The 57,671-nt window shown below is 55.6% G+C and carries 47 protein-coding genes and 1 tRNA gene (1 of these 48 running past the window's edge); 28 read left to right on the forward strand and 20 right to left on the reverse strand.

Going from position 1 to position 57,671, the window contains the following annotated elements:
- The 3 genes from IT444_02115 to IT444_02125 all read left to right on the forward strand — a co-directional run.
- A partial coding sequence (locus IT444_02115; GenBank protein MCC7191552.1) for a PEP-CTERM sorting domain-containing protein occupies positions 1-200 on the forward strand: 200 nt, incomplete at its 5' end.
- Between the two features lie 156 nt (positions 201-356).
- On the forward strand, positions 357-1,106 hold the full coding sequence (locus IT444_02120; GenBank protein ID MCC7191553.1) for a type II secretion system protein: 750 nt from the start codon (positions 357-359) through the stop codon (positions 1,104-1,106).
- A gap of 68 nt (positions 1,107-1,174) precedes the next feature.
- Positions 1,175-1,906 (forward strand): type II secretion system protein, encoded by a 732-nt coding sequence (locus IT444_02125; protein ID MCC7191554.1) that lies wholly within the window; start codon positions 1,175-1,177, stop codon positions 1,904-1,906.
- 8 nt (positions 1,907-1,914) lie between these two features.
- Here the strand turns inward: IT444_02125 and IT444_02130 are convergent, their stop codons facing one another.
- Entirely contained in the window at positions 1,915-3,261 is a 1,347-nt protein-coding gene (locus IT444_02130; GenBank protein ID MCC7191555.1) for a DEAD/DEAH box helicase, read from the reverse strand.
- A gap of 165 nt (positions 3,262-3,426) precedes the next feature.
- Between IT444_02130 and IT444_02135 the strand changes: the two genes are divergently transcribed.
- Positions 3,427-4,638 carry an alanine racemase gene (locus IT444_02135; GenBank protein ID MCC7191556.1) on the forward strand — a complete coding sequence of 404 codons (1,212 nt, stop codon included), beginning with the start codon at positions 3,427-3,429 and terminating at the stop codon, positions 4,636-4,638.
- 37 nt (positions 4,639-4,675) lie between these two features.
- Here the strand turns inward: IT444_02135 and IT444_02140 are convergent, their stop codons facing one another.
- Positions 4,676-5,890 (reverse strand): exo-alpha-sialidase, encoded by a 1,215-nt coding sequence (locus IT444_02140; protein ID MCC7191557.1) that lies wholly within the window; start codon positions 5,888-5,890, stop codon positions 4,676-4,678.
- Positions 5,891-6,241: 351 nt separating this feature from the next.
- Between IT444_02140 and IT444_02145 the strand changes: the two genes are divergently transcribed.
- Positions 6,242-7,267 carry a hypothetical protein gene (locus tag IT444_02145; GenBank protein ID MCC7191558.1) on the forward strand — a complete coding sequence of 342 codons (1,026 nt, stop codon included), beginning with the start codon at positions 6,242-6,244 and terminating at the stop codon, positions 7,265-7,267.
- A 14-nt stretch (positions 7,268-7,281) separates the two neighbouring features.
- On the opposite strand, the gene smc is transcribed toward IT444_02145, so the two are convergent.
- The gene (gene smc / locus IT444_02150) at positions 7,282-11,271 is read right to left on the reverse strand and encodes a chromosome segregation protein SMC (GenBank protein MCC7191559.1); all 3,990 of its coding nucleotides are present in this window, start codon (positions 11,269-11,271) and stop codon (positions 7,282-7,284) included.
- Positions 11,272-11,414: 143 nt separating this feature from the next.
- Complete coding sequence (locus tag IT444_02155; protein ID MCC7191560.1) at positions 11,415-13,277, reverse strand: flagellar basal body P-ring protein FlgI; 1,863 nt, start codon at positions 13,275-13,277, stop codon at positions 11,415-11,417.
- A 193-nt stretch (positions 13,278-13,470) separates the two neighbouring features.
- Between IT444_02155 and hpt the strand changes: the two genes are divergently transcribed.
- Both hpt and IT444_02165 read left to right on the forward strand, forming a co-directional pair.
- Positions 13,471-14,034 carry a hypoxanthine phosphoribosyltransferase gene (gene hpt / locus IT444_02160; protein MCC7191561.1) on the forward strand — a complete coding sequence of 188 codons (564 nt, stop codon included), beginning with the start codon at positions 13,471-13,473 and terminating at the stop codon, positions 14,032-14,034.
- Entirely contained in the window at positions 14,031-14,657 is a 627-nt protein-coding gene (locus tag IT444_02165; GenBank protein MCC7191562.1) for a PH domain-containing protein, read from the forward strand. Before hpt ends, IT444_02165 begins: the two co-directional genes overlap by 4 nt.
- Before the next feature lie 13 nt (positions 14,658-14,670).
- On the opposite strand, the gene hisD is transcribed toward IT444_02165, so the two are convergent.
- Complete coding sequence (gene hisD, locus IT444_02170; GenBank protein MCC7191563.1) at positions 14,671-16,011, reverse strand: histidinol dehydrogenase; 1,341 nt, start codon at positions 16,009-16,011, stop codon at positions 14,671-14,673.
- A gap of 144 nt (positions 16,012-16,155) precedes the next feature.
- The gene (dprA, locus tag IT444_02175; protein MCC7191564.1) at positions 16,156-17,304 is read right to left on the reverse strand and encodes a DNA-protecting protein DprA; all 1,149 of its coding nucleotides are present in this window, start codon (positions 17,302-17,304) and stop codon (positions 16,156-16,158) included.
- 225 nt (positions 17,305-17,529) lie between these two features.
- Between dprA and IT444_02180 the strand changes: the two genes are divergently transcribed.
- The 5 genes from IT444_02180 (at position 17,530) to IT444_02200 (ending at position 22,136) form a co-directional block, all read left to right on the forward strand.
- On the forward strand, positions 17,530-18,627 hold the full coding sequence (locus IT444_02180) for an exo-alpha-sialidase (protein MCC7191565.1): 1,098 nt from the start codon (positions 17,530-17,532) through the stop codon (positions 18,625-18,627).
- Between the two features lie 220 nt (positions 18,628-18,847).
- Positions 18,848-19,411 carry a hypothetical protein gene (locus tag IT444_02185; protein ID MCC7191566.1) on the forward strand — a complete coding sequence of 188 codons (564 nt, stop codon included), beginning with the start codon at positions 18,848-18,850 and terminating at the stop codon, positions 19,409-19,411.
- Positions 19,412-19,573: 162 nt separating this feature from the next.
- Entirely contained in the window at positions 19,574-19,855 is a 282-nt protein-coding gene (locus IT444_02190; GenBank protein MCC7191567.1) for a hypothetical protein, read from the forward strand.
- A gap of 222 nt (positions 19,856-20,077) precedes the next feature.
- Positions 20,078-20,869: a hypothetical protein gene (locus IT444_02195; protein ID MCC7191568.1), complete on the forward strand. Its 792-nt coding sequence runs from the start codon at positions 20,078-20,080 to the stop codon at positions 20,867-20,869.
- Between the two features lie 244 nt (positions 20,870-21,113).
- The gene (locus IT444_02200; GenBank protein MCC7191569.1) at positions 21,114-22,136 is read left to right on the forward strand and encodes a hypothetical protein; all 1,023 of its coding nucleotides are present in this window, start codon (positions 21,114-21,116) and stop codon (positions 22,134-22,136) included.
- 135 nt (positions 22,137-22,271) lie between these two features.
- Here the strand turns inward: IT444_02200 and IT444_02205 are convergent, their stop codons facing one another.
- The 4 genes from IT444_02205 to IT444_02220 all read right to left on the reverse strand — a co-directional run bounded on the left by IT444_02205 (position 22,272) and on the right by IT444_02220 (position 25,788).
- Positions 22,272-23,792 (reverse strand): hypothetical protein, encoded by a 1,521-nt coding sequence (locus tag IT444_02205; GenBank protein ID MCC7191570.1) that lies wholly within the window; start codon positions 23,790-23,792, stop codon positions 22,272-22,274.
- A 432-nt stretch (positions 23,793-24,224) separates the two neighbouring features.
- Positions 24,225-24,297, reverse strand: a tRNA-Lys gene (locus IT444_02210).
- 49 nt (positions 24,298-24,346) lie between these two features.
- Positions 24,347-24,808 carry an MOSC domain-containing protein gene (locus tag IT444_02215; GenBank protein ID MCC7191571.1) on the reverse strand — a complete coding sequence of 154 codons (462 nt, stop codon included), beginning with the start codon at positions 24,806-24,808 and terminating at the stop codon, positions 24,347-24,349.
- 296 nt (positions 24,809-25,104) lie between these two features.
- On the reverse strand, positions 25,105-25,788 hold the full coding sequence (locus IT444_02220) for a response regulator (protein MCC7191572.1): 684 nt from the start codon (positions 25,786-25,788) through the stop codon (positions 25,105-25,107).
- Between the two features lie 361 nt (positions 25,789-26,149).
- Between IT444_02220 and IT444_02225 the strand changes: the two genes are divergently transcribed.
- From IT444_02225 to IT444_02265, 9 genes are all read left to right on the forward strand, one after another.
- Positions 26,150-26,956: an ABC transporter permease gene (locus IT444_02225; protein ID MCC7191573.1), complete on the forward strand. Its 807-nt coding sequence runs from the start codon at positions 26,150-26,152 to the stop codon at positions 26,954-26,956.
- Between the two features lie 47 nt (positions 26,957-27,003).
- Positions 27,004-28,302, forward strand: coding sequence for an ABC transporter ATP-binding protein (locus IT444_02230; protein ID MCC7191574.1), 1,299 nt, complete (start codon positions 27,004-27,006; stop codon positions 28,300-28,302).
- 14 nt (positions 28,303-28,316) lie between these two features.
- Positions 28,317-29,222, forward strand: a complete 906-nt coding sequence (locus IT444_02235) for a hypothetical protein (protein ID MCC7191575.1) — start codon at positions 28,317-28,319, stop codon at positions 29,220-29,222.
- Positions 29,213-30,466 carry a class I SAM-dependent methyltransferase gene (locus tag IT444_02240; protein ID MCC7191576.1) on the forward strand — a complete coding sequence of 418 codons (1,254 nt, stop codon included), beginning with the start codon at positions 29,213-29,215 and terminating at the stop codon, positions 30,464-30,466. The genes IT444_02235 and IT444_02240 overlap by 10 nt, the downstream gene beginning before the upstream one ends.
- Before the next feature lie 12 nt (positions 30,467-30,478).
- Complete coding sequence (locus IT444_02245; protein MCC7191577.1) at positions 30,479-31,240, forward strand: class I SAM-dependent methyltransferase; 762 nt, start codon at positions 30,479-30,481, stop codon at positions 31,238-31,240.
- Positions 31,237-33,051: a glycosyltransferase gene (locus IT444_02250; GenBank protein MCC7191578.1), complete on the forward strand. Its 1,815-nt coding sequence runs from the start codon at positions 31,237-31,239 to the stop codon at positions 33,049-33,051. The genes IT444_02245 and IT444_02250 overlap by 4 nt, the downstream gene beginning before the upstream one ends.
- The gene (locus IT444_02255; GenBank protein MCC7191579.1) at positions 33,048-34,268 is read left to right on the forward strand and encodes a glycosyltransferase family 4 protein; all 1,221 of its coding nucleotides are present in this window, start codon (positions 33,048-33,050) and stop codon (positions 34,266-34,268) included. Before IT444_02250 ends, IT444_02255 begins: the two co-directional genes overlap by 4 nt.
- A 210-nt stretch (positions 34,269-34,478) precedes the next feature.
- A complete protein-coding gene (locus IT444_02260) occupies positions 34,479-35,435 on the forward strand; it encodes a glycosyltransferase (protein ID MCC7191580.1) in 957 nt (318 codons plus the stop codon).
- 24 nt (positions 35,436-35,459) lie between these two features.
- Positions 35,460-36,275 (forward strand): class I SAM-dependent methyltransferase, encoded by an 816-nt coding sequence (locus tag IT444_02265; GenBank protein MCC7191581.1) that lies wholly within the window; start codon positions 35,460-35,462, stop codon positions 36,273-36,275.
- A gap of 125 nt (positions 36,276-36,400) precedes the next feature.
- On the opposite strand, the gene rpoD is transcribed toward IT444_02265, so the two are convergent.
- The 5 genes from rpoD to def form a co-directional block, all read right to left on the reverse strand.
- Complete coding sequence (rpoD, locus tag IT444_02270; protein MCC7191582.1) at positions 36,401-38,242, reverse strand: RNA polymerase sigma factor RpoD; 1,842 nt, start codon at positions 38,240-38,242, stop codon at positions 36,401-36,403.
- A gap of 128 nt (positions 38,243-38,370) precedes the next feature.
- Positions 38,371-40,323, reverse strand: a complete 1,953-nt coding sequence (locus IT444_02275) for a DNA primase (protein MCC7191583.1) — start codon at positions 40,321-40,323, stop codon at positions 38,371-38,373.
- A 499-nt stretch (positions 40,324-40,822) separates the two neighbouring features.
- Positions 40,823-41,104 (reverse strand): 50S ribosomal protein L28, encoded by a 282-nt coding sequence (gene rpmB, locus IT444_02280; protein ID MCC7191584.1) that lies wholly within the window; start codon positions 41,102-41,104, stop codon positions 40,823-40,825.
- Between the two features lie 110 nt (positions 41,105-41,214).
- Positions 41,215-42,147 carry a methionyl-tRNA formyltransferase gene (locus tag IT444_02285; GenBank protein MCC7191585.1) on the reverse strand — a complete coding sequence of 311 codons (933 nt, stop codon included), beginning with the start codon at positions 42,145-42,147 and terminating at the stop codon, positions 41,215-41,217.
- A gap of 86 nt (positions 42,148-42,233) precedes the next feature.
- Positions 42,234-42,764, reverse strand: coding sequence for a peptide deformylase (def, locus tag IT444_02290; GenBank protein ID MCC7191586.1), 531 nt, complete (start codon positions 42,762-42,764; stop codon positions 42,234-42,236).
- A 248-nt stretch (positions 42,765-43,012) separates the two neighbouring features.
- Here def and IT444_02295 point away from each other — a divergent pair, with 248 nt between their 5' ends.
- The 4 genes from IT444_02295 to IT444_02310 all read left to right on the forward strand — a co-directional run bounded on the left by IT444_02295 (position 43,013) and on the right by IT444_02310 (position 46,739).
- A complete protein-coding gene (locus IT444_02295) occupies positions 43,013-43,354 on the forward strand; it encodes an integration host factor subunit beta (protein ID MCC7191587.1) in 342 nt (113 codons plus the stop codon).
- Positions 43,355-43,443: 89 nt separating this feature from the next.
- Positions 43,444-44,727 (forward strand): 8-amino-7-oxononanoate synthase, encoded by a 1,284-nt coding sequence (locus tag IT444_02300; GenBank protein MCC7191588.1) that lies wholly within the window; start codon positions 43,444-43,446, stop codon positions 44,725-44,727.
- Between the two features lie 92 nt (positions 44,728-44,819).
- Entirely contained in the window at positions 44,820-45,404 is a 585-nt protein-coding gene (locus IT444_02305; protein ID MCC7191589.1) for an inorganic diphosphatase, read from the forward strand.
- Positions 45,405-45,530: 126 nt separating this feature from the next.
- Entirely contained in the window at positions 45,531-46,739 is a 1,209-nt protein-coding gene (locus IT444_02310) for a 1-acyl-sn-glycerol-3-phosphate acyltransferase (protein MCC7191590.1), read from the forward strand.
- Positions 46,740-46,785: 46 nt separating this feature from the next.
- On the opposite strand, the gene IT444_02315 is transcribed toward IT444_02310, so the two are convergent.
- A complete protein-coding gene (locus tag IT444_02315) occupies positions 46,786-47,745 on the reverse strand; it encodes an AEC family transporter (GenBank protein ID MCC7191591.1) in 960 nt (319 codons plus the stop codon).
- Positions 47,746-47,920: 175 nt separating this feature from the next.
- Between IT444_02315 and sthA the strand changes: the two genes are divergently transcribed.
- Together sthA and IT444_02325 are read left to right on the forward strand one after the other, a co-directional pair.
- Positions 47,921-49,324 carry a Si-specific NAD(P)(+) transhydrogenase gene (gene sthA / locus IT444_02320; protein ID MCC7191592.1) on the forward strand — a complete coding sequence of 468 codons (1,404 nt, stop codon included), beginning with the start codon at positions 47,921-47,923 and terminating at the stop codon, positions 49,322-49,324.
- 77 nt (positions 49,325-49,401) lie between these two features.
- A complete protein-coding gene (locus tag IT444_02325) occupies positions 49,402-51,846 on the forward strand; it encodes an ATP-binding protein (protein MCC7191593.1) in 2,445 nt (814 codons plus the stop codon).
- A gap of 45 nt (positions 51,847-51,891) precedes the next feature.
- On the opposite strand, the gene IT444_02330 is transcribed toward IT444_02325, so the two are convergent.
- From IT444_02330 to IT444_02340, 3 genes are all read right to left on the reverse strand, one after another.
- Positions 51,892-52,344: a YhcH/YjgK/YiaL family protein gene (locus tag IT444_02330; GenBank protein MCC7191594.1), complete on the reverse strand. Its 453-nt coding sequence runs from the start codon at positions 52,342-52,344 to the stop codon at positions 51,892-51,894.
- 108 nt (positions 52,345-52,452) lie between these two features.
- Entirely contained in the window at positions 52,453-53,712 is a 1,260-nt protein-coding gene (chrA, locus tag IT444_02335) for a chromate efflux transporter (GenBank protein ID MCC7191595.1), read from the reverse strand.
- A gap of 86 nt (positions 53,713-53,798) precedes the next feature.
- On the reverse strand, positions 53,799-54,278 hold the full coding sequence (locus IT444_02340) for a hypothetical protein (protein MCC7191596.1): 480 nt from the start codon (positions 54,276-54,278) through the stop codon (positions 53,799-53,801).
- 256 nt (positions 54,279-54,534) lie between these two features.
- Between IT444_02340 and IT444_02345 the strand changes: the two genes are divergently transcribed.
- Positions 54,535-55,635: an N-acetylneuraminate synthase family protein gene (locus IT444_02345; protein MCC7191597.1), complete on the forward strand. Its 1,101-nt coding sequence runs from the start codon at positions 54,535-54,537 to the stop codon at positions 55,633-55,635.
- Positions 55,636-55,687: 52 nt separating this feature from the next.
- On the opposite strand, the gene IT444_02350 is transcribed toward IT444_02345, so the two are convergent.
- Positions 55,688-57,671: the 3' portion of a right-handed parallel beta-helix repeat-containing protein gene (locus IT444_02350; protein ID MCC7191598.1), read on the reverse strand. 917 nt of this gene lie beyond the right edge of the window; the window shows 1,984 of its 2,901 coding nt (coding positions 918-2,901); its start codon lies beyond the right edge, outside the window — the gene reads right to left on this strand; it ends in the stop codon at positions 55,688-55,690.

The following is a 57,671-nucleotide window of genomic DNA, read 5'->3' on the forward strand; positions in this document are numbered from 1 at the left end:
ACGGCGGCAACCCGCTGCTGGACGACCAGGAGTTCACCACCAGCTACAACGGCAACCCCTTCAAGCTCACGATCGACTACAACGGCGGGGTTGACAACAACGACGTGATCCTCACCACCACCTTCATCCCCGAACCGGCCAGCCTGGCCCTCCTGGCTGCTGGCGGCCTCATGACTCTGCCTCGCCGACGAGGGAAATAATCCACGCTTCCAGCCCGAAGCGGCTAGTCATGGATTCATCAGCTTCTCTCCGTAATGAACAGAGGCTTTGCTCTCAGGATGCGAAGTCTTTGCTGATATAATCCGATAAGTAGATAGACGGAGGATAGTTTTACATCGCTGGAGTTCTCTGGCTCCATGAATCGAATGCGGAGAATTGTCGGCTTCACCTTAGTTGAGTTGCTGGTTGTCATTGCCATCATTGCAGTATTGATTGCCCTGCTTCTTCCCTCACTGAGCAAGGCACGCGATGTAGCGATCACCGTATCGTGTGCCGCCCGGATGCGGCAGATCTATCAAATCAGTGACACTTACACGAGCGACCACCGCTACTTTCCCGCGTGTCACTTTTACGAGGGACCGACCGCCACAACACCCAACCCCGCCACGCCGTTATTTGAGTTGATGAGTTTTGGCCGTGCTTTGACGCCATACATTCCGCTGGGCTTCAATAACATCCAGACCTACGACACAGGTCATAACCGCAATATGCTCATTTGTCCGGGTACGAAGTATCGCTACATCTCCCCGGTTAATGTTTCGCAGAATGTCTGGCCTTATCTCTACGCTGGAGACGGACGAGTCACCGGTTACAACACCACGATGCAGTTCGGCGGAGGCAACCAGCGGAGCTGGTACGACGCCAATAACGCGGCAAATATCGAACGGTATTTCCCCAAACGCTACCTCAAACAGCGCGAGCCAATCTTTATGATCGGCGAAATTTCCGGGGCCTCTCCTTACCTGGCCTACGTGGGCAATCCCTACACCATGTACAATCACAACGACGGACGAAGCACCAACGTCACCTTCAGCAACGGCTCGTACAAAACCTACAATATGCTGCTGGATACCGCCGTCGCGCAGGGAAAATTGAAAATCTGGTAACTCCGTTCCAAACCAATCCTACGATGTCCAGTAGCTCAAATACCGCCTGACCGAACCGGAGCACTGAAATCTTGCTGCGAACTTCACGAAAACCCGGATTCACACTGATCGAGCTGCTGGTTGTCATCTCGATCATCGCCCTGTTGATCGCACTGCTTTTGCCTGCGCTGCGCAAAGCTCGTGTGACTGCGCAGAAACTCGCCTGCACATCAAGTCTCCGTCAGATCATGACCGGCTACCTCATGTACATGAATGAGAATCGTGAATACCTGGCCTCCGTCGATTACGTCCAACAGATCACGCCGCCCCTGAATAACGTGTATGGCTGGGATGAGACGATTCTCAACGATTACTACAGCATCGGCGCAACGAAAATGTTTAAGGATGGTTGCCCCGGTCGTGGTCCGACCATCTCGCCTTTTGCCGCGGATACCTGGTCGTACGGAGTTAACGGCGCGGTTCACTCATGGGTATCAACCTCGCCCGCTTACTACAACGTGAATAAGCCGCCGCGCATCGCCGATTTTCGCCGACCGGATCGGACTCACATGTTTGCGGACATGGTGCAGATCTATAAGCGTTATCCCAATCCCAGCTTTTTTGATACCTATCTATTAGATCGCACTGTTCGCCATGAACAGGAAGGGATCGGCTCGGTGTACATGGATGGACACGCTATGTTCTTGAAAAACGATGATACTGCGTCCATCTGGCGAACCATGTGGCACTATGCCTACGGCAGTTGCCGCCTCGTCGGAGACGGCTGCTTCTGGCATGCGTACGATTCGAGTCTCCACTGAGGCCTCGCTCACCGTCGATTCGAGCGGAATCGCGTCCCCAGTGTCTGCCGCGGCGCAGCAGTCGGGATAACGCCGTCGGGGAATCGACGTTTCAACTCTTCTTGCGTCAATCCCTCAAAACCTGTCGGCACGGCGCGGGCAGCCATCGCCAGTTTCGGGTCCTTGCGCTCCACGGGCTTGGGGCGGCCGATCATCGCATCGGCTGGGACCGGGCCGGGTTTGAAATGAGGATAGTCCATGTGTTCGATCAACACGCCGGTGAGCTTTTCAATCTCCGTTAACAGTTGTCCCTGCTCGCTGGAGACAAAGCTCCATGCGACGCCGCGCCTTCCCGCGCGCGCGGTTCGCCCGATGCGATGAACGTAAACCTCGGGATCGTCGGGGAGGTCGTAGTTGATGACGTGGGTGATATGTTCGACATCCAAGCCGCGTGCAGCTAAATCCGAGGCGACGAGCACTTCGAGCTTGCCCTGACGCATCGACTCCATCACGCTGGTGCGCTTGTTCTGCGCCAGGTCGCCGTGAATTTCCCGGCAGTCGATGCCCTTTTCCCTCAGATACTGCGTCACGCGATGCACGGTCGCCTTGGTACGACAAAAGACAACCGTCGTATCGGGGTGCTCGTTCTTGAGCATATGCAGCAGAAGCTGTTTTTTATCCCACGGTTCGACGGATAGATATTTCTGGTCCACCAGGGCGACGGTCAGAGCACCGCTGACCGTCATGATCTTTTCAACATCGCGTTTCATGTACGACCGAGCCAACCGCTCGATTTCGTCGCTGATCGTCGCCGAACAGAAAATCGTCTGATGCTCGTGGGGGATATTTTTGAGAATTTTGCGGATATCATCGCGGAATCCGATATCCAGCATGCGGTCCACTTCATCGAGCACGACGAAGCGGAGGTGGTCGAAGCGGATTTCGCCACGGTCGTACATGTCCATCACCCGGCCAGGGGTGCCGACAATGATGTGACCTCCGCTCTTGACGCTCTTGGACTGCATCCGCATCGACTCGCCGCCGACGATACACGACGTGCGAATGGGTGTATGCTTGCCCAGCTCATCAATCTCCGCAGCTACCTGTGCGGCCAACTCTCGCGTCGGGACGAGGATCAACGCCTGCATGGGGCGGCCGGGATCTGCCCGTTGAAGAATGGGTAAGCCGAATGCCGCAGTCTTTCCTGTACCGGTCTTCGCCTGGCCGATGACATCCTTACCGGCGAGAATCGCAGGGATCAGGCGTGCCTGGATATCGGTTGGATGAACAAATCCGGCTTCACCGATGCCGCGCAGTACGGGCTCTTCCAGCCCTAGTGAGGCAAAAGTATGTGACTCGTTAAAAATATCGCTCATGACAAAGACGGGTTCCGAAACAATTTGCGGGAGAGACATCTTAGAGGGAGCAAGGCAACGGCACAAATAATTCAAGCAATCGAATCACGATTACTCATAACCCTGTGATGAACAGTCCGCTCAACCTACCAGCTCTCGACGCATGACTGATACGCTGCTACTGCCATGAACCCCACAAGCTGGCTCGAAATTAACTTCGCACAACTCGACGCAAATGTCGCAGCATTTCGCGCCATGATCGGACACGCGAAATTGTGCGGCGTCATCAAAGCCGATGCCTACGGACTGGGTGTCGTACCGATCGCCCGTCGCCTTACTTCTCAGGTAGAGATGCTCGCTGTCTATTCACCCGCGCAGGCGGAACAACTCGCAGGACTGGCGCTGACATGCCCCGTGTTGGTGTTCATGCGTCTGGCGGAATTGACCCGCGGGCATCCGCTCTACCGCATGGCAGTCACCGGTCAACTTCATTTGACGATCCATGATTGCGAGCAGGCTGCGCTGCTGGATGAGGCCGGCCGGAGACTCGGCTGCCGTATTCCGATTCATCTTTATCTCGATACCGGCATGAGCCGGGGCGGGCTTAACGCGGAACAGTTCCGCAGGGTGATGATCCAGACAGCCACGTTCAAACACCTTCTCCTCGCGGGCGTGTACACGCATATGGCCAGCGCGGAAAGCGATGAGTCGTTTACCCATGAGCAAATGGCATGCGTCGATCGTGCGTTAGCGGACTTCAAAGACAAGCTGCCTGCCGATCTGATTGTTCACGTAGCTAACACTTATGCCACGCTGCGCGATTCTCGCTTTCATCGTGGGATGGTGCGGATCGGACTTGGGCTATGGGGCTACGGCTTGGAAGACCTGCAAGGAGAGGGACCGTGGAAACACCTCCATAGAAACCGCGAACCTTTAAACTCTGGCTCCTCATCAGTTGCCTGGACCGTACGGAGCGGCCCTGCTCCTGTTCTCCGCTGGCGCTCACGACTGATCCACATCCAGGAACATAAACGACAAACACCTGTCGGTTACGGAAGTACGCATGTGCTGACACGTGACAGCGTCCTCGGTCTCGTTCCGGTCGGTTACGCAGACGGCTACCCCCGATCGCTTACCAATACATCCGTCGTTTCACTGCCCGAAAGTACCGTCGATGGGAAGCCCTTGACTGCGCCCGTCATCGGACGCGTCAACATGGATCAGATCGTGATCGACTTGACCGATGTCCCCGCCAGCGTGGGATCACTTGTGGAGCTTATCAGCGGCGATCCTGATTCGCCTTGCGCCTTGCCGACACTCGCCCGTCAGGCAGGAACGAATACATACGAGATGTTATGCCGTTTATCACCACGGATTACGAGACGTTACATATCCTAGCCGCCGCCCGAAAAAGCAAATGCTGCTGCCAGACGGTTCACCGCGTCGCCACTCGATACTGATACGTGTCTCCCGTCCAACCTGCCCCACGATTTGTGAAATAGGGCATATTCACGATCACGTCACCGGTTTCACGGTCTTCAAGGGCCCCAAAATTTGACAGGTGTGTATTCGGAGAGTCGTGCGGCTGAACGCGGTCAATGACAAAGAGCGTATCTTTGCGGAGCAGGCGGGACTTCTCATCCACTTCTCCGATGTACAGAATGTCACGCGGTAAATTAGCGCGAGGATTTTCTGCCGAAATGTTGCCCAGCCAATACAACTTCCCGCTGGAATGTGGGAGAAACTGACACATACTCGCTGGTGAATAAAAGAGTGATCCGTCTGAATAGCCCCACGGCCTGACCTCTGACCATGTGTAGCCCGCATCACTGGAGATCGCGTACCACTTGTGGCCGGGTATTTTCCCCTCTGCATCATTGCTGCCTCGCATCACCAGCAGCAAAGTGCCGTCATGTAACTCTGTCAACGTACACTCATCGAGACCGCGAGTTGATTTAGCTGGAGGCAGAGAAAGACTCGCAACCGGTTCCCACTCGATATTTCCGCCCTGTCGCCACCTGCCGACCAGCACCATTTCCTCCAACCACGTGTACCCTTTGCCGGGGTTGTAATATTTGCCGTCCGGCCCCAGCAGACTGCGTGAAACGACCAGACACAAGTGCCCCCTCCGCGTGCGGACAATCGGCGGAAACAGCGGCAGCAGAATCGCATTTTTACCAGTCCAGATGTCCTTGAATGGATGTTGGGCGTTGAACTCACCAGCCGCATCACGCCCCTTCTGGATGATTCGCTCGTCGATGAGATTGGTACGCCCGCCATCATCTGACACACGATAGTTCAGGTAGTACTGTGACATCCCTTCGATCGGATCGTCGTTTTTGAACAGCCCTTCGAGGTAGAGAGAGATGAGTTTCTTTTCTACGGGATCGACAAAGCCGATACATTCAAACCGCCGAAGCGTACCCTGATCCGTTTTTTGGCCGATCAGGTGAAGGCGTTGCTCGCCCCAGGTCCGCCCGTTATCAGTTGAAAAACTCAACGAGCCGTCGTCGAAAATATCATTGCTGATATCCAGGTAACGCAGGCGGATTTTTTCTATACCTGACGCTTTGGTGTAGTACTCATACTCATACGCGGTGCTGGCACCAGGTACATTTTCGAAGACGAGCTTTTTTTCGATGAGCTTCATGCGAGTGCACATCAACATGGCAGAACGTCATGTTAACACCGAAGCTCGCAAGAGATTTTGGCAATACACGGTATCCCTCGCCCAATTCCATTCTGAATAGTGTCAGATTACATACCGAACCCCCAGTCATCGGACGATAACATGCGCGGTACTCTCAACACCTCGACACACACCTGATCTCATCAGCAATTGTTCGATATTCACAGCACACAACCGTTTTTTAATACCGACCTGTTAATCGTCTATTGGACACCCTCTGTCGTGTGATCGTTTATCCAGCATCAGGACTGGTAGAATACTGGGCTACGTCGCGGCGACAGGGAGAGCGCGACGGATACGTGGTTTATTTGCATGAAGACTCGATTCACCCTGCGGATGGCGTTCTGGCTCCGGTGGCTGATGGCACTGGCGTGGGGACTCGTGACTGCCATCTATCTCGATTGGTTATTCGCTCCGTTGATGAATGGCCGACAGATCGACGGCGGATGGTGGTATCCCTCTCGTTACGTGTTCTATGCATGGAAAAGCCGCACTAACCTTGAATGGTTCCGCTTCGGTGATTTTGGTCTTACCGGTGTGCTGGGGAATTCCATCGACCCCGCCAATCACAGGCTGCGTTATGCTGTCCTCGCAACAGGCCTCATCTTCATCGCAGCACTCACGGCATGGATGTTTCTGGCACTGGGGCGCGAGTGGCTGCGTGAGCTACCTGCCAAGCGACGTCCCACTAACCGCAGCATTCTCGCTTCGAGCTTGATGGCTGGCTTGCTCACCACGGCTGGCATCGTCCTGCTGCTCGATGTTCTGGGTGTCTGGAACTGGGTCGTGTATAGTTCCCCCCGCTTCCTGTTACGACTTGCTGGCCTCGGCCCCATCGCTCCCGATGGCCCATCGGTCTGGCCGGGGATCGTCATTTTGTGTCTTGGGTGTGTCTTCTGGTCAGCCGTGTTCTCGGCAAACTGGGCTTACAGCACACGGTGCTGGCAGTTTGAACGCATGACACTCGGCCTGCTGGTGGTCGCGGCTGTGATCCTTCTACTAACAATCGTGCTGCGATTCACACTGCCTATGACGACACCGGAAATTGAGGTCGATGGCCGCTACACCGCTGCTGTGCTGGCCACGACCGTGACACTCTGGGCGTGGGGTTGTCGAATTCTGTTGCTTTTCCAACTCAAACGATTCGAACGATTACGCAACTCCGTGGTCTGCTACGCCTGCGGGTACGATCTTTCCGGCACACTTGCAGCTCAGCGACATGCCTGCCCGGAGTGCGGCATGAGCATTGGAACATACCAACGCGACCTGCCCACAAAACTGACAAACGCCGTCGCCTTGAATGCGTCCGTTGACAGCAGTAGCAACGCCAGCGTTTGACAGATGTATTAGGATTACGATCCAACCTTTTCCGCTTTGCGTGCTTCCAGCATCGCGGCAAACTTCGCGCGGAGTTTGTTCCGGTTGAGCTGTGGAAGTACAGGCGGGTCGCTTGAAGCCACGTGAGGTGAAGACGACATTGCAGGCTCTGGTACGGGCTTGAATACGGGCGTTGTTTCTTCGACTACTTCAGTCGCAAGAGGTGATGACACTTCAACAGCGGGAACTTGCTCCAAAACTTCCGGCGGAGCGATCGTTGCTGCTTCTTCTGCGTCCTTCTTCGCCTGAGCTTCGATCGCCGCTTGATCAATCTTCACATCGCCGCCTTTGACGGCCGCGACCTGATCAAACTGCACCGCCACTCGCTTCGAGACACCGCGCTCCTGCATGGTGATGCCGTACAGCAGATCACACGACTGCATGGTGCGTTTGTGATGCGTGATGATGATGAAATGGCTGCGGTCGAGAAAACTCTTGACCACATCGGTGAAACGCTCGACGTTTGCCTCATCCAGTGCCGCATCAACTTCGTCGAGCACGCAGAACGGACTCGGCCGAGTCTGGAATATAGACATCAGCAGCGCCACCGCGGTCATCGTTTTTTCACCGCCGGATAGTTGACTAATCGAGCACGGCTCCTTGCCCGGCGGTTTAGCCATGATCTCGATCCCGGACTCGAGCACGTCTATGTTGCCGTTTTCATCCGGTTCGAGTCGGATCTCCGCCTTACCACCGCCGAACAGCCGCCGGAACATACCGTTCTGTCCGCCGAACGCTTCGCGGATCTGTTCAAAGGTGACTTCAAAACGCTTGCGGCTGTCGTCGTTGATCTGAGTAATGAGTTGCTCAAGCTGAAGTTTGCCCTGTTCGATATCCGCGAGCTGCGCCGCCATCGATTCGTGCTGCTTTTCCAGTTCATCCTGCTCGTTGATCGCATCCACATTGACGGTACCGAGCCGATCAATCTTGCCGCGCAGGTCTTTGATCTGCCCCTCAATCACCGGCCAGTCGATTTCCGCAGGCACGTAAGACTTGTAGGCATAGGCCACGTCCAGAGCCAATTGTTCCTGGCCTCTCTGCTGTGTCGCGTCGATCTTTACTTCGGTTTCGCGTTTGGAAAGCTGATGTGACTGGAGTTCCTTATCAGCCTTTTCAACCTGGGTGCGATGCTCCGCAGCGGCGGCACGCAACTCCGAGATCGCAGCCTCAGACTTGTTGAGTTTGTGCAGGACCAGATCCGCTCGGACACCCAGCTCGCGGAGCCGGCTTTCCGTATCGGCAATAACCTTGGCGGCCTCATGGCCGGTCGTTTCCAACTCGCCGATTCGACTTTCGTGATGTGCAAGCTGCTCAGCAAGACTCTTGTGCTGCCGTTCGATGTCACCTCGTGCAATTTCAACCTGGCGTACCTGCCGCTGCGCCGCGCCGAGTTGTTCAGCGATTTTGCCGGTTTCCACACGAATCGTCGTAACCGCTTCGCGGCTGTGCTCGGTTTTCTGTGTTAAATCCTGGATCGACGCCTCAAGGTGCGTCACCGCTTGTTGCCGTGCGGCAGCGTCCTGCTCGAGCCTCTCCGCTTCCGTCTGGTGCGTCTGCTTTTTCGACTCCGCGTCGCGGAGTTGTCGGTGTACCGATTCGGTTTCAGCAGAGAGCACTGGTTGCTCACGCTCAAGCTGCGCGATCTGTTGTTGCAGCGTATCGAGCCGGCTGCTCAGTTCCACCCGGACCGTATTCGCTTCGTAAATCGCCTGTCTGAGTTCCTGTGAAATATTTTCAAGATGTGCAGCACGATCGGACAGAGCCGCCAGTGCCTGCTGGTCCTCGCTGATGCGTTCGTCTAGAACCGCGATATCACGGTTGAGCTTAGCCAGTTCGCTGCGGCGAGAAATCAGGCCGGTCCCGGCAGCACCGGCGACCGGGCCGGCGATGACTCGGCCGTCCGTCTCAAGCAATTCACCGCCTTGGGTCACAAAGCGATAGCCTGACGGCAGCACTGCCCGCAGCAGCATCGCCGACTCAAGGTCTCGCACGATCAAGGTCTGACCAAGCAGCCGCCACGCGATCGGAGCGATTTCGGCTGGATATCGCACGAGATCAATGACCGGCTTGACTCCCGGAGGGAACGCATCTGCCGCAGCAGGTACAAACGGCGGCAGGCTGCATTGATCCACCGCAATAAATGCCACACGACCCGCAAGCGATCGGATCGCCTCCGTACCGACAGCCGCATCACATACATCCGCCAGACGGTCGATCACCAACGATTGTTGATAGTCCCCCAAGGCCGCTTCAACAATTCGGGCACCGTTTGAATTGTCCGCATCCACTTCGAGCATGTCCGCCAACAAGCCCCGGACAAAGCCAAACAGATCAACCTGACCGCTGGGTGTCGTACTTTTGTGGGCAAGGACAGCCTTTACCGGATCCGCCACGCCTTCCTGCTTGTCCTGCATCTCCTGGAGCAGCGCACGCCTTGAGTTTAGACCCGATCGTTCTTCTTTTGACTTCGCCAGCGCCTGTGACAATGAACGCTGACCAGCATCGAGTTGCTCCGCCTGGGCCACCAGTTCATTGAGTTTTGCGGATTCCGCTTCGATCAGGGCTTTGGCTTCTGTGTGTCTGACGCTGGCCTCATCCCGGAACGTCAGGAGTTTCTCAAGCTGTCCGGAGACCTGGGCCGCCCGGGCGTCCAGCCGTTGCCTTGTATTGAGCAGATTCTTCTCGAACTGTCCGAGCGAATTGATCTCGTTATGAAGTTGCGACGTTCGCCGCATCAATCCGACGATACCCGCCTTTTCGTCCTCAATCCGATTCCTGTGTTCATTAAGCTCGTGCTGGAGCCGACGGTATTCCTCCTGCGACGCCTCAAGTTTCGCAGCCGTTTCTTTTTGCGAAGCTGTCAGCGCCTCCACTGCGGCGCTCTGGTCAGCATGCTCACGAATGAGCTGGTCGCGTTGAGCGGTCAGCTCTTCGAGCCGTTTACCATCACGCTCAATCTGGCGTTGAATATCAGCAAGAGTCGTCTCCGCAAACTGCTTGCGCTGGGTCGCCTGATCGCGGGCTGACTCCTGCTGGAGTCGATCGTGTTCAACCTGTTTCTGCTGGGCGAGGATCGAGCCGCGATCCTCTTCCGCATCAGCGAGGGCCTGCTCAGTCTTTTGTGACTGCCTCGCCGCCACGGCGCGATCGGCCTCAGCTTGTTCCAGCTTTTCGTTGACCTCTTTCAGTTGCGTCTGGAGTCGATGAAACTCAGCAAGTACATACGTAAGCTGAAGCTCACGCAGTTGCGTCGTATACTCCTGATAATTTCGCGCCCGGCCGGCTTGAATCTTCACGCTTCGCAACCGCTTTTCCGTGTCTTCCAGCCGCGTGCGAGAGAGCGTCAAGTTCTGTTCAGTGCGTTCCAGCTTGCGGATGGCTTCTTTTTTCCGGGCCTTGAAACGACTGATGCCCGCGGCTTCCTCGAACAGCTCGCGACGTTCGTCCGCTTTGGCCTCAACCATGGCCGACACACGCCCCTGCTCGATCATCGAATAAGCGTCGGTGCCAATCCCTGTATCGAGAAAAAGCTCGCGGATATCACGCAAGCGCGCTCGCTGCTTATTGATGAGATACTCGCTCGAACCATCACGATAGAGTTGGCGAGTCACACTGACGGTGTCGAAGTCCAATGGGAGCTTGCGGCGCGGAGCATTGGCTGCTTCACCTGTGGAAGGTTCGGCTGAAGGCGACGAGGCTTCGACAGGGTTATCAAAAGTCAGCGTAACCGACGCCATACCGCTGGGCTTGCGTGCGGATGATCCATTAAAGATGACATCCATCATTGCGCCGCCGCGCAAGCTCTTGGCGGATTGCTCACCGAGTACCCACTTGATGGCATCGACGACGTTGGACTTGCCGCAGCCGTTAGGCCCGACGATGCCGGTGATAGGGGCATCGAAGGCGATCTCCGTCCGATCAGCAAATGACTTGAAGCCTGTGACGGTGAGCTTTGATAGGCGCATTCGGATCGACCTCCTTGTCGTCACCGGTACTTATCGGTCTATTAGACCCCGGCGGATTGTGATTTCAGGCCCTTCCGGGGCCTATACCTCCTGAACCCGACTCCAAGCATCATCTTACGTGAAACCCGTTCAGCAAACCACCGCTACCGCATCATGGTGTTGAGAGGGTCGGTCGCATCAGATTGATTCTCCGTGTCATCGTGATCCGGCGAATGCGTGTCCGGCCGGGCACCATCATTTACGGATGGACGCTCACCAGCGGGCACGGGGGACAGATCGGGCGATCCTGCCGTATCAGGGCGCGGACCGATGCCGCCATTCTGCCGAACTCGTGCAACCGCCTGTGCCAGTGGGTTGATCTGCACTTCGATCGGGGTGGTGATATTGCCCTGCTTGTTGAGTTGGAAAATGGCGTTGATGACCTGGCTGTAAGTCAGGTTGAACCCCTCCGCTGGATTGCGCTTCGACGGCGAGTGTGCAAGGAGGAAGACAAGATTCGCCACGGTCGGTGCGATCTCGACAGTCTTGCCGTCAGTCTGACCGGGAGCCTGATAAAAAACGCTGGCTGCCTGTCGGCTATTTACACCAGGGCGGACCATGAGATGGTTTTCCCAGATCTTCATGATTCCCGCCGTACTGAATCCGAGCATCGGATCGAAAATAACCAGTCGCGGCTGCTCTTTCTGTGTGAAGTAGATGAGCGGTTCTTTCGCGGGTACGAGATCGAAGAAAAACTTGAAATCGACACCCTCACCCATCTGGGTGCGGTGGAGTGCTGGATGGCCGATGTCAACCGCCGTTTCGTAGGCGGCAATACGAACTGCACGATCCGTATCATCGAACAAGCGGCTCACGATGGCTGGAGCCTTTTCGCTGGACGGGAGAAATGAAAGCATGGACACCGCACGCTTACGGGTGCTCGCATCGTCGGATCGCGTTAGTTGGTCGATGCCTTCAACCGCACGCATGTCTCCAAGGCGGGCACCTGCCTCAAGAGCTGCCAAGCGCAGATGCAGATGTTCATCCGCGTAATACTGACGAATCACACCAAGGCTCAGCTTACCCAGCGTCTGCCAGGTTGCCACGACATCCGCCGCGTAACGCGGTTCAACGCGCAGCAGATTCGCCAATTCCTGCGCCTTGTGCGGCTCAAACTCTGAACCGCGCTGAAGGAACAGGTGTCCGATGAGATTCATCAGAAAACTCGGATGGCGGGCAAACCTAGCGGGGATGTTGATCTCGATGACCTGATTAGTTTTGGCGACGGCCGTTTCATTTCTGTCCACAGACTCGTCACGCTGGAACCGTTCATTGATGCGATCTGCGATGAGACGGGCGCGGATCCAGCTCGGTTGGTTCAGAATCAACTCGATCTTACGGTTATCCACGGAAACCCCGCCGGAAAGCACTACGGCCTGCCGCTGCCCAGGTGTGTAAATATCGTCAGCCACGACCGCAGGACCAGCATCGGCTTCAAAAGGGTTCAGATACATCGGTCCACGAGCGACCGCGAGCTTACGGGTGAACTTGAGTTGTTCGTTGGCACCGCCAAGCGACAGATTCGTCATCCACAGAAGCCCCCCTTCGAGGCTGGTCGTATCAGTCTGCGGCAGCGCGCTGACGAGCACATCAAACCGGGTTCCCCGCGGCGCACCCGGTGGAATGAAGCCTTCAACAGCCACGACTGCCGCTGTTCCACTGGCAAGAATCTGTTCAGGAGTAGCGTTGAGAATATCGCGGGTCTGTACGCTACCGACACCGCCACGCCGCATCTCCGTCAGCATCCACTGGCGTAGAAATGCGGGAACCTGGGTCGATCCCGTACCCGGCAGCCCGACTACAAGACCCCAGCCGCTGACTAATTGCGGCTCCATCCCGCGCACGGTGCAAAGGGAACCGATCGTTCCATGCAGAAATGTCGGCCCGGTGAACGTCTGTGCCGGGGTGGGCGGCGGCGGAGGTGTGACGTTCTTCGTACAGCCTGCGCTGATCAACAAGGCAGCCATGAGCAGCGCAACGACAAAACAACACCGATGCAGGAGTGAAGGCATATCAGACCTGTCAATGAAGAATTCGTGGGGTGGGCGCAACAACGCTATTTTCAGTCACTTATTCCAAAGGGTCAAGTTCTAACATCTCCATACATTATGGTTACAAATGCATCCATAAACTGATCCCTGCCTTGATAAAATCCTGATTATGCAAAGCGACATCAAGCAGGTCTTGATTGACCGTGGCACCATCGCCCGCCGCGTACGCGAGCTGGCAGAGCAGATCACCCGCGATTACAGCCGACCAGGTGCCAGCGAGCTTGAGCTTACGCTCGTACCTATTCTCACGGGCAGTATCATTTTTGTGGCTGATCTGATTCGTCATCTGCCTTTGCGCATGAAAATCCGTGTCGTTTCCGTCAGCTCATACCCCGGCGCGAGCACGGCCAGCAAGGGTGCCAAGCTCACGAGCGAACTCAACATGCTCAGCGAGTCACTGACAGGCTCGCACATCTTGGTCATCGACGACATTCTCGACTCCGGCCAGACGCTGGGACTTGTCTGCGGTCTGCTGCGGCAAAAAGGGCCGGCTTCACTGAAGTCCTGCGTCCTGCTCCGCAAGCTACGACCTGATGCCATGGCCTTTCCCGTTGATTACGTCTGCTTTGACATCCCCGATGACTTTGTTGTCGGCTATGGGCTTGATTACAACGACTACTATCGCAATCTACCCGAGGTCGTTACGCTTCGAGGTGAGGTGCTCAAGCAATGATCGCTCCCGCGCCAACTACCGGCCTCTCTCGTACACGACGGCAGCGACGGAGTATCAAACTACGTCCCACTGGCGACGGCACGTTCCGCGCTGACCCCGATGCGGCACTACCATCACAAATCAGAGCCAATACGCTGCTACCTGCTGAGCTGATACAGCCTGGTGAAATCATCATCCTTCTTTTGAAACCCAGTCCGTGGTTTATCCTGCTCGAATCGATACGCAGCGTCGCGGTTGTCATTGCGGCCATCCTACTCACACTGGCGGCAGCTAATTTCACCGGATTCGGCGTCAGGCGACGTGATCTCGTTGCCGTCGCGGTGGTAATGCTGGGTATCAGGCTCTTCTGGCAGTTTCTCGATTGGCTTGGTCGTGTGTACGTGCTCACTGACCGAAGGATCATCCGTGTGCGCGGCGTCGTCCGAATTCAGGTTTACGAAGCACAACTCAAACAAATCCAGCACACAATCACCTCTTTTTCTGCACGCGAGCGGCTTTTTGCGCTGGGAACCATTGGCTTCGCCACCGCTGCCAATGGAGCTATCGAGGTCCAGTGGCGCATGATCGCTCATCCGCTGGAAGTGCATCAGACCGTTATCAAGGCGCTGAGTCGCTATCGTTGAAATTCGTGGCAGTTCATCGCACGGGAGGTCGCTGCCGTATCCGCGCGGACTCGGCATGGGCGTCGAGTCCCTCAGACTGGGCCATCTTCGCAATCATGTCGATCGTCTCACTGCTCATACCACGTGGATATTCGACCGTACCACTGCGCTTGAGAAATGTGTAAACACTGATTCCACTGGCGAAGCGAGCCGTCGTGCCCGTCGGCAGACAATGACTCGGCCCGGCAATGTAGTCGCCCGCGGCAACCGGAGTTGCGTCGCCGAGGAAATACTCCCCACCATGACGAAGTCTTGTGAGCAATAACCGCGGTTGCTTCACCGCAAGATTGACGTGTTCCGCGGCAAGCGTGTCGGCAATCTCGACTGCATGCTCCATATCCCGCACCAGGATTGCCGCGGAATCAGCAGCCAATGCCGCATCAATTGCATCCCGTCTCATCAGATTTTTCTTCTGGCTCTCCAATTCACTATTAATCGCGTTGATCACCTTTCGTGACCATGCGATGAGAAAGCACTTGCCGGGGTTGTGCTCCGCCTGAGCCAGCAGGTCAGCTGCTACGCGATCCGGTTTGGCGGTCGTATCAGCGATGGTGACGATCTCGCTAGGTCCGTAAAACCCGTTATCCGAGCCAACGAGTCCGGCGAGTCGCTGCTTGGCAAGCTGAACAAAAACATTTCCCGGTCCGGCGATCATCTCCACTCGCTGCACTGACTCGGTGCCATAAGCCAGAGCCGCGACCGCCTGTGCGCCGCCAATCCGATAAACCCGCTCAATTCCCAGCATGCGGCAGGTCGCCAGCACAATCGGGGAAATATCCGAGACAGGCCCATCGCCTCGACGATCCGGCGGCGGGTTCACCACGCTGATCGAATCGGCAGGCACCCCTGCTTCCATCGCTGGCGCAGCAAGCATGACGAGGCTCGAAAAAAGCACCGCTTTACCGCCCGGTATTGTCAGACCAACGCTTTCGACTGGAGAGAAACGCAGCCCAAGCCTTGCGCCGTCAATGGTAATGGGCTTCGGGTCTCGCGGCATGATGTGACGCTGATACCGGCGAACATGGTCAATTGATTTGCGGATGGCCTGCCGAAGCTTGCGATCGATTACCTTCTCCGCTGCGATCAATTCTTTTCGCGTCACGCCAATACGATCTGCGGTAAACGCTGGGTCCGTCCACTTTCGCATGTAACGAACCAGAGCTGCATCGCCCTCCGAGCGAACATCCTCGACGATCTGCGCGACGGTCTCCGCTGCTTGACTCGTCGCTGACGCAGTGCTCCGCAATCGAGCGAGCCGCTCAGCGAATGCAACTTTTCCTGCTGGTTTCGAGAGATCAAAGATCGGCAGGGACACGGGGGCTCCTTCATCGACTCAGGGTTTACTGTGGAGTTTCACACGGCAAGTCTAAACGATCTTTCCGTCACATGACCTGTCCACGCAAAACGGGAAAATACATCAATCGCAGATACGCGAGGCCCTGGACTCACTCTCCGTACTTCAGCGTCGTCGTGTCCACCGGCCTCCCTCGCGAGTGACCAGCGAGCGTATTTGCAGCATTGTCAGATCAGCCTGAAGTTTCGCCACGGGTAAGCCGGTATGAATGACTATCTCGTCCATATCACGCGGCTCGGCCAGTGCATCAATCACCAGTCGCTGTGACTCCGTGAGATTCTGTGTGAAAAGCGTTTCCGACTGACTCTCAGGCGATTGTGCGCTAACAGCTCCCTTGAGCGTTTGCCCTGCAGGGCCCAGAGCATCGAGGATGTCTGCCGCACAAGTGACCAATGTCGCCCAGCCTTCACGAATCAATTTGTGGCAACCTGCGGCTGTCGGTGAATCCACACGTCCGGGCAAAGCCATCACTTCCCGATTGTGGTCCTCGGACGCCATGCGTGCTGTAATCAGTGCCCCGGAACGCAACGATGCCTCGACCACCAGTACCCCCAGCGACAGACCGGAGATGATGCGATTTCTCGCGGGAAAATTTTCCTTCATCGGCGGAGCGGTCATGGGTAACTCACTCACCACCGCGCCATGTACACCATCAGCTGAGGCAATTTCATCAAACAATTCGCTGTGTTCAGCGGGATACGGATTTGCCAGTCCGCTGCCTATCACGGCAATCGTCCGACCGCCCGCACGAAGTGCCGCACGGTGAGCGGCAGCATCTACTCCATACGCCCCGCCACTGACGATGCACAGTCCCGCACTGACACAGAGTGACGATAGACGATCAGCCTGTTCGCGCCCGTACTGGCTGCACCGCCTGGAACCGACAACAGCCAATGCCAGCGCATCGGTCGGATCAAATCGACCTCTTACAAAGAGTACCGGCGGCGGATCAGGTATATGACGCAACAGTCGGGGATAGTTTTCATCATCGAGCGTAATGAGTTTCACATTCCGCTGTTCGACCAATTCCTTTTCACGATCGAGCGAACCATCAGTCATCAACTCCCGGATCTGATCCGTGATGCGTTGTGCTGCGGAATGCTTGATCATCGCGGCTTCGGCGAGTTGTCCCGGCCGGGCGCTAAGGACTGCCTGTGCGGAACCCATTGCTTCCAGCGCACGTCGCGTCGGTAGCGGCGCGAGGCCGGAGACCATCGTGAGCATGAGCAATGCATCGCGATCTGATAACTCCATGATGCGAAGTTTAACACTGCCGTGAAGATTGCTCTCCTACATCCGTGATACTTTTAATGACCAGATTGTGCAGCACAACGCGATGATGACTTACGGGGTCTATCGCGAATGGAAACTTTATTCCATGCACATCGCTTACTCTCTCGACTTATACAATGATGGACAGCATTTGCCTTTACCTAATGAAAGCTCCATATGCGGTTCCTCAACCTGTCTGAAGGATTCGTGACCAAGCGTTTGCCTAACTCACCCGCACCGGTCGCTACCGGCCCGCGCTGCGTCGTCGCGGACAACAGCGATCTGGTCTGCTCCTATATGGTTCAGAGCAAAATCGGCATCAACGACTTCGTCCCCACTATTTCCCGATCCAGCGACGGTGGACATACGTGGAGTGAACAAGGCCCGATCTGGCCAGAGATTACCAAAGACTTTTCGTTTTTCGTCAACATCAGTCGTTCGGCCAGCGGCGAGCTTTTCCTCTTCGGTTCGCGAAGCAAAATCGACACCCCCGGTGAATCATTCTGGTCTGATGCGACACAAGGCCTCAAACAGACGCAGATGATCTGGGCAAGCTCGACGGATCACGGTCGTACATGGTCGAAGCCACATCTGATCCCACAGCTCCTGGCCGGCTCACACGAAGCACCCGGACCACTGGCCATCACACGCAATGGAAACTGGATCGGACCTTACTCACCCTACAACACCTTTGACCCCGGTGAAAAGGTTGACCGCGAACACGTCGTGGCGTTAACCAGCAGTGATCGCGGCAGAACATGGAATGCTCGGTCGATGATCCGTTTCGAGCAAAAGCCTTCCGGCGGAGCGGAGTCCTGGTGTATCGAGCTCTCTGATGGCAGGCTCCTGGCTACTTCGTGGCATCTCGATCACACGCCGGGCGATCAAAAGACGGAGTTCCCCAACAAGTACTCTCTCTCACACGATGGCGGCATGACCTGGAGCAAGGCAGCCTCAACGGGAACGATGGGTCATACGACCGCGTTGGCAGCCCTGCCTGACGGCAAAGCTTTGTTTGTGAACGTCCGCCGTAAACCCGCCAGTGATGTGGGTATCTGGTTGGTGATCTGCCAGCCGACGGATACAGATTTCGGAATACTGCACAATCAACTCGTCTGGACTGCTAACAAAGCAACGCAGCAGGATAAGGCTCCAGAGCATTTCAATTGGACGAGTTTTAACTTCGGCGAGCCATGCGTAACCGTACTGCGCGATGGCACGCTCCAATTGTTCTATTGGTTTATCGCGGAAACACACTCAGGGATCGGGTGGGTGAAACTCAAGATGGTTGAAGGCCGCGAATGAAAGCAGAGACTTGAACTCGTAAGGGCGATAGCCGTAGCTGGAACGCTCCCGCTCGCCACGGCAGCGATGGCGACCGGCCTGCTGCTTCTGGGCAGTGTAGTGCCTCTCAAACGGCGATCGTAGGATTTCTTAGACATTTACTTTCGCCGGTTCTTATCGCCGGTTCCTCACGGTGGTGATATTCTGGTTTGCTCCGCGGTTCAAGGGTAAACTGCTGCTCATGACACAAACCGCGACCCCTGTCGCCGTCGCCAAGACGCGGCTGCCTTGGTTCGTTATTTTGCTGGGCTGGACTTTCATAGTCCCGAGTGTTCTATTCATACCAATCAGCTTGCTCACGCTTGCGATGATCGTGATGCAAAGCCACGGTACTGCATCTGCGACTTTTTCAGGATTCGTTTTAGTGGTTCTGGTTCCGCCAACCATACTGGCGGCAGGTATCGGCCTGTTGATGCGCCAGAAATGGGCCTTGATTTACCTGGCAATCGTGCTGTTTTGCCTCGTGGTCTATAACGGCATCAATCTCGTGAATATTCCCACCGCGCCTCAGAAAACAGTTTCTCCAAGCGGAGTAACGACAACGATTACGCCGCCCGACCGGATGTATGTGATACAAAATTCCATCTTCATTTTGATATGCGCAGGATTGCTGGCAGCCCTGCTCACGCGAAAAGTTCGGTCCAATTTTGGCCTGACCAGTCAGCCGCCAACGGATGCTTTGCCCGCCCCACCACTCGTTTCGAGTGATCACCCAGCCAAACTATCACCGGAGCGGAATGCATGAATCATGCTCCTTTGATAGAACGACCTTTTCTGAACACGTTCCATTCGAATGCGGTCAGTACCGCTGCATCAAGGAATCTGACTCTGCTCGAATGGGTTGCGGCCGAACTATCATTCTTTATGTGGATTCTGTCCTTCGCACCTCTTTTACCGGACAGCTCTCATGAATACCGCACATCTGACCGTCGCCGTCGTGGCCATGCTTTGCACGGTAGGCTCCACACTATTGATGTGGGTCTTCAGCCTGGCGTCGCTTCCTAACGCCAGTCCGGAATCCGTGCAACGAGTGAAACTCTGGACCTCCAGCCTGACAATGTGCGCTGTTGTATGTCTGAGTGCCGCAGCTTGGCTTGTCATCGTCAATCGGCCGGTACTGGCAGCGGTCGTGGCCATCATACCTGTCATCATCATGGCCATTCTTTTTATCATCAAACTTCAGCAGTAAAACCGCATGTTGACGCGACTTTTCTGTCCATTTTCAATATCTGAGTTTTACAGCGATCCACGCTAAGAACCGCTTGTTCTCCCTGATTGTGTTCTGTCTCTGTAATCCATCTGCTCTGATGCTAAGGGGGCTGACACAAAGAGAGAAAAGATCGCTATGGCTGATCTATAACAGCAAGCAGTCATGGTAGATGGGGCTTTATTCAATAGGCAGAGGAATTGTATGGGCTGGATGTTATCCATCGTCGTAGCATTGGTAACCGGCATCGTGGCACTGCTCAGTGCCGGTTTGGTTGCCTCGCTGTACGCAAACTGGTATCGCGTCACAAACTTTGAAGGTACTAGCGGCTTCATGGTGGTAGGTGTCGCGTTGCTAGGTGGCATCGCAGGCACGATCGTGGGGCTGCTCATCGCGAGGATACTTGCCGGTGCTGGATTCTGGAAGGCAGCGGGAGGAGCGATTGGTTTTGTACTCATCGTTGCTGCGCTGACAACCCTGATGTTTTATCTCTTTGCTGATCTCCCGCCGACATTGGGTAATGATCAGTTGATTCTCGAAGTAGAGATCAAGCTGCCTGCCGGCCAACCACTTCCTGAGGGAAGCACCAAGTTCACACTTGGGTCGGTCATCAACAACCGTCAACGAGCATCATGCTCCGGCACGATGAATCTGAAAAAGGCACGACTGGAGGATAATCGCTGGATTGTTCCTGCCGAGGTCGATCTATTCACCACACGCGGTCGGCGCATGATCCTTGCAGAGGTGGAAGGAAATAGGTTGGCTGCTTTCATCGTGCCTCTGCCAGCCAAACCAACAAGTTCCTACGAACAATGGAGCGATTGGGAGCCCAGGCCCCGTCCAGGAAATCCGCCTTGGCCGGACAGTAATCCCTCTTATCGGTTTCGCATCCAAAGGATCTCCTCGCGCCCAGCGGAAACAGATTCTGAGGAAAGTCTGGAGAACCAGGTCGATGAGGAAGACCACACGAATACTGCACAGGAGGAGCAGCATTGACTGATGCTGAAACTGCAGGAAATTAGTCAATCATTCTTGTGTACGAGTTGCAGCATAATCCGAATCAAAGCTGACTCGCTAACGGATCACGTTTTGTCCTTTATGGCGGCACACTACTCGTTGGGGCAGGCCAGAGGTGCCAACTAAATACCCGCTCGTGACGGGCTGTGAACGAGTTTTTCACATGAACTTATCCACGACTGAGACTCAAGCCTTAGCGAAATTTCCACCGGCTTTACAGGAGTTGGTTCGCGAGGAAATTGCTGCGGGTAACCGCATCGTATCCATCAGCTCATGTTTCCCCGCACCCCCGGCTGGTGAATGCATTAAGCTCGAACGCTCTGTCACTACCCGCCCACGCAAAACCGAAGGATCGCTGGTGTTCCGCGAGCGAATCCATCCCGAATATTCCGGAGAGTTCACCGATTCTCAGCGTTTTTATTTCGTGCTTGAGCCGCCGCTTCCCCCACCTCCTGAGCCGGACATGAATGCTTTGCGAGCCGAGCGTGAGGCTCGCCAGCGTGCTGCCGATGCCAAGTTAATTGCAAATGCCGATCGGGAAGCCAGGCAACGGCGAGCTCGTTCTCACACCTTTCGTATGCCGAGGCATGAATCCGATCCTTTGCTGTCGCCATCCGAGGTCTCACCACTTGTGAAGAGATTCCTCAAAAGCATGGAGATGAACTACGATAAATGGCATGACGGCGACGGATATGATCTGAAGGCACTTCAATCCGCGATGCCCAAAGAACGCGAACAAATAGAAAATCTGCTGATCTCTCGCAACATCAAAGACTGGCGTGATGTCGAAGCGCTGGCTGCGTTGAATTCGCCACGGGCGCAACAAGTACTCCGCAGTGCATTCACCGCTGCTGATGATCGTCTGAAAATTGCCTTGTTGTCCCATGCACCCAAATTGTTCAAGGAAAGTCAACACACCAAGGCCATCGTATCAGCGATCGAAAACACAGAGGTCTATGGCGGACTGACTCAGGCACTATTGCTTACTGAAAGCTGGCACTCCAAACCGATCATCGAAGCGCTGCTTCGTGGGGTGCTTATGCGCGACGGTGCAACTGCCGGAATCTTTGCCGCACAACTGCTTTACCTTCATGGCAAAGCGAAATCGTCCTACGACATGGAACAGCGTCCCTTTTTTCTGAAGTTCCAAGACAGCGACCGTGTGACACTCTTCCGTGAACTATGTGACCGTATCGGGATACCCACTGCTACACAACGCCGACTGCTCGCAGGTTTGCACAAATAAAGACCAATTCATTTGTGTTGCGACGTTTTCGCTCAAATATGCGATGAGTGAGAATCACTCGTCACAGTTACGGCTTTTTTTTGCGATATTTTTTACAAGACTGAAGTTCGACCACACTTTCAAACTTTGCTGAGCTTACTTTGCAAACGATGCGGTCGGCCTCATCCCATCGGGATCTAACAGTTCCAGAGTTACTTCCGGAGGCTCGAAAGGCATATTTATTTTTGTGCTTACGCGATAAACGCTGCCGCATGGTCGAGCCTCAACAGTGATCGATCCGACTTCGGGCACAAAAACCGTAACCTCACGCGCCGGCCCGTCTGCCGCCCAAGCTGTCACCAACCATTGGTTGCGCTTCGAATGCTTGCGGACCAGTACACGCGCAGTCGGGTCGTTCGTCGGGAATTCGTAGGCTGACAAAGTTGACGTGGCAGACGTTGCATAGCGATGCTTGTCCGGACCAGCCAGCAATTCCCCTTCCCGTAAAAAGTCGTCCACATGCGAATAGAGTGCTTGCACCTGCCCCAGGTCCATCATTTGCCACAGCCAACTGGGAATTTCCTCTCCCAGATCTGCACCAAAGCCGCCATTGGGAAATGAGAAATACCCTGCGACCGCGCCGACCATCCCGGTGTTGTAGAGGGATTTGAGGAACCCCATGTATCGCTGGCGATCAGAAAACTTTCCCTGCTCCCAACCGGCACAGAGCCAGTGGTAGCCGAGTTTCTGCCCATACTCCAGACACAATGCGTGCGCGTAAAGCGCGTTGGTTAGCATGTCCTTCTTGCCGACCCAGCCGGTGTTGTCATATTTGTTGTAATAAAACATCTGGCCGGGCAGGTCAGCAACGTCTTTCATTGCCTTGTAGTCCCACACCCATCGCACATCTGTGCCAGGCATCGAGCCGAAGTGATACCAGAGGTAGAGCAACCGATCAGGGACCTGCTTGCGCACGGCGTTGGTGTAGATCATTTCATAGTGTGCTTTTCGTCGGCCAATGTAGGTATCCCAATCCAGGTCACCTTTGGCTGCCACGACCTTTGGATCCTGCTCCCAATACGGCCCGGAGTGTCCCCGGCAATTCAGACCATTCTCACCACCATGCAACAAAATGGCGATCGGAGCTTTGGTTTGAATTTTCGCCAGTGCTGCGACCGCCTGCTCAGCCGCTATCTCATAAACGGAGTCCGGCATTTCTGGACTCCAGGTCTTCCACTCATACACATTTGCGATTCGCTGCCCCTTCGCATCGTGAACAAAGGTTTCCTCTGGATATTTGCCTCCCGGATAAATGGAAGGATGAAACGTGCCTCGGTACACAATTACCGCCAAGGGATATTTTTTGGGATTGCTGGCTGTCAAGGCACAGAGTTTGGCTTCATCACTGCTTGGGATATCGACCGCCGCCGCAGCCACCGGCGACACCTCCGCACCAAACTCCAACGCATAACCCCACCGCTCGCATAACTCAACTCGCACATCAAACGGCATCGACCATCCCCACCGCGACAGCGGAAGCAACGTGTGCCCCTCCTTAAACACCGGCTTATCCGCTGCCCGAAGAATCTCAATGGCCGTCTTTGCAGCGGCTATCTGGGTTGCCAGCAGAACCGCGGAAATAACACCCGTAATAATCGTGATGCGACTTCGCAGCATGCGAGGCCCCTTTATCTTTTAGCCAACATCTCAAACCAGACACCAAAACCTCGTACCACTTTCAACCGCCATATTCGATATCAGGAAAATTCGTGGAACATATATTTTACGGCTGATGGTATATTTTATTGCCGACCCATGTCAATCACAGTTTTCTGGTGCAATTTATCCGCGAAGTCGCATCTGAATTAGTACTGCCAAGTATCGGATAACCATCCGAGACAACGACGACCATATACAAACATGACCCAGCGTCAATGACCGAATACCACGTCTCGGGACTGCTGCTACCCGTCAAGTCTTGTAATAGTCTTGACCGAATTAGTAGTCATACGACTTCAGACAATGAATTGATCTGTCCATCGCCAATCTACGCGGCAAGGTGATATAGATGGCGCATAAATAAACCCCTGGTGCGCAGGGGATTTTGAATGACCGGGGCGGGACTCGAACCCGCGACCCACGGCTTAAAAGGCCGATGCTCTACCAACTGAGCTACCCGGTCCGAGCCACACCATTGTAGGATTTCTCCCGCCAAACGCGAGTCGAGTATCTCACTGCGAGAGGACTTCCACTTGATCGCCGACACGCACCGTTCCAGATTTCATCACGCGTGCATAGACACGGCTGCTGCCAGGGAAATAGTCCTGTGATACGCGCAAGGGATTGAGGTCAGCAAACGACTCGCGAATAAATTTGCATGGCGTGGTGTACTTGGTGATATACACCTCCACTTCACCCAATCGCAGGCGCATGCCCGGTTCGATGGTTTTCCAGTCCAAGCCGCGCACCGTGACATTCTCACCAATACTGCCGGGCATGATCGGGTGTCCCTGTGCCTGCATTGCTTCGATCTCTTCGATGGCAAAGATACACAGTGCGCGATCAGGTCCACCATGGACATCACGGTGAGCCTGTTGATCCCCTTCCATGCCGCTCCCGGTAACTCTCGCTTCGGGTATCGGTCGCTTGGGTACACCGCCAGCTGAGACATTGAGCGAAACAATCGTGGCCATATTTACTAAGGATAGGCGCATCACCAAGCTGCACAAACTGATCCGCTCACGGACGAGATTGCACGGAAATAAAAAAGGTACCCACCCCGACGTGGGCACCTCTTTCACTTCAATCGTTATTCAATTAAAACGCCGTCAAACTCCCACGACTGAGAGTCGGGCGGCGGCAACATGGTCGCCGAGATGTCTGGCCGGTAAAGCCAGAACAATATTATATCCGCACACAGAGGCTGCCACTCATTTTTTTGCTTGTTGTGGAGAAATGTAAATTATCAGACATTCATCAACGAAACGGGTCATTTCTGTGTCGGACCGCTTCCCTCCTGAGGCTTGTTCACTGAGCTTTGCGCGTTCAATAATTCCTGCGCCAAATCAAACATCGGCCTGCGTGAATCTCTAGCCTGCTTTTGAAGTGTGCGCATCGCATCCTCCTCCGAAAGCCCCATGGTCTTCATGAGGATTCCCTTGGCTTTCTCGATGACTTTTCGTTGCTCGAACCTCAGCTTGATCTCCTCAAGCTCGTTCGCAATCCTTCGATGCTCGCAATATCGACCCCACGAAATCACCAGTGTAACCCGCAATTGCTCGGTGCTCACTGGTTTGAGCAGATAACCAAACACACCGTATCTCACACTCGCTTGGAGACAGGGTTCATCGTTGTGGGCACTGAGGATGACAATCGGGATATCCATCTTTGCGTAAAGCGTCTCGGCGGCGGCAAGCCCATCGAGTACCGGCATGCGGATATCGAGCAGTGCTAAATCAGGCCGTTCATTCCGTGCTATATCGATGGCAGCCTGCCCATTGGATGCGGGGCCAAGGATTTTGAATCCCAGTTCACTCAGGTCTGCCGCAAGGCTTCGCGCCAAGTCGAAATCGTCTTCGGCGATCAGGATGGTGCGAGGCAGTTCCGGTAGCTGTTTCCGTTTACCGTTGCCGATTGATCCGGGCTGCTGAGTTGTTGAATCATTGGACGGCATAAACCAAGCCCATAAAACGATACGTTGGGCCCCCATCGATGCCGCCGCGCGGCCCCGGAATAGCGAAACATTGTACGTAGCTGATCTGACGATACCAGCCGCCCGAGGATCCGATAAGGCCATTCCCCGAAGCCGTGATACTCCGGATACCGAATCTGCTGCGAGTCACTTTCGTGAGCCGTAAAAAACCAAGAACAGGCCGCATCATCTAAAGCGGCTGGATTATTCCTTCGATAGCGATTCTACGGGTTGTAACGATCGTGCAGGTTGTATGCCTGCCGGTATCGGAGTCTGTGTGAACCTACAGCCAACAACGGCGCAATCGTATCTGTCTAAACCAGCACTTGATGGTGCCCGAGTGTTGCGCTGTCGCACTGCGTGGCAAAGCATCGATCTGGAGCGGCTGTGGCGTTTTCGCGATCTGCTTTGGATCCTCGCACTGCGCGATATCCAGGTGCGCTACAAGCAGACGATCCTCGGTGCAGCATGGGCGATTCTGCAACCGCTGGTCACGATGATCGTGCTCACTACCTTTTTCGGTCGCTTTCTCGGAGTTGCGGACAAAACCGATGGCATCCCCTACCCCATCTTTCTTTATGCGGGTCTCCTGCCCTGGACACTTTTTACCTCGGCTGTCACCGCATCGAGCCAAAGCCTGGTCGGTAACGCCAATCTACTACGCAAGGTTTACTTTCCACGATTGTTATTGCCGGCCGCTTCGATCGGCGCTTCACTGATTGATTATGCGTTCTCTTTTCTCGTTCTACTGGCCATGATGGCGTGGTATCAGATCGGCCTGACAGCTTCAATCCTCCTGCTGCCTCTGCTGGTTCTTAACACGATCGTAGCGGCACTGGGCGTCGGCGTGCTGCTGGCAGCCCTAACCGTCTCCTACCGCGACTTCCGTTTCGTAGTGCCCTTTCTGTTACAGATCTGGTTCTTCGTCACTCCGGTCGTCTATCCCGTGAACGTGCTGCCTAGCTGGTTGCGCGAATTGCTGGCACTTAATCCGATGCAGGGAACGATCGAAGCCTTCCGTGCTGTTGTGCTAGGCAGGTCTATCGACGTCCCGCTGTGGAGTGTCGCTGCGGCGACTTCGATTCTCTGTCTGATGGCTGGAGTTGCGTACTTCGCTCGGACAGAGCGGAGGTTCGCGGATGTCGTGTGAATTACGGCATTACCGCACCAATGCGGGGGAACTGCTGAGATAAGACCATGCTTTCGCATAAATACGCCATCGACGCCCGCAACCTCTCGAAGCGCTACACGCTGGGTGGCCGTGCAGCCATCGATCAAACATTCCGCGAGATGATTCAGAGTAAGGTCACTCGTCTGCTCGATACGGCACGCGGATTCGTCACCCCTCTGCCGGATGATGACGATTGTCTATGGGCGTTGCGAGATGTGAGTTTTACCGTGGAGCCGGGAGAAGTGATTGGAATCGTCGGCCCGAACGGGGCGGGGAAATCCACACTACTAAAAATTCTCAGCGAGATCACAGACCCGACTGAGGGTGAAGCGATCGTACGAGGCCGTGTCGCCAGCCTGCTGGAAGTCGGTACGGGCTTTCACCCTGAGCTGAGCGGGCGAGAAAATATTTATCTCAACGGCACCATTCTCGGCATGACGCGACGCGAAGTCGCCTCTCGATTTGATGCGATTGTGGATTTCAGCGGCGTCGAAAAATTCCTCGACACTCCAGTTAAACATTACTCATCAGGAATGGCGGTACGACTGGCGTTCGCGGTGGCGGCACATCTTGAGCCGGAGATCCTGATTATCGATGAAGTTCTTGCCGTTGGTGACGCGGCATTCCAGAAAAAATGTCTGGGCAAAATGCAGGACATCGCATCCGGTCACGGGCGCACCGTGTTATTTGTAAGTCACAACATGGCTGCCGTTCGCAAGCTCTGCGGTAAAGGCCTGCTCCTGCAGGGTGGGGAGGCACGATTCTTCGGCGGCGTTGAAGATTGTGTCTCCCAGTATCTCGGATCACGACTGATCCGAAGCGGTACGATTCTCAGCCACCTCGAACGATCCGGTTCCAAGGTCGCGCTCTCCTCTGTCAAAGTCAACGGTTCAACTTCCGACCTGGTGAACCTGGCATCGAATATGACTCAGCTCGACGTCGTGGTCGAGGGCCAGCTCCGCACGCCGCTCCCGCTGACGCTCGAAGCGCAGGTCTTCGACGCGGAAGGCACCGTGCTGGGAACCTACAGCCATCGTCACGTTGCAGGTGAGATGACCACGTTGCCCTCTGGAGCTTTTCATCTTGAAGCCTCAATCCAACTGCCGACGATCACACGCGGCGAATACTACCTCTCGATCTATCTCGTGGACCCGGGAGTCACGTGTTATGTGAATCTGCCGATGGCGGTCCGCATCAATGCTGAGGGTGTTCCCGCGCCATCCGGACTTGTTTACGAATACACACGAAATGCTGGCTGGGTGCTGCTCAATGACGCCCGAAATCCCGCCACGCAGCAGCACGCCACGCTGAGAAAGGCAGGTTGACCATGGAAGACAGGATGATCATCACAGGTGCATCGGCAGCTTTCGGGCCTTCGTTGCTGGCTCTGCTGGGATCGCTCCACGCCAACTGGCCTGATCACCCCAACGTCATCGTGTACGACATCGGCCTTGACGAAGCCACTTTGATGGAACTGCACCGTCATGGCGTCTGCGTCCGCCAGGTGCCTGCTTTTTGCGCTCACTGGAATCGGCATTTTGCGTGGAAGATCTGGTGCCTCAACGATGCGCCCGCCAGACAGATTCTCTGGCTCGACGCAGGAGCATGCGTGCTCGCACCGCTTGATGAGGCATTTATCTCGATTGATAAACTCGGCTACTTCGCTGTCGCTACGCACCATCCGCTGACGGAAAACGCTTCCGTAGCTGCCTGCCGCGGCTGCCGGCTGGATCCGTCATTTCGAAACAACCGGATGACCGTTGCAGGTTGCGTCATGGGATTCCACAAGGCAGGCGAAGCGGCTCCTCTGCTTACGGAAGCGATGAAAGTCGCCGGCGTCGAGGAATGTCTTGCCGCAACCGAGCCTCGCCATAGGCACGATCAAGCATTGCTGTCGCTATTGCTCTACAAATATTTTTCGCCTTTGCTGCTGGCTGATGCTGCCAATTACATGGGCTGGACATCGCCTCAGCAGGTTCCCTGTCAACAGGTCTGGGTCCATCGTCGTCGCATGCGCCCGGAAGATATGGCTGCACTGGCGGAACATATCGGCGGACCGGCGGCGGGCTACATGCCAGCTGAACCAGAAGAGAAAAAACCAGCCTCGCTCAAAGAGTACTACTGGCAGACGCTGCACAGGATCAATCGTCGCCGCGCTAAAGCAGCGGGCAAAGTATGGATTTACGACGGCGTGCGTGATCCGGCGCTGGGTGGCAACAGGCACGGAGGTCGTAAATGCGCTTGATTAATCGCGCTATTCTGAAAACTCTAGAGACAGTAAGCCGCGTTTGTGGCTTCGCTCTGGGGCGCTACGGCCAAAGCCGTCTTGGTCATGCGATTGATCGGCAAGCAAGTGGTGCCATGACGATTTATCGCCGCGCGATCTGGTCGCGTCGCTTACGTTCCCTTGGCGAGCGTGCGGAGATCGACGCGACGGTTTCCATCGCTCACCCGGAACTAGCAATCATCGGGGCCGACGCTCGGCTGGATGCCTTTGTCCGTCTTGATGCTCGTGGAGGCATAGCCATAGGAGCACGAGCAACTATCGAAAGCGGTGTGGTTCTGACAACGCTTCGACCCGCTGAGGATCGACTGAATATGCGGCAGAATACGCCGGGGAAACCGATCATCATCGAAGATGATGCATGGATCGGTCCTGCAAGTACGGTCATGCCTGGCGTAAAAATCGGACGTGGTGCCGTGATTCAGCCCGGCTCGGTCGTGCAATGGGACGTTCCACCCTATGCCGTGGCCACCGGTGTGCCAGCGCGGGTCACAGCGTATCGGCCGGTTGCCGGGGCTTTGGATGAAACGCTGCCTTCAGTCAAGCTCGACGATATCGCCGCCCCGCTACCCGAAAAACATCAGGTCATCCTGGAAGATCTTGGTTTACCGCCTTTTGCCAAACACCAGAACCATGACGACTACACGCCGCTCATGCGGCTGGTGCACGCCATCAGGCCGGCGATCGTCTTCGAATACGGCACAGCGCAGGGCAGCACAGTGGCGAATATCTGCGCCAATTGCGATGCCAGAGTTTTCACTCTTAACGCGCTGCCTGAGCAAATCAGTGGAGAAGGCACAACCTTCACTCTCGACGCTGAGACTATTGGCCGGGTGTACCGCGCTCGCGGCTACGCGAGTCGTGTTAAACAGATTCTCTGTGACAGCTTGAAGTTTGATCCTGCGGCATGGCTGTCACCGTCGAGCGTGGACCTTGCGATCGTGGATGCCTGTCATGACACAAGCTATGTGCTCAGTGACTTTCTTAAACTCGTCGATTACATGAGGCCCGGTGGTGTCGTCCTCCTGCATGACACACATCCGAGCCAGGAAGGTCATCTGGGAGGCAGTTATGCCGCCTGCTGCGCTCTGCGGGCGCGCGGCTTCGACATCCGCCACTTGGAGGGGACGTGGTGGGCGTATTGGAAGAAGCCGGCACCCGCGGTCGCCGCGGGACCACCTGTCACACGCCGTGATGCAGCATGAGGAGTCAATGCGATGCATGCGATTCTCAGCAAGCCCAGCCAGTGCGTGACTCGTGTCTATGAAGCTCTCGCGTGGCGTCTCGCCAGCCGCAGTACGATCGTGGAGAACCACTGGCGTGATCGATGGAACGCAACATCGCTCCGTCGCACGGGGAATCGCTATCTCGCCGCATCAGCGGATATCCCGGGATGGCTCACTTATCTCGAAGCATCCGCGCTCCATCGTGCGGCAACTGAGGCACCTTCGGGTAATTTCGTCGAGATCGGCAGCTTCTGCGGCCGCAGCTCGGTTGTTCTTGCCGGTGCGATAGAGGAACGTGGCAGCAGTGACAAACTCTGGTGCATTGATCCCTTCAGCGGTGCCGGTGAACCGGGTCAACAATTCACCGGTCAACAAAAGCTGATGCGAAAGATCGGTCTGGTGCGAGCCAACATCACCTCCACCTACGACACCTTTGCCGCGAATCTTGCACAACTTGGCCTGACAAGCCACATACTTACCTTTGCTGCCTGTTCACAGGATGTTTTGCCTGTCACCCGCGGCAGTTTCGCGCTGGCATTTATCGACGGCTGGCATGACTACACCCACACGCTTCGCGACGCTCAGCTTGTACAGGACCGCATCCAACCCGGAGGGTTCGTTCTGTTTCATGATTTTGGTCCGGGGTGCCCGGGTGTCGTCCAGGCTGTGAATGAAACCATAGCGGCTGACACTCGCTTTGAGCGGTTGATGTGGAATAGCGGCAGCGTTGCAGTGTTTCGGAGAGCAGCGTGATTTTCAATTGGCCACATGATCTGCCGAAGATTACCGCCATCGTCGTGTGCCGCAATGAAGCCACGAAGCTTGATCTATGCCTGAAGTCGCTTGCCTGGTGCGATCAGCGCATCGTCGTAGATCTCGGATCACACGACGGGGCATACGACGTGGCGCGTGAGCATGCGGATATCGTGCTCACCCATCCCTTCACGCCTATTGTCGAGCCTGCCCGTGTCATGGCAGCGAGTTATTCACGGAACGACTGGCTGCTCATGGTCGATCCCGATGAACAGTTTCCCGAAGGACTGGTGAGCGATATCGCTGCTATGCTGCGCACCCCCTCTGGTGCTGCTGCCGGCGCGGTTCGGCTCCCGTGGCAGTTTTATTTCAAAGGCAAGCGGCTCGATGGAACGGTATGGGGAGGTCCGAATCGCTTCAAGCGTTTTCTTGTTCACCGCCAACGCTGCAATCTCCAGCCCTTGAGCCATCGCCAGGTGATGATTCACACCGGCGACGAACTGACCATTACGCCGACTGAACTCAACCATGTGCATCACGACTGGTCTGATTCTTACCTGTCGCTGATTGAAAGACATCTCCGCTATATCTCACGCGAAGGAGAAGGACTTTTCGCTTCCGGTGAACGGTTTTCGATACGAAGGCTATTGGTTGATCCAATCAATGGCTTCAAACGGAGCATGATCGACTTCGCAGGCTGGCGATTGGGGTTCCGCGGCCTGATATTAAGTTCGATCTACGCGACGTGGCTCGCTGGGTCAGCATTGTCGCTTTTTGTGCATCAAATACGAGTAAAGAAGACCACGCCACCCATTCCACAACAACCCAAGAACAACCTGAAAATCCAGTGTTTGTTAACGGATGCGCCTGCGGGCAAACCAATACCGTTTTTTTCGTCACCGCAAAACAACACCAAGAGATATTCACGGCACGAGAAACCACGCATCACCATTATCACGCCGAGTTTCAATCAAGGAGAGTTTCTCGAAAATACAATCCAAAGCGTACTCGAACAGAATTATCCGAATCTTGAATACTTCGTTATTGACGGCGGATCGCGAGACAATAGCGTTGAGGTCATTCGTCGCTATGAAAGACATTTGGCCGGATGGATCAGCGAACCAGACCGAGGCCAGGTTGACGCGATCAATAAAGGACTTGCAGCCGCAACGGGTGACATCATCGCGTTTATCAACAGTGATGATGTTTACCTTCCCGGCACATTGTGTCATGTGGCCAACCAGATGGCGGATAGTCGAATACGCTGGCTGGTCGGCGACTACCTGACCATCGATGCAGATGGCTGTCCACAAGAATGTATCCACCCGCGTCAGCCGGAATCCTTTGCCCGGTATCTCATGCACACGAGTGGGTTCATACCCCAGCCGTCGAGCTTTTGGTCATCGATACTTTTCGATCAACATGGTTGGTTTGATCCATCGCTGCATTTTTGTTTTGACTATGAGTTCAACTGTCGTCTGCTCGCAGCAGGAGAAGCACCTGCGGTTATTAGCGGTGCGCTGGCTGCTTTTCGCCTTCATCCTGCCAGCAAGGGATGCAGTCAGCCGCTGAGTTTCGGACTTGAGCGGCTTGAAGTTGCTCGGAGGTATGAACGCCATCTTCCTCTGCGGGAGCGAATCGCGCTGAAGCGAAATATCGCCTATCGTGCCCGACGCTACGCCATCGAGCTGTCACGCCGACCTGACGGCTCGCCGCTTTGGCCACTCGTAGCTCGACGTCCGTGGTGGCTCGCCAGCAGCGAGATTCGTACGGCACTATTCGATAAGTCCTCACTTCCGGAGGCGGCATGAACCTTCAATTCATCAAGTATGGGCCGGTAGCTGTAACGATCCTCGCCAATCGGTTCTGGCCAGATAACTACGGCGGTATCGAGCGGCATATGTGGCACACCGCGACCGGTTTCGCTGACCGTGGCCTTCACACGCGGGTCATAGCGGAAAACCGCACACAGTCTCCATCGCATGAAAGTCCCAGGCCGAATCTCACGATTCAGCGCGTCCCGCCACTGGACCCCGGACGTCTATGGCGCTGGCGCGAGTGGGTGCGCATAGCCTGGTGGCGACGGATCGTATCTCGGCACACGCCCGCCGGAATGATCTGGGCCAGCGAGCCTAACAGCGCCGCCGCGACGATCTCCGCAGGTCGCACTGCGGATCTGATCTACAACCCTGCCGGATGCGGTGCTGCAATGCATCTGGTCAGCCGCCGTTATCCCTTTGTCACCTCCATGAGAGTGCCGCGAGGACAGATCCTCATCGAACGCTTCGCTTATCGCATGGCTCCACTCGTGGTCGTCAGTTCTGACAATGTCGCCCAGCAACTCGAACAACACTACGGCCGGAGACGCAATGTCCACGTCGTTCCTCACGGCGCCCAACCGAAAACACCCGTTGATCGAACTGCCTCACGGCAACGATGGGGATTAAGTGCGGACGATTTCGTCATCGGATTCGTAGGACGTCTCGATCCCTGCAAAGATCTGGGATTTCTTTTTGAGGCATTCGCGTTCTCCCGTATTCACAACGGTCGCTTGCTATTAATCGGCGACGGCCCAGATCGATCCCGTCTGGAACAAATCGCGCGACAGAAAAATATCGCTGATCGCATTACGTGGACGGGAAAACTTGATGACACAGGGCCGGGCTACGCTGCGATGGATGCGATGGTGCTGCCCTCGGTGTATGAAGCTTACGGCAACGTGGTACCCGAAGCGATGGCATTGGGAGTGCCCGTACTCGGCCGCCGCCGTGATGGGTCACTCACGCAACCGGTACTAACCGCCATGAGTGAAATGATCGCCGACGGGAAAACCGGATTTGTCGTCGATCCACACGATCCCCGTGATCTGGCTCAACGACTGACAAAGATGGCTGCCTCACCAGAGCTGACCAACCGGCTTAGTGAAAACGCTCGTCGGGCGTCAAGGGGGAATAGCAGCGATCGGATGATCAGGGGCTATCAACGTCTGCTGACAGTTGCCGGCATTGAGACATCGCGGGCAGCATAAACAATGCTAAATCCATGTGAAAACGAGCCACCTAGCGGGTATGGCGAGGAATCCTTCGCGCCGACCACGGGCCGTTTATGACGATTATTCCGATTTTTCGTTAACTCCTGCCATGGTTTGGTCGATGTTCATTACTGCCGGATCGAGTCAGCGGTGAGAGTTCCCGGCACCGAGCCAAACCCACCGCACCGATCCGCGGAGTGACCATCTATGTCGTCAACCGCACGGTCTGCTGATGTGTCCGTCCCCCGCGTTTCAATCATCACTGTCAACCATAACCGAGAGACATATATTGAGCGCACCATTTGCAGCGTGCTCGATCAGGGGTATGACAATCTCGAATACATCGTCGTCGATACAGGATCCGACGACTCGAGTAACAAACTCATTTCGATCTACGAAGATGAATTGACCTGTCTCATTGAACCGGGTCTCAGCACCGCAGCAGCACTCAACCTTGGACTCTCCCACGCAACGGGCGACATCGTTGCCTTCATTCCCAGTGGTCATCTGCTCCTGCCCGGCGCAATTGACATCGCAGTGCGACAGATGTCCGGCCGCGGCGCGACGAACTGGCTCGTAGCTCAATGCCTGAGGATCGGCGAATGGGATGAGACACTCGGTCGATTTGCCGCGCGTGCGCCTGGTTCACTCGCTTCGTTCCTCATGCATGATTCCGGGGTTCTGCCTCTGGCGTCAAGCTTCTTTTCACGCGAACTGCTGGCGGGTAATGAGTGGTTTGATCCCGCTTTCCCATACGCTCACGATTACGAACTCTCCTGCCGCCTCCTGGCAATCGGCCACGTGCCGACCGTCATCAGCGAAAACACCGCAGGATGGCGCGATTGCGAGGAGGATGCGAAGCCGGAAATCGCCATACGGCGAGGTATGGAATACATTCTGGCAGCACGTCGCTACGGCGACCGACTGCCGCTGGCGCAACGCTACAACCTCTGGATGAATTGCGACCTTCGCGATCGTATCTATACCCTCGCGGAAGCGGAACTCCAGGGCGAAAAGGCATGGAAATTTCTCTTCCACAGCCTGATCAAGCATCCGTGGTGGCTGGCAGACGAGTCGGTGCGGCGTGCACTGCGTCATGTACCACAGTCGATACCGACAACCACTCCTGCAAGCTCATCTGGCCACCGTCGCCATGCAGCTTGATGAAATGGCTCGCCTCCTACACACATGAATCCCTCACAAGATCCATGGCTGGCTACGCCAAACCTCGCCCGACTCACCGGGCAGGATATTTGGTGGCTGCGTCGAGGATTCCTCGAACGGACAATCACGATCACTCCACAGATGCGCGTGATTGAGGTAGGCAGCGGGCCGGCTCATGACTCGATCCTGTTCGCGCAGCGCGGTGCCGAGGTGACTGCTCTGGACTTTTCCATTCAAGGGCTCAACCTTGCGAGGCAGTTTTACAACTCTCTCAAGCTGCCCCTGAAAACCGTGTGCGGCAGTGCAACCGCCCTTCCTCTGGCGGATGACCAGTTTGATCTGGCGTTCAACGGCGGCGTACTCGAACACTTCACAGATGAAGCACTGGCTACGGTCATTGATGAAATGTCGCGCGTTGTAAGACCGGGAGGTACGGTACTGGCATTTTGCCCTAATCGATTCAATGTCTTCTATCAGCATCATCTCAAGACGACCGCTACACACAGTTACGATTTTGAACGAGCATTCACCTCTGGCGAGATGCGATGTCGCTTTGAGGCTGCGGGACTACGCGACGTACGGATCAGCGGGGTTCATGTGCATCCAGCATTCAATTACGTGCTGCCTTCGTGGCTACCCAAGCATCATCGCATCGAACCGTGGGGACGTGCGACATTCGGCTGGCTGGAGCGATCACACGGGTTCGAGCGAATCAAATCGCTGGTTGGCCAGGATTTCGTGGTGTGGGGGCGGGTTCCTCAATCATTCCATCGAAAGAGGCGAAGCACCATCCTCGGCGGCGGACCCGCGGTTCGTCAGGATGGCCGACGTGCCGCGTGAGTGATCCTCTCTACAGCCAAGGTTCATCGCGCATAAAAACGGGCGTGGTCACAATTGACCCACGCCCGTTTTGTTTTTTGATTTAGCCGGTTAATAAACAACTGTAGGCACGATGCTGAACAATTTTACTCTACTTCACTCTCCACGGTGCCATCAAGGAATCCGCTGAGTTTGCGGCTGCGCACGGGGTGCTGAAGCTTACGGATAGCCTTGGCTTCAACCTGACGGACGCGCTCGCGGGTGACTTTGAAGATCCGACCGACTTCCTCAAGCGTGTAGGTGTAACCGTCGCCGATACCGTAACGCAGCTTGATGATCTCGCGTTCACGGTAGGTAAGCGTCTTGAGCACTTGCTCAATGCGGTTTCGGAGCATTTCGCTTGTCGCAGTTTCGCTGGGGTTAGCTACGCTGTCGTCCTCAATGAAATCGCCGAAGTAACTGTCTTCGCTCTCGCCGACAGGGCGGTCGAGTGAAATCGGATGGCGGCTGATTTTCATGACTCGCCGTGCCTCGGCGACCGGCATCTTGGCGATATCAGCAATCTCCTCGATGGTCGGCTCACGACCAAGATCCTGAAGCAGGTTCTTGGCAATGTTGCGCAGTTTGCTCATCGTCTCAATCATGTGCACCGGAATACGGATGGTGCGGGCGTGGTCGGCGATGGCGCGGGTAATCGCCTGACGAATCCACCAGGTGGCATAAGTTGAAAACTTAAAGCCACGCTTGAACTCGTACTTATCCACGGCACGCATCAGGCCAGTGTTGCCTTCCTGAATGATGTCCAGGAACGACAGGCCGCGGTTGCGGTATTTCTTGGCGATGGAGACGACCAGTCGCAGGTTACCGCCCGACAGATCGCGCTTAGCTCGCTCATATTCATCAAACACGGTGGTGATCTCACGGACGCGAGCCTGAAGTTCCTCTGGTTCCTCAAGCACGAGCGAGCGGAGTCCCGACAATTCCTCTTTCATGACCATCTTGTCTTCGGGGTCAACACCACCACGCTGGTCATTCGCCTTGTGCAACTGACGACGCAGCTCGTTCATCTTTTCACAAATGGAGCGAAGTTTCTTGAGCAAGGGCTGAACCTTGCTCGTCCGGAGTGAAAGCTCCTCGATGAGTGTCGCCATCTTGCGGCGACGACTCTTGATCGCAGACAGAAGTTGGTCCTTCTCGGCCTTGGCCATGCGATGGTTTTCCTCCATCGCCATCCAATCGTGACGGTTAAGCTCCAGAAGCTTGCGGACGGTTTTGAGGTTCTCAGGAATACGTGCGGCGATCTTGCCCTTGGCATCGTCCTCGGCTGTGCTGATCTTCATCGTACGGTCGAAGGGAAGGTCACCCTCATCGACCATTTCGAGAATCTCCACAGCTGCGGTGATCGAGTAGTCATTCTCCAGCACCTTACGGCGGAAGATCATCCGTGTGGTTTCGATCTTCTTGGCGAGGCGAATTTCCTCCTCGCGGGTCAACAGGCTGATCTCACCCATCTGCGTCAAATACATGCGGACGGGATCGTCAATCCGGCGAGTCGCAGCTTCCTTCAACGCCTCGGCAATGTCGGCGCGGAGCTGTTCCTCGTCGATCTCCTCGACATCCTCGCCGTCGATCCGCGCGTCCACCGGAGCTTCGCCCTTGGCGGCACGGGCGGCGGCGGTCGCTTTGGCTGCCTCGACCGCAGCGAGCTTCGCCGAGGCGATCGCAGCTTTTTTCTCCGCTGCATTGGGCCGCGTCTGCCGCGGTACGGGGACCGGCTTGGCGGGCACAATTTGCCGCACCGTTGGGTCATCGGAAATGTCGATGAGTCGGATGCTCATGGTGTCGAAGCGCACGAGCAACTCATCGAGCTTATCAGGCTCGACCATCTCATCGGGCAGGAGCGTGTTGAGCTCATCGTAGGTGATGAACCCGCGCCGCTTTCCGCTTTCAATCAGTTCCGCTACGGCTGGATGCGTCTCTGCAATCACCTTAAACCACCCTTTCAAAATCTCCGGGCGTCATGCGCTCCACGCAACGCCCCCTGAACCGAACTCCTGCCACACGCCGGTTACTCAAGGCCGCACATACGACCTTGCCTCGTTCACACTTTGGAAAACTAGGAACTCAACCTCGCGATTCTTGTCGGCGAGGGGTGCGTCCGACGATGTTCAATCAGCTTGCGCAGCAGCTCGCTGCCTTGGTCGTCGTTGACGAATCCTTCACCTGATTTATCTTCAAAGCTCTGACGAACCTCGATGTATTCGATTTCCTCACGATATTGCCGAATCGCATCACCCGCTGCGATCAGAATCTGACGAAGGTGGGCAGCATCGCCAGCGGCAGCCTCAACCTCTGCCTCAGCCTGGGTTGCCAGTGCGGTAAGATCGGTCTGGTTTTGCGAAGCGAGATCAGCGAGCACGGTACTCATCGTGAATTCGATCCCGTCGCTTAGACGTTGATGAAGCGATCCATACAACCGCTGGCCGATCGGAGTAATCAACTCGGCGGGAGTAACCGCTTCGTCGAGCGTTCGGCCATCAGACAGCATCTGGTGAAACAATCCTGGCTCCCGCAGCAGGCACCCGATGACCTGCCTCTCGGCCCGTGCGAGAGCCTTCATTTTATGCTGACTCTGAGGCGAGGCAACGTCCGCTCGCAAGTTATCAATTTCATTATCGGAGCCGCTTTGAACCCCGTTTTCAGTGCTGATACGCGGGTTCTGAGATCGACGCACAGGGGCCAATCGCTTCAGTAAATCCTGAATGGCCTGCTCGGATAAGTGCAGCATCGACGCCAAACGCTGGATTACCATGGCCTTACGGATCACGTTCGTCTGCGACAAACCGAAAGATGCCAGCTTCGTCAAATACTCTTCCGCCACGCGCTGACTCCCGGTCACGGTAGTCGCGGCATTAAGCTGGACACGAACCCGGCGGAACTGAAACTCCAGCGCATCGACCGACGCGGCAATTGACTTGTTCCACTGTTCGACCCCATCGGGCATTTCAAACAGCTCAGCAGGATCAACTCCTTCGGGCAGAACCACGAAGGCGACATCCATCTCGCCGGTAAGAAATATTTCGACGGCGCGGTCGGCGGCTTTCTGCCCTGCCTCGTCACCGTCATAGATAAGCACGACTTTTTCGGCGAAGTGGCGCAATGCCTGCACGTGCTGAAGTGTCAGCGCGGTCCCTAGCGTTGCCACCACATTGCGGATACCCGCCTGATGGCAGGCGATCACATCGGTGTATCCCTCGACGATGACGGCTGTCTTGGTGTCGATGATCGGCTTCTTGGCCATATGCAGGCCGTAAAGCGTCGCGCTCTTGTTAAAGAGCACGGTCTCAGGACTGTTGAGGTACTTAGGCTCATCCTCGTCGCGGAGCTTGCGGCCACCAAAGGCTATGGGCCTGCCGATCGCATCGAAGATCGGAAAAATTAGGCGATGTCGCATCCGATCATAAAAGGACGATCGGTCGAGATCTTGGCTGCGCTCACGAGGCGAGATCAGCCCCGCCATGGCGAAGGCTTGCACATCCCATGCTTTCTCATTGATCATCATGGCCAGACCGTCCCAACGATCCGCTGCATAGCCGATCTGAAACGCCTCGACCATCTCAGCACTGATCCTGCGTTTGGCGATGTAATCGCGTGCCGTCCGACCATGATCGGGATGACGAAGCAGCGCACGAAAGAACTCCACCGCCTGTGAGTTGGCCCGGGCAATGCGTTGTCGCTCCGTCGGGCTTTCCTCTTCCTGACTCCCGCCGCCCCGTCCCTGAACCAGCTTGATCCCCGTACGGTCCGCCAGCAGTTTCAGTGCATCGGGGAAACTCATCTTGTGATAATTCATCACGAAGCTGAACACATCGCCACCAGCACCGCATGAAAAGCATTTGTAAATCTGCTTCGTGGGCGAGACGTGCATGGACGGGTTCTTGTCATCGTGAAACGGACAGAGCCCCAGAAACTCCTTGCCCCGAGCCTTGAGCGAGACCTGCTCGCCAATCAGCCGGACGATGTCAGTTGCCTGCTGAACCTCGTTTTTTTGATCGTCACGCGACGGCATGTTGGAAGCCTCTACCTGCCTGCTACAAACTGTTCGGCGGCGTCTGAGAACGGGACATCTCCGTAGAGAGGTCCGTACGGACGCCGGGCACTATTTGCGGAGCGGCCACATAAAAACTACGTCTCCGACTCCCATCGAAGACTACTCAATCCACCACCCTCCGCCCCGAGGCTTCGGTATCGCATAACTCCGTAATCAACAAGACTTTTGGGAACATCCATCAGCTTGCTGTGCCGTTATTTTGCGACCCTTAAGAAATATCACAGGAATCGAATCAGTCAACCAAAAGTGCTGACTTATCATGAAAATCTCACAGAATTTTGTCCACGAATTGATTCTGAACTGCCCCATCACGTTTTATAGAATTACCCAATCCGTGTTTACAACAAGAGTTGCGAAAAATACATCGACTTTGCAATTCGCTCCGTTCCTCCATAAAAAAAACGCCAGCGAACCGGCGTTTGAAAAACTATTTGGCTGTCAGGCACTCTTGATGGGACTACTCGGCTGCGGGCTGACTCGCGGTCGCAGGTCTGTATGCATACTTCCGCTTCAGCGGCTTGGTGACCAGCCCCATACGGATGGCTTTAGTCGAGACCTTGACCCGTTGAAGGGAACCATCCACAACCGCGGGAACGGACTGGATATTCGGCTTAAAAGTACGCTTGGTCTTGCCGGTAATTTTGGTGCCGACACCGCCGAGGTATTTGGCTTTACCGCGCGTGGTGTACGTGTGGCCGGTGGTGGTCTTACGTCCGGTGAATTTGCAAACGCGTGGCATAATCAAACCCCTGCAGGATAAATCTGTGTGGGAATTTCGAGCAAAGTATCTTATCCAAATGAAAAGTTACATGCAAACCAACAGATCCTCGCCAAACGCCCTCTATATTTCTATTTAACTAGGTGCTCGCCAGGCCGCATAGGTCTGCCGCGAATAAACTCCTCAATCGTCATGGCCCGACTGCCGGGAACCTGTACCTCCAGCAAACGCACCGAACCGTCGGCAACGGCGACCCGCTGATGCTCCAGTATTACCCCCGGCTCGCCGTCATAGCGGCCAGGCTCTGCAGCCACACGCAGTATTGATAACGGTTGCAGACGCTGATCTTTTTGCACCCACGTCATCTGCACACCGGGCCAAGGCGTCAATCCATGCACACGACGACGGACCTCATCGGCTGTTGCATGAAAATCCACATATCCATCCGCCTTGGAAAACTTCGCAGCACGGCTGGCTAATGACTCATCCTGCGGCTGCCCCTGAAGCTGGCCACGGATAAAATCGCTCAGCACTTTTTCGATCACATCGGGGCCCATGACAGAGAGACGGTCGTGCAGTTCGCCTGCCGTCTCCAGCGGATCAATCGGCGTAGAGGCAGTGGCGTAAACCACTCCCGCATCCATGCGTTGCGCAAGTGAAATCACGGATACACCGGTTTGCTTCTCGCCGGCAAGTATTGCCCAGTTAATCGGAGCGGCTCCACGGAATTTCGGCAGCAGCGAAGCGTGGAGATTGACTGCCAACCCGCCCAGGGCTGCGACGAGCGGCTCGCCAAGCTTCTGCCCAAAAGCAATGACCACGGAAGCATCCGGCTGCAACTCGCGGATCATCTCCACAAACGCTTCTGTATTGACGTTCTCCTCCTTATAGACACGCAGACCGATGGCTTGCGCCCAAGAAGCAATGGGTGTCGGGGTCAACTTTCTCTGCCGACCCGCGGGACGATCCGGTTGAGTCACCACCGCAGCAATTTCATGTCGCCCCGCCAGACGTTGAAGCGTCGGCAGGCCAAACTCACCTGAACCAAGGAACACAAGTTTCATATGAATGATTCCGATGCGATCAGCGACGGATCATCCTGGATTATCGCAGATGAATTTAAAAGTATCGCGCAACACTGTTGCAAGCCTCACTGCTTGGATCTCGCTTCAAGCTCGCGCACCACTCGCTGGTTAGCAAGCTTATCCATGGGGCTCATGCGGTCGAGGATCAACAAGCCGTCGAGGTGATCGGTCTCGTGTTGCCAGATGCGAGCCTGGAGCTCCTCACTCGTCAGCGTGAATGTATTTCCCATCAGATCTTGCGCGGTTACGGTGATGGCCTTGGGGCGCCGGATCGTCGCGTGGATCTGCGGCAGGCTCAGACAGCCTTCCTCGAAATCCTCGGTTTCACGACTTGGGTTGGAGAGGACGGGATTGATGAAGACAAAATCCTGACGTTCTTCCCTAGTCTCACCGGGGCCGACCGCCACGAACATGCGCCAGCTCAGTCCGACCTGTGGTGCCGCCAGCCCAACGCCAGGGGCCTCGTGCATCAATTCGATCATACGACTTGCCACCGAACGGACTTCGTCACTGATGGCTGCAACGGGCTGAGAGCGCGTCCGCAGCACACGGGCGGGATAGGTGACGATCCGAAGTTTTCCGGGGTCAACTGACATGATCGGGATGGTAGGTGAGACTGGGCAAGGCAACAAGCGACATGAAGGCCTCAAAAACCACTAAAATCACCCATTGGTTCCATGATCCTAATCTTGACTCACATATAAGGGAATGTCATACTGATTAAGGCGTTGTGGCATTTGACGTACTTGGATGCCACAGCGCCAGACATGTCAACGGCCCGGTTGGTTGATGGTATGATTCGGTCTGGGTGGGACTGCTAATCATCTGATTGATAGGGGCTCGCATGGCCACAATTACTAAAAAAGAACTCATTGACCATATCTCCGACGCGACCGGTGAAAAGCGGGTCGTAGTCAAGAAAATCGTTCAGAGTTTTCTGGACTCGATCATCGTGGAGCTTGGCAAGGGAAATAGACTTGAGTTTCGGGATTTTGGCGTTTTTGAAGTCAAGCAACGCCGCGCTCGAAAGGCTCAGAACCCCAAAACGCTCGCACCGGTACAGGTGCCACCCAAGCGTACTGTAAAGTTCAAGGTCGGACGCCTGATGAAACAGACGCTCATCAGCGACAATCCCGTCGCAGCGGTCAACCTCGCCGCCGCAGCGCGTAACCAAGACGACGAGTAACCTGTCCATCGCAGCCAGTATGCGAGTTATTTATCCGGCTGCTTCATGCCGAAATCGGAGCGGTAATGAGTTGTCGCTAAACTCATTTCATGCCTTATTGGCTTGATGAAATCCGTGCCGACCTCAAACAGCTCGAACGTGACAACCTTCTACGCACATTGAAGGTCGTCGAGGTGAACGGCCGAACCATTCGCCGCAATGGACGGGAACTTATCAATCTGGCCGGTAACGATTATCTTGGCCTGTCATCCCATCCGCGTGTTCGTGATGCAGTAATCGATGCCGTGCGGCTTTACGGAACCGGAGCTGGAGCAAGCCGGCTGGTCAGCGGTCATTTACCCATTCATGCTCAAATGGAAACGAAGTTTGCCGCATTCAAGCATGCGGAAGCGGCACTGATCCTGCCCAGCGGCTATACCGCCAATCTTGCCGCTGTCACTGCGCTTGCTCAGCCTGGGGATCTGATCTGTGTGGACAAGCTCAATCACGCAAGCCTGATCGATGCGGCACGTGCCAGCGGCGCGGAAGTACGGGTATTTCCGCATCTGCGCTACGACAAGCTCGAACGATTGCTCCAGCGCGGCCCGCGTACCAGAACACTCTTGCCCACGGAAATAAACCCCTCGAAAACAACCTTTTCGACGTCATCCTCCTCGGGAGAAGTCGCCTCGGACGAATTATTGACGGCTGCCACCGAACGAACTCCCCGCACTTTCATCCTTACCGATTCAGTTTTTTCCATGGATGGCAACACCGCTCAACTTCCAGAACTCTGTGATCTGGCTGAAAAATACAGCTCCATCCTGATGGTGGATGAAGCTCACGGCACCGGCGTGCTCGGTGAAACCGGTGGCGGCTTGTGCGAACTTCAGGGTATTACCTCGCGCGTCGATGTCGTTATCAGCACTGCGAGCAAGGCACTGGGGGGGCTCGGAGGCATCGTCACCGCCCGACGTGAGGTAATTGCAACACTGGTCAATCGCGCTCGCTCTTTTATCTTCAGCACTGGCGTCCCACCCGCACAGGTTGCCGCCATCGGTGCCGCGCTCGATGTGCTGCGCGATGAACCATGGCGCATACGGAAAATCAGGGAATTGGCTGTTTACCTCCGCAGCCGGCTGCACAATCTGGGCTGGGGGATCCCCTCTCCATCATCAGACCCTTTGACCCCTGCGACTCCCATTATCCCACTGATCGTCGGCACACCCGCCAATGCGCTGGCGCTGTCTGCGCAATTGGAAGACAACGGCTTTTTCGCGCCGGCAATCCGCCCCCCCTCCGTGGCACCCGGAGCATCCCGCGTCCGCCTATCGTTGCGAGCGGATCTGGAGCCGGATGACATCGATCGCTTGTGCGGATTGTTGAAACGTTGACAGGCATTTACGCAATTTTGCCTCTATCAAAAGTGTTTATCACGGCTGCATGAGTGTGCTACACTCCGCACCCCACTACTGAGAGAGATTTCATGATTAATCGATTCCACGCTGTTGGTCCGGGCACAAAGGTCCCTTCCATCGTTCATGCGATCGTCGAGATTCCCAAAGGACGACGAAGTAAATTCGAGGTCGATAAAGAAACCGGACTCATCCGTCTTGACCGCTATCTTTATTCGTCGCTCATGTATCCGGGCGATTATGGATTCATTCCCGGCACGCTTGCTGAGGACGGCGACCCGCTCGATATCCTCGTCATGGTCAACGAGCCGACATTCAGTGGCTGCCTGATCGAAGCAAGACCCATCGGCTTGTTCAAAATGACTGACCGTGGCGCCAATGACTACAAAGTACTCGCGGTCCCCAGTTCGGACCCGATCTTCGCGGAATACAATGATCTCTGGCGCGTTCCGCCTCACTTCCTTCGTGAGGTTGAACACTTTTTCGGAACTTATAAGGAACTCGAAGGTAAAGCCGGCGAAGACGTTGTACAGACGCTCGGTTGGGAGCCCGCGGATAAAGCTCGTGGCGAGGTGCTTTCCTGCGTCAAGCGATTTTCGCAGAAACACACGAGTCCTTCCCGTTCCAAGCCGCGAAAAGCCAGCAAAAAGAAGTAGTGTTGATCGCTGATTCACTCCGCACATTGCCGCGGATTCAATCCGATCCACGGAAGAAAGAGATGAGGAGGCATCCATTGCTTTCCGCGTGCTGCCGTTCTTGCCATACTCTGGTAATCTTTCTACGTGCGCCCGATCATCAGTGAGAAGCCCTACCGCTTCGTTCCGCCGTGCGATAGTAGGTTCTGGCCCGCAGTTGTGGGGCTATACCTGCCGCGCTATCTGCGCACGCGCCATGGGGTAACGCGCGTCGAATGTCGTGGCGTGGAAAAATTGCGGAGTTCCATCGACGCAGGTCATGGAGTACTTCTTGCACCTAATCACTGCCGCCCGCCCGATCCGTTTGTTCTGGGCATTCTGTCGCGTCGAGTCGGCCACTCGTTCCACACAATGGCGAGCTGGCACCTTTTTATGAACGGCAGAATGCAGGCTTTTCTCTGCAACCGTGCCGGTGCTTTCAGCGTTTATCGTGAGGGGCTTGACAAGGCAGCCATCGATGCGGCCATAGACATCCTCGCCGAGGCAAAGCGACCGCTGATTATTTTTCCCGAAGGCAATATCTCTCGTTCCAACGACGCGCTGCTCTCGTTGATGGAGGGTACCGGTCTGATCGCACGTACAGCCGCCAAACGCAGAGCGAAAGATCAACCTGATCGTAAGGTCGTCATTCATCCTGTCGCGTTGCGCTATTTGTTCAAGGGTAATATCCGCACTGCGCTGGAGCCGATCATCCGGCAGATCGAAGCACGTCTCTCCTGGCGGCCTCAGAGCCAGCTTGGACTTGTCGAACGTGTCGTCAAAGTCGGCCACGCGCTTCTGGGACTCAAAGAAATCGAATACCTCGGTTCGCCGCAGGGCGGGACGACAGCCGAGCGGCTTGATCGGCTGATCAACTACGTTCTGGAGCCGATCGAGGCTGAGTGGCTTAACGGCCAGCGTGAGCCGCATGTCTCCGCACGAGTAAAACGACTACGGATGGCGATTCTGCCTGACATCGTCAAGGGGGAGATCAACGATGCCGAACGCGACCGCCGTTGGAAACAACTGTCTGACCTCTATCTGGCGCAGCAGTTAGCGTGCTACCCGCCGGATTACGTACGGTCCAAGCCCACCGTGGAACGGTTGCTTGAAACCGTCGAGCGTTTTGAGGAAGACCTCACCGATGTGGCGCATATCCACTCGCCAATCGAAGTGATCGTGGAAGTCGGCGACGCGATCGAATCAGGCACGACGCGCGATCGTGGCACGGGTGGCGATCCGCTAATGCATAAGATCGAGGAATCGCTGCGGGTGATGCTGTCACGGCTTTCGGAGTCATGCACACCGTTTACGTGAACTATTTTTCACTGGTTGCAGCTGTCAGAGTAATGACAAACTTGTATCAGATCGGAACCCCCGGTGCGAGTATATCCACCACCCACATCGCCAATGTTACGCTGACTGCGGAAGCAACCGTGGTCCAGAACACGCAATCAGCTGCGGTGTCGGCATCACCTTCAAGCTCAATAGTCAGCAGCAGCGTATTGATCGCCGTCGGAGCGGCGCAGCCGATGATGATCTGCTTCCCCGGCCAGGGCCACAGTCCCAGCCACCACACTCCCAGACCAGTGACCAATGGAAACAATATCAGCTTCACGAGCATCACAACGGAGACCAACCTCCAGCTTGGCCAGCGGGCGCGTGTCGCCAGTTGCGCACCAAGTGTGATAAGCCCGATGGGGACGACCGCAGTTCCCAGCGGGACAATGCTCTGTGTGAACCATGTCGGTAATTCGAAGCCGGGATTCCGAAACCGAATCTCACGCAGGACGAACGCTGCGACGATCACGTAAAGCATCGGCAGCTTGAAGTAGCCGAATCCGCCCCGCCACCCCTCGCCGTTGCCCAAAGACAGAATCAGGTAGCCGAGGTACCAGATGGCGATGTTGCTCGCCAGCACGATCAGTGCCTGGGCAGCAACACCCTTTGATCCATAATGCAAAGAAGCGACGGGAATGCCGAAGTTACCAGCGTTGAATACAACACTGCCGAGAATCACGGTGGCCATCGTGCCCGGTGGAATTTTGCGCCATCGCAAGGCAGCGAACAGAGGCAGAGCGATGCCTGCTGTGGGAATGACGACCGCGAAAAGTATTCCGCCGATCTGACGCCAACTGAGCAGGCTTTCATAGACGTTAATAAATAAAAAGCACGGGATGAGCAGATAAATATTCAACCGCGAAAGTGTGGGCATGTGCAGCGGTGAAATTCGCTGAAGCAGTGCCCCGAAACCGATCATGATCAGAATGGGAAGAATGACACCGGAAAAAATCTCTGCGAGCTGATGGATCGGTCCAGGCATCGGTCGAAAGTGTAACGAAAGGTGGACGTTGAGCGGAGCGGTGCTAGGTGACTAGCATTGAGCTGGCTGGACGTTGTTGCTTAATCTGCGTACAACAGGCCTGCCCGGTTTACCCCATCACCCTATCCATCCGATATAGGTGATACATTCGTTACTCCACATACAGCGTACTCCCATGAAGCACTACGATCTGGCGGTCATCGGTACCGGCCCGGCAGGACAGAAGGCAGCGATCCAGGCAGCCAAGCTCGGTAAGTCCGTCTGCATCATCGAAAAAAATGATGTTGTCGGCGGTGTCGCGGTCAACACGGGTACGATCCCTTCCAAAGCCTTGCGCGAGGCGGCACTCCATCTGACCGGTGCCAGTCAGCGTGGTCTGTTCGGACAGAGCTACCGCGTCAAACGAAAAATTACCATTGCTGATCTCATCGGCGTCAGTCAGCGGGTCATCCGACATGAGTGGGATGTCATCCTTGATGCGTTTGATCGCAACGGAATCGATCTCGTTTGGGGTGCTGCCCATTTCGAGGGGCCGAATCTGCTGCAGATCGTCCGGGCTGAAGAAACCGAGATGGTCACCGCGGAAAAGTTTCTGATCGCAATCGGAACCCGCCCTGCTCGACCCGAAGATGTGCCCTTTGACGATGAAACCGTTTTCACCTCCGATGAAATACTCAAGCTCAACCACTTGCCCAAGAGCATGATCGTCGTCGGTGGCGGCGTCATCGGCACCGAGTACGCCTGCATCATGGCGACGCTGGGTATCCAGGTCACCATGCTCGAAGGCCGAAACCATGTGCTCGGCTTCCTTGATGAAGAAATCGCCGAGTCGTTCCAGTACCAGATGCGCCAGGCAGGGATCACCCTGCGGCTGGGTGAAAAAGTCGCAAAGATCGAACGGTTCTCGCCCGGCGAGAGCAACGGCGTGGCGGTGCAGGCAACACTTGAATCCGGCAAAAAACTCCAGGCTCAAACTTTACTCTATGCCGTAGGTCGTCAGGGACTCTGCGGCAAGCTCGCACTGGAAAACGTAGGAGTAACTTACGACGACCGCGAGCGGCTCACGGTCAGCAAGAACTACCAAACCGAAGTGCCCCATATCTACGCGGCAGGCGACGTGATCGGATTTCCCGCGCTGGCGTCAACCGCGATGGAGCAGGGACGCCAGGCTGTCTGCCACATGTTCGGGGTGGAGGTTCGTTCATTCTCCGAGTTATTCCCCTTCGGTATCTATGCGGTGCCCGAAATCTCCATGGTCGGCAAAACCGAGGAGCAACTGACAAAAGCAGCTATCCCCTACGAAGCAGGCGTCGCTCACTACAAAGAAATCGCACGCGGACAACTACTCGGTGACGAAACCGGAATGCTCAAGCTGCTCATTCATCAGGAAAACCGACAGATCCTCGGCGTACACATCATCGGCACCGGCGCCACGGAACTGGTCCATATCGGCCAGGCGGTAATGGCATTCAACGGCACGGTCGAATTCTTTATCGACAACGTCTTCAACTACCCGACCCTCGCAGAAGCCTACAAAATCGCGGCCCTCAACGGGTTGAACAAACTCAGACACATCTAAAACGCCTGCATCCGCGACCAGCGGTCGTGGTCTGCTCTATACTGAAGGCATCACTTCTTCGGGAGGATGCATCGTCCATGGCAGAACCGTTGTATGTTGAGAAGCCGGGAAAGTTTTATCTCGGCAAAGATTACGATCTCCAAGCCGGTAAGACGGGTAATATCCCGCTGCAATATGACGCCAAAGATTTAACCACGCATGGCGTCTGCGTGGGTATGACCGGCAGCGGCAAGACGGGCCTCTGTCTGGCTCTACTGGAAGAAGCAGCCCTTAACGGTATTCCCGCTATCTGTATTGATCCCAAGGGTGATCTGACCAACCTGCTGCTGACATTTCCACAACTACGACCGCAAGACTTTCGGCCATGGGTCGATCCAAGTGAAGCTACTCGACGCGGATTATCGCTCGATGACCTTGCTGCACGAACTGCCAGCATGTGGAAGGATGGGCTTGCCCAATGGGGTCAGGACGGTGCACGCATTCAGCGATTCAAAGACGCTGCTGACATTGCCATCTATACCCCCGGCAGCAGTGCCGGACTACCGTTAAGCGTGCTGCAATCGTTTGCTGCACCTGCAACTGCTGTGCGCAACGATCCTGAAGCACTCGGTGATCGAATCGCTTCGTCAGTCTCAGGCTTGCTGGCACTGGTGGGCATTGAAGCCGACCCGCTGCGCAGCCGCGAACACATCCTTCTCTCGAACCTGCTTGACCATGCCTGGCGAGCCGGTCGCGATCTGGATATGGCCACGCTGATACGGGATATCTCGCATCCTCCATTCGACAAAGTCGGCGTGATGGATCTCGAAAGTTTTTATCCCGCGAAAGAACGATTTGCGCTGTCGATGTCGCTCAACAATCTGCTCGCCTCACCCGGCTTCAGTGCGTGGATGCAGGGAGAACCGCTCAACATTCAGCGGCTGCTGTACACCGAAGCCGGTAAGCCACGGTTGGCGATTCTTTCCATCGCACACCTGAGCGACGCTGAACGTATGTTTTTCGTCACTCTGCTGCTGGGGGAAGTGCTCGCATGGATCCGCGCGCAATCAGGTACCTCCAGCTTGCGGGCTTTGCTCTACATGGACGAGGTGTACGGTTATTTTCCACCCAGTGCCAATCCGCCTAGTAAGGTACCGATGCTCACACTGCTCAAGCAGGCACGCGCCTTTGGACTGGGCGTGCTGCTGGCTACGCAGAATCCGGTCGATCTCGATTACAAGGGACTGTCCAACGCAGGCACCTGGTTCCTCGGTCGATTACAAACCGAGCGTGACAAGATGCGTGTGCTTGACGGATTGGAAGGTGCCTCAGCCGCTGCTGGCGCACGCTTCGATCGCTCACGAATGGAAAAAATTCTCTCCGGCCTGGGTAAGCGTGTGTTTCTGGTCAACAACGTACATGAAGACCAACCAACAGTCATTCAGTCACGCTGGGCTATGTCATATCTGCGCGGCCCGCTGACACGAGATCAAATTTCACAGTTGATGGCAGACCGCAAATCACAGACACCCAAAGCCGCAGTGACCGCAACCGATCGCGGATCATCGAACGTACACGCGATCCCTACAGATAAACCCCTTTTGCCGCCGGGCTTGAAGCAGGTTTTTCTCAGCTGCAAGCCAGAATTGAAAAATACGGCGGTCACCTACCAACCGGCACTCTACGGCAACGCCAATCTGCATTTCGTAGATACAGCTAATAAGTTCGACGCCTGGCAGCCACACGCTTTTATCTTGCCGCTCAATGATGAATCTGCTGATGACAACTGGTCCGGTTGCGAAGTAGTCGTTGGTGAATTGTCAGGCGTGAATGGGGAACCGGATTGCCCGACAGCTCAATTTGCCGAATTGCCGAGCAGATTCCGCCAGCCAAAGGCACTGATCCAGATGCGCAGTGAGTTGAAAGATTACATCTACCAATCACTGCGATTGGAGTTGCGCAAGTGTCTGCCGCTGAATCTGACCGCGCAGCCCGGCCAATCTGACGAAGACTTTCGACATGCGATCGAGCAGGAGGCAGCCCGTCAGTCAACCGCTGAGATTACCCGCCTGGGTACAGCTCTGGAGGAAAAACTGCGGCCATTGGAAATTCAAAAGCAGCAACAGCCGTCAGGATTCTGGGTCGGGTGCAAGCGTGTGATCAAGTTGATCGGTCGTTTTCTGCTGCGTATCGCGTTGCTGTTACCTGAGATTTTGCTGCGTATGGCTGATCTTTACCTGAATAAGGGCCGCCGCTATCGCAAGGTCCTCACACAACGCCAGCTCGACCAGGCGGGTCGGGCCCTTAGCCAGTCTGGTCGTGAGACTGCACGCGACCCCAAAGAACTAACGCGGGGTGAAATTGAAACGGAAATCGCGGAGCTGCGTGCTCAGTTTGAGGTTGATAAAAAAGCAGTCGAAGCCCGTTACAACCCCGATCAACTGCTCCGACAGATTGAGAAGGTGTCGATTCCTCCACGGAAATCAGATATCGACATCAATGATTTGCAAATCCTGTGGAGGCCGGGCAAGGCGAAAGGCTGATGGATTTCAGTCTGTATGCTGCAGCCCCCTGTCACGGTTTAGGTTTCAATCCACCCGTACCTTGACCACCACCTTTTTCACCGCGCAGGGTTGGTCAACCGCGGCACAGGGAATATGTGCATCCTGCGGATGAAATATGGCGAACATCCCCGGCCGAACCCTGACGAAATCAGGTTTACCCGTGCCAAGCAGGTAATCATCCTTTTCCTTATATGCTTCTGTGATCTGGATATCGTTGATGTTGGCGTAGCCCATGCACTCGTCGCCAGCCACGACATATTGCACATCAATGTGCTTGCGATGAGCTTCAAATCTGCCCTGCTCCTTGGGTTTGGTGTCGTAGCTTTGTACAAGCGCAAAAACATTTTCACCATCAATTGGATACTTGCCGTTTTCGAGCGTGGCTAGATCTTTGCGACGAAGAAACTCAAAGGCCTTAGCCAAGCGACTGCCGGGGGCAGCATATTGTGAAGCGTTTTCGAGTTGATCGATAATCATGGTTTGCTCCTGCGTAAGTCAGCAGAATAGCAGAACAGAAACGCACCGCCGTAACTCGCGTCGGTTGTTTTTGCAAATCCATCACTCGCAATGGCAAGAGTCGCAGTATCAGATCAGGTGAGCCCGCGCCAGAATCAGCCCGATTAACCCGCTGCCGATGATGACAATCGCTGCATTGATCCGCAAGACAAGTGATGCCACAGCCGCGAGAACGGCGATCATCCATGCAGGCCAGCCTGCAGGCTGGTTCTCTGCCCAGAACACCTCCTGCGCCAGTTTGAGCACGACGGCGAACATCAACGCAATAGATGACACGTTGATGGCGTCGAGAAACGCAGCCATCCACGACGAGCGACGTAGCCGGGAGATCAGAGGCCCGGTAACAGCGACAAGGATAAACGCAGGCAGGAATATCGCGATCGTCGCCACAGCCGCCCCGGCGATTGGCGAACCGCCAGCTTTGGCCATCACGATATATCCGATGAATGTCGCTGTGGAAAAAAGTGGACCAGGCGTAACTTGCCCGACCGCAACCGCATCGAGTAACTGCTGTTTGGTAAGCCAGCCGTGATCGCGCACGAGATCACCTTCAATGAATGCGATCAGTACATAACCACTGCCATAAAGGATGGAGCCGACTTTCAAAAAAAATATCGCAAGCGCGGTAATGGTGGCATCAATCCTACCCGGCCCAACGGTTGTCGGCAGACTAATCGCAGCTTCATACGCTAACTGTGCGCGGGCACTGGGTATGAATCGCTGAGCAAGCCAGCCGGTCGCAAGCAGTGGTAATGACTGGTCAATGGAATTCCGATTGATCGCCCGCATGCGCAACCAGAACATACCGACCAGTCCGCTGGCGAAGAGCGCCACAAGCTCATCTGCTCCCTGAAATGATGCGACCGTGGTCGCGGCTCCGACCAATGCCAGCCTCCAGTCCTTAACCGCTTTGCGGCCGAGCTTCCATATCAACCCCGCCATGATTGCGATCATCGCCGGCTTGATGCCAAAGAGAAATCCCCTCGCATCGCTCAGATTGCCCCCGCGCAGGTATAGCCATGCCAGCATTCCCGATAGAACTGCTGCCGGTGCGATAAAACAAATCCCCGCGACGATTAATCCCGGCAATCCCGCGCGTACACGCCCGATATGGATCGCCATTTCCGTGGAATTGGGACCGGGAATCAGATTGGTCGCACCGACGAGGTCGAGAAATTCCTGCGGTGAAAGCCATCCGCGTTTGCGAACGACTTCATCCTCCACAAGCGCCAGATGAGCTGCAGGCCCACCAAAGCCAAATGTGCCGAGCTTGAAAAACAGCGCAGCCAGCTCACGCAGCCGCGCGGATTGCGAGTCAGTGGCGGACATAATGAGAGTTTAGACGATGGAGAGAATTGCGCAAGCGGTGATCATCACACATATCACCCCGACAGCCTCAAGATACAGCACCTATCTCAGGGCAGCATTCGCATTTGATCGTAGTTGACTTCCGCCGTCGCGGCATTGTCCAGCGGTTCAGCGGGAATTGTGCCTACGACGCGCAACGAGCCCTGCGCCTGTGGTGTTACAGATGTGCCCCGGCCTGAGGCGGCAGCCATCTGTCGAGCTGCCTGCGAGATCGGCACTGGTGTCGTTACGATCGATCGCGGAGGTATATAGGCTCGCGCCTCCGCTGCGGCACGGCTTGCCTCCAGAACAGCTTCTTCTCTCGCAGCTCGAGCCGCTGTCCTGGCAGCATAAGCACTGGTGTCAATCACGGCCTTTGCAGTAGCGGCTGACGTTTCGACCACCGTTTTCTGTGATTGCCGATAGACCTCAAATCCGGTCGCTACGATCGTCGGCACCACGGCTGCGCATCCCGATACATACATCGCTCCGACCGCAGTCGCAGCCATCGTAATACGACGCACCCATACATGTGCTTGATATGACATGTTGCCTCCCCGCGCCGCCGCGCGACTCGCGTACCAAACGGTACTCCACATACTCCATGCAGCTATCGGAACCTCCGGTCATTGGATGTGGTCCGCAAGGGAAATATGGCCAGACAATCAGCCAGACGGGATTGCCTACCCGTTACAACCCGCACAGCTTTCAAAGGTCGGACCTCTGCACGTCCGATATAGACCACGTTTCCCGCGATATCGCAGGACGTCTCGGCTAACCGCGAATGGGAATGTTGAGGCCCGCATGAGCTCATCCACGAAGCCCACACCGTCGTCTTTCGCTGGTCTGCCAGCGTCGAATCTCGCCTACCCGCGTGTTCATTCTCAGCTTTTTGCTCCCGCGACTAACACCCAGCCGCCACGTGTCTGTGTCATCGCCGAAATCGGAGTCAATCACGACGGCAACGTCACGAAGGCTCTTGAGCTTGTGCGCTCCGCCGTCCGCGCCGGTGCCGACGCCGTCAAGTTTCAGCTCTTCGATCCACGTCACCTGCTCTCGAATCAGTCACGACTGGCTGTCTATCAGGAATCTTCCGCCACCGATGTCTTCACCATGCTCGACCGGTTGAAGCTCAGCCTACGCGACATGCTTACCGTGCGAGCTGCGGCGCGAAATGCGGGCATCGCATTCATCGTTACACCCTTCAGCCTGGAAGACTTTGATGCGCTCCGACAGCTTGATGTCGATGCTGTAAAAATCGCCTCACCCGACGCGGTGAACAATCCGCTGCTTGAGCTTACCGCATCACTTGGCCGGCCAATGATTGTCTCAACGGGAACAGCAGAGCTTGACGAACTGGAGTTTGTAGCGGAACTGGTCCGTGATCGCCCGTCGTGTCTGATGCAGTGCATCTCCAGTTACCCAACGCCGACGAATGATGCGGGATTGGGTGGCATTTCGGTACTGTCGCATCGCTTCGGGCTGCCGACTGGCTACTCCGATCACACGACAAACGTCGTGACCGGTGCGCTGGCGGTCGCGGCAGGTGCCTGTGTGATCGAAAAGCACCTGACCTACGATCCCACAGCCAGCGGCCCTGACCACGCTGCGAGTTTTGACGGAGAATCGTTTTACGAATACGTCAGCCTCATCAGGCAGGCTGCGATGATGCACGGCCCGGCAAACAAGGCTCCCCACGCTGTTGAGGCTGACGTCCGCAGTGCTTCACGCCAAAGCCTGTGCATCAAACACGACCTGCCGGCAGGTCACGTACTTACACGCAACGATCTGACGATCAAACGTCCCGGCACAGGTATTCCCGCTGCGCATTTCAACCGCGTCCTGGGCAGAAAACTCATTCGTGCAGTGAAGGCCAATGATCTACTCACCGCTGACGATATTTGAGTAGCCATATCTTCGCGGATACGGGGTAATTTCGAGGAAAACGGGCAGATGATTACCCCACGGTGCACTTAGCGAGCGTGGGCAATTCCAGTTGTGCCGTTCGGCTGCCAAAGAGTGTCGTCGAGGTAGCCCTGTTCTCCTTCTCGATGCGCAGATTTACCATGGCTTCAAAAAGAAAGTTGGTGCGATTGCCATCGAGACCCAGCAAGTCCAGTGGAATCAGTGCGGCAAGTTCGTAGCCTCCATCGCATGGATGCACACGCCAGGGAAATGTCGGCACAGGAACCTGTTCGTGGCCGTTGAATCTCCAAACCGATCCGGCGCCTTCCGCCCCGTGTGGGAAGAAGACGACCTGCTGGACCTCGCGTGTTGACTTTGCCTCCGGCTTGGCAGCAAGCAATCCCAGATACGGGCCGCCCCAGAAATTTCCATCATGAGCACCGTGCAGAAACTGCTCGGTCACACGGCTATCCTTCACTTGCGCGTGGATACCCGCGTTTCTGCTGTCGATGGCCAGACGCATCTTGCCAACCTCCTGACCGTGAGACAGGAAAGTGAGCGGTTTGGCACTCTCCAGCACGTTCCCCAAATTTTCCAGATCCGGCAGCGCAGCTACGCGCGTGATGTGACAGCGATACTCCGGACGGAGCGGTGTGGGCAGTAAAAATTGCCTGCCCTTGACTACCATCGCTCCTACCATCAGTTTCGCGTCCGGGCGGCTCGTCACCGTCAGCGGCAGTTCCAACTGAGCCAGGCCATTAGCTGGAACATCAACATCAAGCGTCGTCGCGCCAGGGAAACGGACACAATCGTTCGCGTTCGTCCAACATTCGATCTGCCCGACAAACGCATGAGTGCTCAAATTGGCGATCTTCACCGCAATGCGGGCCTGCGCGGTCTCGCCGGGACACGACATCACCGGCCGCTCAATGACTTCCACCTTGCAATCGACAAGATCGCGCGGCGGTAACGTCTTGCGATATTCATCCACACGAAGACCCATCATGTCGATGGATGGCGGGGCAAAACCCGGGAAGCGATTTACCAGCGCAACATCCCCTCGGATGCGGAAATCCATTCGCTCAATATCAACGAAGCCCGGATCAGTGCTAGTTTCGTGGTTGTCCACCATCACCTGCCTCTCTTCAGGTGAGGCGAGCCGACCGCAATTGACGGTGAGATTGCCGCGGAGCGTGTTGCGACTGGCATTTTTTGCCAGGTGCGCCAGGTGCGGATAGCGTGCCCGGAAAACCGGGGAATCGATATCGACGGTTTCGTAGATATTCTTGCGCATCTCCTCAATGGAACTACCCTCACGGGCGACCATTTTTTCCCAATCCGCCTGTGTGGGGAACATGAATCCAACCGCCAGCCGACAATCGACAAACAGGTTCTGCTCGATCAAGTGATCCTTGCCCGCGTTGATGAAAATGGCCGCCATCGACACCTGCCCTGCGTGACCGCAGCGATAAAAAACATTGCCGCGCATCGCCAGGCCGCAAATGCCATCGTCCGCATAGATCGCGGCCGTTCCCCAGGGTGAGGGCGTGCCGATGTGGTGAAAGAAATTGTGTTGGATAACGTTACCCTGCTCACTGGGGTTTCGGCCCATGTAGATAGCTGATGCGTCATCCGTCCCGATCGCCAGGTGGTCGAACTCGTTGTACTCCATGAGGTGATCGTTTCCCCAAATGAGTATGGCGTTATGCGGCCCCGAATGAATATGGTTATGAGCTGCGCGATGGCCGACGCCGTCAAAACCGATACCGGGGTTGTAGGTGTAACTGATGCGGTTGAAGTCGTGGATATGGTTGTTAACGGCCCAATTGCTCCCGGCTGTGAGCGCCCTGCGATCACCTCCGGCAAGCATGATTCCACCCTGCCCCGTGTCGTGAATGTCGCAAGCTTGTACGCCGTTATGTCGACCGTTAACAGATACCGCTAGTCCGCCAACATTTCGGACGGTACAGCCGGCAAGGAGATTGTTCTGACCGGTCACTGAAACACCCATGCCGCGGCTGCATTCGATGATTAAA

It is taken from the genome of Phycisphaeraceae bacterium (genome assembly GCA_020851465.1).
Lineage (GTDB): Bacteria > Planctomycetota > Phycisphaerae > Phycisphaerales > Phycisphaeraceae > JADZCR01.

What these genes read in the sequence shown, in the direction of transcription:
- def (MCC7191586.1), bottom strand. Translation starts at nt 42,764, where the DNA reads ATGTCAGTTGACCCCGGAAAACTTCGGATCGTCACCTATCCCGCCCGT.
- IT444_02345 (MCC7191597.1), top strand. Translation starts at nt 54,535, where the DNA reads ATGAGCTCATCCACGAAGCCCACACCGTCGTCTTTCGCTGGTCTGCCA.
- IT444_02185 (MCC7191566.1), top strand. Translation starts at nt 18,848, where the DNA reads ATGACACAAACCGCGACCCCTGTCGCCGTCGCCAAGACGCGGCTGCCT.
- smc (MCC7191559.1), bottom strand. Translation starts at nt 11,271, where the DNA reads ATGCGCCTATCAAAGCTCACCGTCACAGGCTTCAAGTCATTTGCTGAT.
- IT444_02275 (MCC7191583.1), bottom strand. Translation starts at nt 40,323, where the DNA reads ATGCCGTCGCGTGACGATCAAAAAAACGAGGTTCAGCAGGCAACTGAC.
- sthA (MCC7191592.1), top strand. Translation starts at nt 47,921, where the DNA reads ATGAAGCACTACGATCTGGCGGTCATCGGTACCGGCCCGGCAGGACAG.
- IT444_02135 (MCC7191556.1), top strand. Translation starts at nt 3,427, where the DNA reads ATGAACCCCACAAGCTGGCTCGAAATTAACTTCGCACAACTCGACGCA.
- IT444_02325 (MCC7191593.1), top strand. Translation starts at nt 49,402, where the DNA reads ATGGCAGAACCGTTGTATGTTGAGAAGCCGGGAAAGTTTTATCTCGGC.
- IT444_02255 (MCC7191579.1), top strand. Translation starts at nt 33,048, where the DNA reads ATGAACCTTCAATTCATCAAGTATGGGCCGGTAGCTGTAACGATCCTC.
- IT444_02120 (MCC7191553.1), top strand. Translation starts at nt 357, where the DNA reads ATGAATCGAATGCGGAGAATTGTCGGCTTCACCTTAGTTGAGTTGCTG.
- IT444_02215 (MCC7191571.1), bottom strand. Translation starts at nt 24,808, where the DNA reads ATGGCCACGATTGTTTCGCTCAATGTCTCAGCTGGCGGTGTACCCAAG.
- IT444_02285 (MCC7191585.1), bottom strand. Translation starts at nt 42,147, where the DNA reads ATGAAACTTGTGTTCCTTGGTTCAGGTGAGTTTGGCCTGCCGACGCTT.
- hpt (MCC7191561.1), top strand. Translation starts at nt 13,471, where the DNA reads ATGCAAAGCGACATCAAGCAGGTCTTGATTGACCGTGGCACCATCGCC.
- rpmB (MCC7191584.1), bottom strand. Translation starts at nt 41,104, where the DNA reads ATGCCACGCGTTTGCAAATTCACCGGACGTAAGACCACCACCGGCCAC.
- IT444_02220 (MCC7191572.1), bottom strand. Translation starts at nt 25,788, where the DNA reads ATGCCGTCCAATGATTCAACAACTCAGCAGCCCGGATCAATCGGCAAC.
- IT444_02145 (MCC7191558.1), top strand. Translation starts at nt 6,242, where the DNA reads ATGAAGACTCGATTCACCCTGCGGATGGCGTTCTGGCTCCGGTGGCTG.
- IT444_02240 (MCC7191576.1), top strand. Translation starts at nt 29,213, where the DNA reads ATGCGCTTGATTAATCGCGCTATTCTGAAAACTCTAGAGACAGTAAGC.
- IT444_02195 (MCC7191568.1), top strand. Translation starts at nt 20,078, where the DNA reads ATGGGCTGGATGTTATCCATCGTCGTAGCATTGGTAACCGGCATCGTG.
- IT444_02315 (MCC7191591.1), bottom strand. Translation starts at nt 47,745, where the DNA reads ATGCCTGGACCGATCCATCAGCTCGCAGAGATTTTTTCCGGTGTCATT.
- chrA (MCC7191595.1), bottom strand. Translation starts at nt 53,712, where the DNA reads ATGTCCGCCACTGACTCGCAATCCGCGCGGCTGCGTGAGCTGGCTGCG.
- dprA (MCC7191564.1), bottom strand. Translation starts at nt 17,304, where the DNA reads ATGGAGTTATCAGATCGCGATGCATTGCTCATGCTCACGATGGTCTCC.
- IT444_02245 (MCC7191577.1), top strand. Translation starts at nt 30,479, where the DNA reads ATGCATGCGATTCTCAGCAAGCCCAGCCAGTGCGTGACTCGTGTCTAT.
- IT444_02260 (MCC7191580.1), top strand. Translation starts at nt 34,479, where the DNA reads ATGTCGTCAACCGCACGGTCTGCTGATGTGTCCGTCCCCCGCGTTTCA.
- IT444_02155 (MCC7191560.1), bottom strand. Translation starts at nt 13,277, where the DNA reads ATGGCTGCCTTGTTGATCAGCGCAGGCTGTACGAAGAACGTCACACCT.
- IT444_02300 (MCC7191588.1), top strand. Translation starts at nt 43,444, where the DNA reads ATGCCTTATTGGCTTGATGAAATCCGTGCCGACCTCAAACAGCTCGAA.
- IT444_02340 (MCC7191596.1), bottom strand. Translation starts at nt 54,278, where the DNA reads ATGTCATATCAAGCACATGTATGGGTGCGTCGTATTACGATGGCTGCG.
- IT444_02235 (MCC7191575.1), top strand. Translation starts at nt 28,317, where the DNA reads ATGATCATCACAGGTGCATCGGCAGCTTTCGGGCCTTCGTTGCTGGCT.
- IT444_02295 (MCC7191587.1), top strand. Translation starts at nt 43,013, where the DNA reads ATGGCCACAATTACTAAAAAAGAACTCATTGACCATATCTCCGACGCG.
- IT444_02330 (MCC7191594.1), bottom strand. Translation starts at nt 52,344, where the DNA reads ATGATTATCGATCAACTCGAAAACGCTTCACAATATGCTGCCCCCGGC.
- IT444_02165 (MCC7191562.1), top strand. Translation starts at nt 14,031, where the DNA reads ATGATCGCTCCCGCGCCAACTACCGGCCTCTCTCGTACACGACGGCAG.
- IT444_02230 (MCC7191574.1), top strand. Translation starts at nt 27,004, where the DNA reads ATGCTTTCGCATAAATACGCCATCGACGCCCGCAACCTCTCGAAGCGC.
- IT444_02190 (MCC7191567.1), top strand. Translation starts at nt 19,574, where the DNA reads ATGAATACCGCACATCTGACCGTCGCCGTCGTGGCCATGCTTTGCACG.
- IT444_02130 (MCC7191555.1), bottom strand. Translation starts at nt 3,261, where the DNA reads ATGAGCGATATTTTTAACGAGTCACATACTTTTGCCTCACTAGGGCTG.
- IT444_02265 (MCC7191581.1), top strand. Translation starts at nt 35,460, where the DNA reads ATGAATCCCTCACAAGATCCATGGCTGGCTACGCCAAACCTCGCCCGA.
- IT444_02305 (MCC7191589.1), top strand. Translation starts at nt 44,820, where the DNA reads ATGATTAATCGATTCCACGCTGTTGGTCCGGGCACAAAGGTCCCTTCC.
- IT444_02205 (MCC7191570.1), bottom strand. Translation starts at nt 23,792, where the DNA reads ATGCTGCGAAGTCGCATCACGATTATTACGGGTGTTATTTCCGCGGTT.
- IT444_02140 (MCC7191557.1), bottom strand. Translation starts at nt 5,890, where the DNA reads ATGAAGCTCATCGAAAAAAAGCTCGTCTTCGAAAATGTACCTGGTGCC.